Consider the following 56,643-nt stretch of genomic DNA (forward strand, 5'->3'; position numbering starts at 1 on the left):
TGACGACGCCGACGTAGCGCGTGACGACGCCGACGTAGCGCGTGACGACGCCGACGTAGCGCGTGACGACGCCGACGTAGCGCGTGACGACGCCGACGTAGCGCGTGACGACGCCGATGTGGCGTCAGACGCCCGTCGTCATTCCCAGGGCGCGCTGTCGCGGATCGCGTCCGCTCGCGGCGAGGGCCTGCTCGAACGCCGGTGCGTCGTCAGGTACCGGCACCGGGTCGGCGAAGCCGTCGTACTGCCGGTAGAGGTCGCCGTGGGTGAGAACGACGTCGAGGACGAAGCGGGCCGCGTCCTGTGAGACGTGGAACTCCTGGCCGGTGGCCGTGGCGACGTCCCAGCCGTGCACCGCCATCTCCTTGATGATCATCGAGGCGATCTCGACGGCCGGCATGGCCGCCGTGCCGAGGTCCACCTCGCCCTCCCACACCGCGGGGTCCGCCCAGGCCGCGACCGCCCGGTCCAGCTGGGCGGCGTAGGCCTCGGCCCAGTCCGGCTCGGCGGTGAAGTCGCGTGCGACCAGCTCCTCGGGGAGCTGCCTGCGCAGGGCGCGGTGCTCCAGTCCGTGCGAGGTGTACAGGACCCAGTGGTTGACCAGGGCGCGGACGTCCCAGTCCGGGCAGTGGGTGGGCTCGTCGAACCGTGCCGCCGGGACACCACGTGCGACGCGGGCCGCCTCGGCGGCGCATTCCTTCATGTGCGGGTAGAGGTCGTCGTTGTTCATGCCTCCTACGTTATGGAGGGCGCGCCCGGGGCTCTTGAACAAACGCGACAGCCCTGTCCCTGTCCGGCCAGAGCGCTCCTGCGTAGGCTCGGCCGAATGATCCAGGACTCCTTCCCGCTGGGCGGGGAACTGCCGGTACGGCGGCTCGGCTACGGCACCGCACAGCTCACCGGTCCCGGCTACTGGGGCCCACGCGGTGATCCGGAGGACGCGGTGGCGGTGCTGCGGCGGGCGGTGGAGCGCGGGGTCACGCTGATCGACACGGCGGACAACTACGGCCCGTCGATCGCCGAGGAACTGGTGGCCGAGGCCCTGCACCCGTACCCGGAGGGGCTGGTGATCGCCACGAAGGGCGGTGTCGTGCGCACCGGCGACAACGCCTGGCACGTCGACGGGCGGCCCGAGCGGCTGCGGGAGATGTGCGAGGCGAGTCTGCGCAGGCTGCGGCTGGAGACCGTCGACCTGTACCAGTTGCACCGGCTGGACGCGGACGTCCCGATGGCCGAACAGCTGGGTGTGCTCGACGAGTTGCGCGCCGAGGGCAAGATCCGGCACGTCGGCCTCGACAGTGTCACCGTCGAACAGTTGGAAGCGGCCCTGGAGTTGACGTCCGTGGCGTCCGTCCAGAACCGCTACAACCTGCTCGACCGTGCCTGCGAACCGCTGCTGAAGGTGTGCGAGGCGCGCGGGATCGCCTTCCTGCCGTGGTTCCCGCTGGGCAACGGATCGCTGACCTCGGACCCGGTGTGCGCCGACATCGCCGCCGCGCACGGTGTCGGCCCCGGCCAGATCGCCCTGGCGTGGCTGCTGCACCGCTCCCCCGCGCTGTGTCCGACGCCCGGCACCGGTTCCCTCACGCACCTGGAGGAGAACCTGGACGCCGGTGCCGTGGAACTGTCCGCGTCCGACCTGACCCGGCTGGACGCGTCCACGACGGCGTAGGGAAGGTCACGCCGACCCGGTCATCTCCACGAGCTTGCGGACGGTGTTCCAGTTGCGGCTGGTGGCGATCACGCCCTTGTTCAGCCGGGGCTTGGAGAGGTGCTCGGCGAGCTTGGAGCGGCCCAGCCCGTTCGGGGCGTAGAGGTACAGGGCGCGGTCGCCGAGCCGGAACTCCTCCGGGAGGTAGGCGGCCCGGTCGATCTCGGCGAAGCGTTCCTCGTCGACGGGAGCGGAGAAGTAGGTGACGTGGAGTTGCCTGGCCTCCAGGTCGGCGGCCGGGAAGGGGCAGGCGTCGGCGATCGCCCTGAGGTAGGCGTGGTCGCGCACGATCACGTCGACCGCGAAGCCGAACCGCTTCTCGATCGCCGCCGTGAGCTCGTCGGCCAGCGACTCCTCGTCCCCGTGGTCACTGGCGAACGTGGCCTGGCCGCTCTGCAGATACGTGCGTACGTCGTGGTGGCCGAGGCTCTCCAGCAGGGTGCGGAGGTCGGCCATCGGGACCTTTCTGCTGCCGCCCACGTTGATCCCGCGCAGCAGCGCCGCATACGTCGTCGTCATCCGCACACCATAGGCAGCTCCTGGCCCCCGCCGGGGCAACCCGGCGGGGGCGGTGTCGTCGGGCGGTCAGGCCCTAGGTGAGGAGATCTGCCTTCAGGATGGTCACCGAGCCGGGGAGCCGGCGGCCGACCCGGTCATGGTGGCCGCGTCCGCGGTCCGCACGCCGAGACCGGAACCGAGGGACGCCTGCGAGGCGACCGTCACCGCTGCGGCGACCAGGAGGACGGCCAGCGCCGCCGATGAGGAACCGAGGCGCACGTCAGCTCGCCTTCCCGGGCGTCTGCTGGTTGCCGTCGACGACCGCGCGCCGGGTGATCGCGCTGGTGGACATGACGGTGCCGGCCTTGAACTCCCCGTCCTTGTCGGCCTTGACCTGGACGGTGCGATCGCCGAGCAGCTCCAGGGTCTTCCTGTCGAAGATCCACTCGGTGCGCTGGCCGTCGGTGTCGTTCTGCCGTGCCACCGCGACCCCGTGACGGCCTATGGCGGCGGTCAGCCGGAAGGCGTGGTTGTACACCGCGCGGGCGCAGCCGTCGAAGAGTTCCGCGAAGGCGTCCGGACTCCCGGCCCGTATCCGGGTTCGCATATCTGTGGTCACGTCTTCAACTGCCCGTCCGGGACGGTGAGTTCCGGTGACCTACGCCACACCCGTCAACCGGCGGTGGATGTCACGCCGGGACGGGCCGTCGTGCCCCGTGGGGGTGGGCACGACGGCCGGGTCCGGTGATGCGGACTGGCCGAAACTCTGGCGGATACGGAGGGCTCGGTTCAAGCACTCCACACACCTGTGACTTGTTCAACAAGTGTTCGTCATGACAGAGCGGGGCTCTGCCGACGAACCGGACACCCAGGTAGATGTAGGGGGCCGCCGTCCTACCCAGTGGGGAGACGCGGGGACCCAGGAGGATGATTCCCGCCGGCGGGACCTCACCGAGCAGCACGAGGTGATGGCTTTATCCACGCCATACCTTCGAAGTGAAAGGTGGCGGCAGGGGGCTGCCACCGCTCACGAGGGGGCAAGCCCGTCATGGGGAACGGAGATACACGGGTGCGGGGCCTGGCCGCGCGGGCCGGCGGCTGGAGTGCCCGGCACCGATGGGCTGCCGTCGGTATCTGGGTGCTGTTCGTCGTCCTGGCGATGGGGCTCGGTTCGGCGGCCGGCCGGGTCGACGTCAAGGACAGCGACCAGCTGAAGGGCGAGACACACACCGCCGCCAAGATCATCGAGGATGCCGGGATCGACGAGCCGGCCAGTGAGACGGTGCTGATCCAGGCCAGGAACGGCGACACCAAGGCCACGGACGCCGAGTTCCGGGCCGCCGTCACCGCGGTCGTCGACGCCGTCGAGGGGACGGGCAAGGTCACGGGTGTCACCTCGCCCTACGACACGAACACCATCTCGAAGGACGGCCGCAGCGCGCTGGTGCAGTTTGACATGCGCGGCGAGTCGGACACCGCGGGCGAGCGGGTCGAGCCGGTGCTGAAGGCCGTCGAGGGGGTGCAGAAGGAGCACGGGTCGCTGCGGATCGAGGAGATCGGCGGCGCCAGCATGATGAAGACGTTCGACGACGCGTTCGGGGACGACTTCCAGAAGGCCGAGTACTCCGCGGTGCCGGTGGCGCTCGGCATTCTCCTGATCGCGTTCGGCGCGCTGGTGGCCGCGCTGCTGCCGGTGCTGCTGGCCGTCACCGCGATCATGGCGACGATGGGTCTGATGGGCATCGTCAGCCATGTGATGCCGATGAGCGACACGGCCAACTCCGTGATGCTGCTGGTCGGTCTGGCCGTCGGCGTCGACTACTGCCTGTTCTATCTGCGCCGCGAGCGCGAGGAGCGCGAGGCCGGCCGGGACGCGCAGACGGCCCTCAGGGTCGCCGCCGCGACCAGTGGTCGCGCGATCATCGTCTCCGGTGTCACGGTGTGCGTGGCGATGGCGGGCATGCTGTTCACCGGGCTCGCCGAGTTCGAGGCGATGGGCCTGGCCTCGCTGATGGTCGTGGCGGTCGCCATGGTCGGGTCGGTGACGGTACTGCCGGCGCTGCTGTCCCTGCTGGGCGAGCGGGTCGAGAAGGGCCGTATCCCCTTCCTGCGCCGTCGGCGCCGTAGCGGCGGCAATGGTGAGAGCCGGTTCTGGACGGCCGTTCTGAAGGGCGTACTCGCCAAGCCCGTCGTCTCCGTCGTCGTGGCGGCCGGCGCGCTGCTGGCGATCGCGGCGCCCGCGGTCGGCATGAAGACCCAGAACCTCACCCTGGACCAGGAGTTCGGCGACTCGCTGCCCATCGTGCAGACGTACAACCGGGTCAACGAGGCCTTCCCGGGCGGCACCGAGCCGGCCGAGGTGATCGTCAGGGCGAACGACATCAACGCCCCCGAGGTGACCAACGCGCTCGCCGCCTTCAAGAAGGAGGCGGTCGCGTCCGGCGCCTCGCGCGGCCCGGTCGAGATCAAGCTGCACGACGCGCAGAACGTCGCCTATGTGTACGTCCCGCTGATCGGCGGCTCCGACCTGGACAAGGCGGGAGAGAACCTGGACAAGCTGCGTGACGAGGTGCGGCCGGCCACGCTCGGCAAGGTCGACGGCGTCGAGGCGCCGATCACCGGTCAGGTCGCCGGGTCGAAGGACTTCAACGACCAGCTGGCCGGAGCCGTCATCCCGGTCTTCGCCTTCGTCGTGGTCTTCGCCTTCGCGCTGATGCTGCTGTCGTTCCGCTCGCTGACCATCGCGATCACCTCGATCGTGCTCAACCTGCTGTCCGTCGGTGCGGCCTACGGCATCCTGGTGGGCGTCTTCCAGCACGGCTGGGGCGCGTCGCTGGTGGGGGCGGAGGGCGTCGGCGCCATCATCACCTGGCTGCCGCTGTTCCTCTTCGTGATCCTGTTCGGCCTGTCGATGGACTACCACGTGTTCGTGGTCTCGCGGATCCGCGAGGCGCGACTGCGGGGCCGTACCACGAACGAGGCCATCCAGCACGGAGTGGTCACCACGGCCGGTGTCGTGACCAGTGCCGCGGTCATCATGGTCGCCGTCTTCGCGATCTTCGGGACGCTGTCCATGCAGTCCATGAAGCAGATGGGCGTCGGCCTCGCGGCCGCGGTGCTCATCGACGCGACGATCATCCGGGGTGTGCTGCTGCCGGCCGTGATGGCGCTGCTCGGCGAGCGCAACTGGTACCTGCCGAAGTGGCTGCACCGGTTGCCCGACCTCACCCATGACGAGGCGCCCGAGGCCGTGGTCCGGCCGGCGGTGCGGAACGACGAGGGTGAGCGGCTGGGGGTCTGATCCCCCTGAGGGTGTGAACCCTCCATGACTGAGGGCCCGTTGGTCACCGGGGAGCCAACGGGTCCTCTGCCGTGCGTGGTGTTACGGCAGTTCGGCCGACAGTTCGGCCGACAGTTCGGCCGGCAGTTCGGCCGGCAGTTCGGCCTCGATGAGGTCGGCCGCGCGCCGGGTGCCGCCCTCCTCGGCCATCTCCGCTTGGACGCCCTTCAGCCGTCGGGCCACCTCGGGGTCGTCCACCAGCGCGAGGGCGGCCGCCCGCAGCGCCTCGGCGGTCGCCTTCTCCGTGGGGAGGTGACGGGCCACGCCGAGCGACTGGAGCACGTCCGCGTTGCCGAACTGGTCCACGGCCTGCGGTACGGCGATCATCGGAGTAGCCGTGGCCAGCCCTTCCTGGCTGCCGCCCGCACCGGCGTGCGTGACGAACAGGTCGGCCTGCTTCAGGATCGCCGACTGCGGGACCCAGGACCGTACTTCGACGTTGCTCGGCACCTCACCCAGTTCGGCGGGATCGACGTGCCTGCCGATCTGGAGGACGAGGTGCCAGCCGGGCAGTTCGCCGAAGACCCTGACGCACTCCCGGTAGAAGTCCGGCTGTTTGGTGAACGACGATCCCAGCGACACGAGGACGACCTTCTCGGCGTCGGCGGGCCGGGTCCACTCCCCCTCGGCGGCCCGGTCGCCCTGGCAGGCGCCGACGAAGGAGTACACGCTCTCGTCGACCCGGTCGGCGTTCGGCTGCAACGCCCTCGGGATCAGCACGAGGGAGCGAGCGGGGCGCCCCACGAACGGGTCCGGGTGCTCGGTGATGCCGTTCTCCTCCAGCCAGGCCTGGAAGCGGGCGTAGTAGGCCTGGCCGCGCTCGGTCCTCTTCGGCTCGGCCCACATCGGTTCGGCGACCTCCTCCTCGTAGCCGTCCCACGCGACGAGGTTCGGTGACAGGGAGATCGCGGGCACGCCCCAGCGGTGGGCGAGGACCCGGGCCGGGTACGCGGTGATGTCATGCAGCACGAGGTCGGGCTGGTCGCCCTCGTACGCGTCGATGAGCTGCGGCAGCGCCTGGATAGCGTCCGCCAGGAAGGGTTCCACGTGGTCCAGCAGGGTGCTGCCCCAGGCCGACGGGTCGTCGTCCGGACCGGGCAGCGTCGAGTGCCACGGCCTGACCTCGGCTCCCGCTCCGGCGGCCTTCTCGGCGAACACGGGCGGAATCGCGTACGTGACCCGGTGGCCGCGCGCCACCAGCTCGCGGATCACTTCGAGGCTCGGGTTCACATGGCCGTGGGCGGCGATGGAGAACATGGCGATGTGTGCGCGGCGACTGGTCATGTGAGTGACCGTACGTGAGACGATACGTCTCGTTCAATTTGATTTTCGGGCGGGTCGACTCTCAGTCGTCGGGGCACCGCGCGCCGGCCCCCTCGAACCGTCGGCCGTCCGGAGTCATGACGGTCACCGGCACGGGATCGCCCCCGGGGTCGGCGACGCGCTGCGCCCCGAGAGCGGTGCAGAGCATCTGTGTTGCCGCGGTATTGGTCAACTCCCCTTCCGTGACGGACAGTTCGACCAGGACACGGTCGTCCCGCGCCGTCACCTTCAATGCCTTGCGCGCAACGGCCTCCTGGGGCGCCTCGGCTTGACCGGTCGCGGCCGGGGGGATGCGGGCCGATGTCGGCAGGGCCATCGGCAGCGGCAGCATCGTGGTGATGCGCTTGGCCTGTTCCGCGTCGGTGGGGCCCTGGAGCAGCACCCGCAGGGCCGACTCGACGTCGACCGGCGCGACGATTGCCCGGCGGACGCCGATCAGGGCTCCGTCCAGCACCAGGTACACCCGTACGTTCGACGCGACCCCGCTCGCGGGACCGCCCGCCTCCACCACGCCGGTCGCGGGGATGCCGCAGGAGGCGAGCAGCCCGCACAGAGCCGGGAGGAGGAGCAGCGCCGACCGTCGTAGGGCGTGCGCGGACCGTCGTGGGGGACGCCCGGATCGGCGTACGGGCTTCACGGCCGCCCCTCGTCGGCCAACTCGTCGTACCGCAGCGGGAGTCGCACGGTGAAGGCCGCGCCGCCCTCCGGTCGGTTCGCCGCGCGGACGGTGCCGCCGTGCACCCGGACGTTCTCCGTGGTGATCGCGAGGCCGAGGCCGCTGCCCTCGGTGCGGGTGCGGGCCACGTCGGACTTGTAGAAACGCTCGAAGACATGCGGCAGCACGCTGTCGGGGATGCCGGGCCCGCTGTCCAGCACCTCGATGACCGCGAGCCGTTCCGCGCCCGGCTTCTCCTCCTCGTACAGGCGCAGTCGGACGGGCCGCGCCCCGTGCCGCAGGGCGTTGCCGACCAGGTTGGCGACGACGACGTCGAGGCGCCGGGGGTCGACGCGTCCGCGCAGGGCGTCGGGGGGTGGCAGATCGGTGTCGACCAGGTCGGTCCAGGCGCGGGCGGCGAGGGTGCGCCGCAGTGACTCGGCGAGGTCGATCTCGTCCAGGTGGAGCACCGCCGCGCCCGCGTCGAAGCGGGAGATCTCCATCAGGTCGTCCACCAGGCGGGCCAGTTTCACGGTCTCCTCGCTGATCAGCCGGACCGCGGTGGCGGTGTCCGCGTCGAGGCGGTCGGCGTCCTCGTCGAGGACGTCGGTGACCGCCGACATGGCGGCCAGCGGGGTGCGCAGTTCGTGCGAGACGTCCGCGGCGAAACGGCGGGCCCGGGCCTCCATGCCGCGCAGGTCCGCCACCGACTCCTCCAGCGCGGCGGCCGTCTCGTTGAACGTGTGCGACAGATCGGCGAGTTCGTCGGACCCGTCGACGGCGAGCCGGGTGTCCAGCCGCCCCTCGGCGATGCTGCGGGTCGCCCGGCGCAGCGCCCGTACCGGGCGGAGCACCCCGCGCGCGGCGAGCAGCGCGAGCAGCACCGCCAGTGCCAGGGCGGCCACGGTGGCCCGTTCCACGGCGGAGACCAGGGCGTCGACGTACGCCAGTTCGGTGGTCTGCGGCACGGCCAGGAAGACCTGGATCCCGGAGGTGACCGTGCGCCCCGTGTCGGAGGCGGCGTAGGCGACCGACATACCGACGACGAGTGCGGTGTGGTCGCCGCTGTTCACCCGCTGGAAGACGGTGGCCGAACTGGTGTCCACGGCCGACCGCAGAGCGGGCGTCAGCTCCTCGAACGGATCGTCGGGGGCGGAGGTGACGCTCAGGTCGCCGTAGTCGACCAGGACGCGCCAGATCCCGGACGGTTCGCCGCCGGCCACGTCGAGAGCGAACCGCCGCAGTTCACTCTCGCCCGGCGGGAAGTCCAGTTCCGGGGCGAGCCTGGCGACCTGGGCGCGCAGCAGCTTGATCACGGCGTCCTGGCTCTGCTGGAGCACGCCGGTGCGTGCCTCACGGAAGGTCAGGGCACCGGTGGAGGCGGCGGTGAGGACGGCGACCAGGGTGAACGCGACGACCAACCGCACGCGCAGACCGCGCAGTTGGGGTACGCGGACCCGGGCTCTCAGCGAGCCCCCCGCCGAACGCCGCTCGGAGCCTGTCACCGGGACGCGAACCGGTAGCCGAAGCCGCGCACGGTCTGGATGTAGCGGGGCTCGCGCGGTGGCTCGCCCATCTTGGCGCGCAGCCGTTTGACGCAGGCGTCCACCAGGCGCGCGTCCCCGTGGTAGCTGTGCTCCCAGACCGCCTCCAGGAGCTGCTGCCGGCTGAACACCTGGCCGGGCGAGGCGGACAGGGTGAGCAGCAGCCTGAGTTCGGAGGGTGCGAGTGCGACGGGTGTGCCCTGCCGGGCGACCGAGAGTCCCGCCCGGTCGATGGTCAGGTCTCCATAGGTGTCGATCTTCGGTATGCCGCCCTCGGCGGGCGCCCCGGAGGCCCGGCGCAGAACGGCGCGGATGCGCGCCTCCAACACCCTGGCCTGCACGGGCTTCACCACGTAGTCGTCGGCTCCGGCCTCCAGCCCTACGACGATGTCCTCGTCGTCGCCCCGCGCGGTCGCCATGAGGATCGGCAGGGTCTGGTCGAGGGCGCGCATCCCCCGGCAGACGTCCAGGCCTGACATCCCGGGCAGCATCAGGTCCAGCACCACGACGTCCGGCCGGAAGGACCGCAGCTGCCCGAGCCCGTCCTCCCCGGTCTCGGCGGCGGCGACCTCATGGCCCTGCCGGCGCAGGGCGAGGGCGACGCCCTCCCGCACGGCAGGGTCGTCTTCGATCAGCAGAACGCGTGGCATGCACTCAGTATCCGTACACCGTCAGCCCGTTCGGGACTCTGTTACCGGATGATCACACGGGCTCGCATCCGGCAGGCCGTTACCGTCTCGTTACGGTTCGGGCCAGAACCGATCACATCGCGATCACAATCTGAACAACCATGACCGCGCACAAAGCACCTCCTTCCAACACCCGTCGCCATCGGGGTGGCCCGTCGCATGCACCCCTGCGCGGACGGAAGAGGCCGTTGTGGGGAGGTCTGGCCGCGCTGACCGTCCTGGGCGCCGCCGGGTTCGCGGCCGTGGGCTGGGCGTCTCCCGGCACAGGCGGCACGCACACCGACGCCCGGTCCGTACCCACGAAGAGCGCGGAGTCCAGCCCCGGCTCCGCTCGGCCGACGCCCAGCGCCAGCACCACGCCGCCCCGTCCGTCCGCCAGTTCATCCACCAGTTCCTCCACCGGTTCATCCGCCGGCCCGTCCGACCAGTCTTCGCAGCCCGACATCCCGACCTCGGGGCCTGGCACATTCACCACCGCGTCCGGCGGCAGCGGCACGGTGGGGAAGGGCAAGACCCTGCGCTACCGGGTCGACGTCGAGGACGGCCTCGACCTGTCCTCCGGGGAGGTCGCGTCGGAGGTCGAGCGCATCCTGGCCGACCGGCGCGGATGGACGGCGGACGGCCGCTCGGCGTTCCAGCGGGTGTCGAGCGGCACCACCGACTTCGCCGTCCGGGTCGCCACGCCCGGGACGGTGGACAAGATCTGCGGACAGTACGGGCTGGACACCGGTGGCGAGGTCAACTGCAACGTGGGCCAGAACGTGATGGTGAACCTCAAGCGCTGGGAGTTGGCAACTCCCGTCTACGCCAAGGACGTCACGGCCTACCGCGCACTGATCATCAACCACGAGGTCGGCCACTTCCTCGGCCAGGGCCACGTCGGCTGCCCCGGCAAGGGACAGCCGGCGCCCGCGATGATGCAGCAGATCAAGGGCATGAACGGCTGTGTGCCCAATGTCTGGCCGTACGACGAGAAGGGCCGCTATGTCACCGGACCCGCCGTCTCCTGACCCGGGCTCGCGACGCTCAGCGCTGGTAGCGGGCCAACACCGGGTTGCCGTCCTCCTCCAGTCGTTCCCGCAGCTCACCGAGGTCGATCGCGCCGCTGTAGTACTCCTGGAACGCGGGCGTGGCCACCTTGTCCTTCCACTCCGGGTAGCCGCGTACGGACTGCGCCGGCGCCGGGCGCAGATGGGCGGCGAGGGCGGTGCCGGTAGCCCAGCCGTCCTTCGCGGTGTGCAGGGCGGGGTCCTTGAGGGCCTCGGTGCCGGTGGGCAGCATCCAGTCGCCCAGGGCGAGCCGGACCATGTTCTCGGGCCGGAGCAGGAAGTCGATGAACTCGGCGGCCTCCTTCTTGTGCGGGCTGTCCTCGGCCACGGACAGGGTCTGCGGGCTGACGCCCTGGGTGAGTCCGTCGGCGCCGGCCGGGGCGGGCAGCACCTGCCAGGTGAAGCCCTTCGGCGCCTGCTGGGTGATCTGCTGGCGGTACGAGAAGCCGAGCGGGACCATCGCGTACTTGCCGCCGAAGAAGCCCGGCAGGGTGTCCGAGCCGCCGCTGCCGAGAGTGGTCGGCGAGGCGCTGCGGTCGGTGCCGGCCTGATCGTGGATGGTGCGCGGCACCACCGCGTCGGCGGCCCCGAAGCGGACGGTCACCTTGCCGTCCGCGCCCCGGTGGAAGAGCTGTCCGCCCGCCGACAGGGACAGGTTGAGGGTGGCGGAGACGGGTTCCTTGAGCGGCCAGGCCACGCCGTACCGGCCGTCGCCGCTGAGCTGTTCGGTGATCTGCCGGAACTCCGGCCAGCTCCACGGGTGTTCGGGGGTCGGGATGCGTACGCCCGCCTCCTTCAGCCGGGCCGAGTTGGCGATGAGCACCCGCGGCTCCTGCAGGAACGGGACGCCGTAGATCCCGTCCCCGAAGGTCGCCGTGTCCCAACTGCGCTGCGGGATGTCCGACCTGAGCCGCTCGGGCAGCAGATCGGTGAGATCGGCGAGATAGCCGCCGTACGCGAAATCGGCGAGGTCGTCCGAGGCGTCGTGGATGATGTCGGGCGCCTCGCCGCCCTCGAAGGAGGTGAGGAGCTGGTCGTGGACACTGTCCCAACTCCCCTGGACATACTCGACCTTGACGTCCGGGTGGCCTGCGTTCCACTCCTTGACCAGGTCCTGGTTGGCCTCGACGGACTCCTGCTGCCAGGCGAGGGACTGGAAGCGGAGGGTGACGCGTCCGCCCTGCGAACCACTGTCGTCGCCCGTGCAGCCGGAGAGCAGCAGGGCCAGCGCGAGAACGCCGGCGATCTTGACGCGCATCAGCTCTTCACCGCCCCGGCCATCATGCCTCCCGTGATCCGCCGTTGGATGATCGCGAAGACGACCAGTGAGGGCAGGGTGGCGAGGAAGGACGCCGCGGCCAGCGGGCCGAGGTCGGCGACGCCCTCCGCGCCGATGAAGTGGGTGAGGACGACCGGCAGGGTCTGCTTCTCGGGCGTCTTCAGCAGCACCAGCGCGAAGAAGAACTCGTTCCACGCCGTGATGAACGCGAACAGGCCCGTCGCCACGATCCCCGGCGCCAGCAGCGGCGCGGTCACCGACACCAGTGTCCGCAACCGCCCGGCCCCGTCCACCGCCGCCGCCTCCTCCAGCTCCGCGGGCACGGCGCGCACGTACCCGACCAGCATCCACAGCGCGAACGGCAGCGCCCACACGACGTACACCATCACCAGCCCCGCCAGGGAGTTGATCAGGCGCAGGTTCTTCAGCACCAGGAACAGCGGGATGATCACCAGCACGAGCGGGAACGCCTGGCCGACGACCACCCAGCCCGTGGCGGCCCTGGCGAGCCGGGTGCGGTGGCGGGCCATGACGTACGCCAGCGGAGTCGCGATCAGTACGGCGATCAGCGCGGCGCCGAGCGCGGCGAGCAGGGAGTTGCCCGCGGCGCGCAGCAGCGGCTGCTCGTCGAAGGCCTGCCGGAAGTTGTCGAGGGTGGGGTCCCTCGGGATCCAGGTGGGGTGCAGACTGCCCAGTTCCCGGGGCGACTTGAAGGCGGTGGAGACCAGCCAGAGAAAGGGGAAGGCGAGGAAGACGAGATACCCGAGCAGGGCCGCGTACTGGCCGACACGGCCGCCTGTACTGGTCCTCACGCGTCGTCACCTCCCCTGAGCCGGCCCACCAGGAACAGAGCCAGCAGCACCGAGATCACCGCGACCATCACGCATCCCATCGCCGCCGCGTAGCCGAACTGGCCGTAACGGAAGGCCTCTTCGTAGGCGAAGAGCATGGGCAGGCGGGTACGGCCGCCGGGTCCTCCGCTGGTCAGGACGTAGACCAGGGCGAACGAGTTGAAGTTCCAGATGAAGTTGAGGGCGGTGATCGCGAGCGCGACCGGCCTCAGGGCGGGCCAGGTGACCGTCCAGAAGCGCCGCCAGGCGCCGGCCCCGTCCATCGCGGCCGCCTCGTGGAGTTCGCGCGGGGTGTTCTGCAGGCCGGCGAGGAGGGAGACCGTGGTCTGCGGCATGCCCGCCCAGACGCCGACCACGATCACCGCGGGCAGGGCGGTGCCGAGGCCGCTGAGCCAGTCGCGGCCGTCGCCGAGACCGAGGTCGCGCAGGGTCTCGTTGAGGACGCCCGCGTCCGGGTTGTAGACGAGCCGCCACATCACACCGACGACGACCTCGGGCATGGCCCAGGGGATGATCGCCAGGGCGCGGGCCAGCCAGCGCAGTCTCAGGTCCTGGTCGAGGAGGAGGGCGAGGCCGAGCGCGAGCAGGAACTGCGGGACGCTCACCCCGACCGCCCAGACCAGGCCGATCCGGAACGACTCCCAGAACAGCGTGTCGTGCAGCAGATCCTGGAAGTTGAGCCCGCCGATCCACTCCGTGGGCTCGGTCCGCCCCGACTGGGCGTCGGTGAAGGCCAGCAGGATCCCGTAGAGCAGCGGGCCCACGCTCAGCACCAGGATCGGGATCAGCGCGGGCAGCACCAGGAACCAGGCCCCGCGGTCGGGCGGCCGTAAGGCCCCGTCGGCGCGCGGAGCGCCCTGCGCCGACCGCTTCGTCGCGGTCACCACTGTCACGTGATCGGCTCCTTCGCACGGCTCGTGACCCGGGCCCGGCGGGCCTTTGTCATGGTCGTGAAGCCGCCCTGCCCCGTCAAGGGACCGCGCACACCGGTCCGACCTGTGCGAATGCGACACTGGCCGGCGGATGGCGGGAACCCGACACCGTCCGGGCGGCCGTGGGGCGACTGGGCACGGACGACGACACGGAGGCGGACGATGGACGAGGCACGGGCGCGGGACGTACTGGCCGCGGCGGGAGTCCTGCCCGGCCGGGCGCGGGACGCGCGATTGCTCGCCCTGGGTGAGAACGCGGTGTTCGCCGCCGGTGACCTGGTCGTCAAGGTGGGCCGCGACGCCGAACTCCTCGACCGGGCGCGCCGTGAGCTGGCCGTGGCGGTGTGGCTCGCCGAGCAGGACGTGCCGGCGGTACGGGCGGCGGATCCCGAGGCGCTGTCGGTCGAGGGCCACCCGGTGACCGTGTGGCACCGGCTGCCCGAGCCCGTACGTCCCGCCGAGCCCCGCGATCTGGCCGAACTCCTCCGCCGGGTGCACGCCCTGCCCGCCCCGTCCTTCGAACTGCCGCCCCGCGACCTGCTGGACGGGGTGGAGCGTTGGCTGCGGCTCGCGGGCGACGCGATCGACCCGGCCGACGCGGCGTACCTCCGGGAGCGCCGCGACGGTTTCGCGACGGCCGCCGCCGCACTGACCCCGCGGCTGCCCCCGGGCCCGATCCACGGCGACGCCCTCCCCCGCAACGTGCACGTCGGACCGGCCGGCCCGGTCCTCGTCGACCTGGAGACCGTCTCCGCCGACCTGCGCGAACACGACCTGGTCGTCATGGCCCTCTCCCACGACCGCTACGGGGTACCCGCCGCGGCCTACGACTCGTTCACCGAGGCGTACGGCTGGGATGTGCGCGAGTGGTCGGGCTGTTCGGTGCTGAGGGGTGCCCGGGAAACGGCGAGTTGTGCGTGGGTGGCCCAGCATGCCCCGAGCAATCCGAAGGCGCGGGCGGAGTTCGAACGGCGGGTGGCGTCGCTGCGGGAGGGGGACGCGACGGTGCGGTGGTATCCGTTCTGAGCGCCGGCGGGCTCGTAGCGCGGGCTCGTCGTTGTCGGGCGGCCGCGGGTGCCCGTCGTGGCCGCCGCGCCCCGCGGGTGGGCCGCATGTCGTCACCGCCCCGCGCCCCTCAGGGAGTCATCCGGCCGTCGGGGTCCCTGTCCTGGATGGTTCGTGCCGCGCGGCGTAGTTCGGTGAGCACCGTGCGGACCGCCTTCCGGGCCGCGCGTTCCGGGCGGTGCAGGGCGTCGATGTGCCGTCTGGCCCGCACCCCGACCAGGGGCCGCAGAACCAGCGCGGGATGCGGACGTGTCGTCCAGCGCGGCATCAGCGCGAGGCCGCCGCCCGCCGCGACGGCTTCGGCGGCGAGCGCGAACTCGTTGATGCGGTGCGCCAGACGGAGCGGTCGGCCCGCCACCGCCGCGATGGCCTCGATGGTCGCCATGACCGGGAACCCCTCGTGCACGGTGATCCACGGTTCGTCGGCCACATCGGCCGGTGTCAGCCGCCGCTCGGCGGCCAGCGGATGGCCGGCGGGCAGCGCCACGTCCAACGGCTCGCGCAGCAGCGTCGTCGCGGTCACCGCGCGCGGCCACGGTGGGGCGTGGTCGAGACGGTGGGCGAGCACGAGGTCGTACTCGCGGGTCAGCCGCGGGAAGTCGTCCTGGGCGACGTCCTCGTCGGCGAGCGCGAGCACCGGGTGTCCGGGTTCAGCGAAGGCCCGCAGCAGCGGCGGGAAGAACGCGGCGGCCGCGCTGTGGAACGCCGCGACCGACACCTCCCCGTCCGGCAGGCCGACGAACTCCTCCACCGCGTGCCGGGCCCGCGCCAGCGCCGTCTCCACCTCGACCGCCGCGCCCGCCAACGCCTGCCCGGCGCCCGTGAGCACCAGCCGCCGCCCGTCGCGCTCGGTCAGCGGCACGGGGATGGAGCGCTGGAGCAGCCGCAGTTGCTGCGAGATCGCCGACGGTGTCACCAGCAACGCCTCGGCGACCGCGGTGACACTGCCCAGTTCGCCGAGCTCCCGCAGGATCCGCAACTGCCGTTCGTCCATCTCCTCAGTGTAGAAGCACTCTGTAGGGAAACTAAAAGATCGTTTAAGAAGGTGGCTCTGGGCTTCAGTGACCTCGTCGGTGCACCGTGGGCGGATGTCCGACGCCCGCCGTACCGACGCGGTACTCCTCCTGGTCGCCCTCGTCTGGGGTTCCAGCTATCTGTCCGCCCAGACCGCCACCGCGGCCCTGCCCGTCCTGCTGGTCCTGCTCGCGCGGTACGGCCTGTCCGCGCTCATCTGTCTCGGCCTCGTCGCCGCCCCGTCCGGCACCCGGTCCGGCACCCGGCACGGCCCACGCCGGTGGACCCGCGAGGAGCTGAGGGCCGGTGTGCCGCTCGGAGTCACCCAGGCCGCCGTCCTGGTCGTGGAGACGTACGGCGTCGCCCACACCACCGCCGCCAACGCGGGGCTGATCATCAGCCTGACCATCGTGCTCACCCCTTTCCTGGACCGCACCGGACACCCGGGCGGGCTGCCTCCCGCCTTCTACGCGGCCGCCGGCGTGTGCGTCCTCGCCGTCGGAGTCCTGATGTCCGGCAACGGCTTCCACGCGCCCCGCCTCGGTGATCTGTTGATGCTGGGCGCGGCAGTCGTGCGGGCGGCGCACATGGCACTGGTCGGCCGGCTCACCGCGGGCCGGGCGATCCGCCCCCTGCACCTGACGACGGTGCAGACCCTCGTCGGCTCGGCCCTGTTCCTGATACCGGCCGCACACGAACTGCCGGCCCTGGCCCGTACCGACGTCGCGACCTGGGCGCAGCTCCTCTATCTCGCCCTGTTCTGCAGCGTGTTCGCCTTCCTCGCCCAGACCTGGGCGGTGCAGCGGACCTCCGCCAGCCGCGCGAGCCTGCTGCTGGGCACGGAGCCGATCTGGGCCGCCGCGGTGGGGATCGCCCTGGGCGGCGAGCACTTCACCCCGCTGTCCGGCCTCGGAGCGGTGCTGATGATCGTCGGCACCTACTGGGGCCAGGCGGTGGAACGTGCCCACCGCGCGGCGGCCCCGCGCAAGACCGAAGTCAGGCCCACCGAAAAGGACACCCGATCCCCGACCACGACACCTACCACCGTCTGACCTCCCTGCTCGACACCTCCCGTGCTGCGGGTCGGTGGACCGTCGCACCACCCGGCACGTCCTCGCGCCGGTCCCCGGGGACCGGCGGGTGGACCTGGACGCCGTCCGCGCGCTGTTCACCGCCAGATACGTCGGGTTCAGTGATTCGGAGACGGCCGAACGGCCGGCCCGGGCGGTGCCCGGCACGGTCCTGCCGTTCTGCTTCGACCCCGCTCTCGAACTCGTCGCCGACCCGGGGGCCGTGGCCCAGCCACGGCTGCACTTCAACGCCGCGCGCCTGGACCGGTCCCTGCGCATGTCGGGCGCGGACTACGCACGCACCGCCCGGCCGAGCGTGGAGCCGATCGAGCCCTCCGACGGTCTGACGGGCCGGGTCACCTCGGCCCCGGGCCACGACGGCCCGTCGGCGCTCACACCGGGCCATCGGCCCACCGGCTCACACCGGCTCGTCGGCCAACTCCCGCAGCGGCCACAGGCCGTCCACCACCGCGTCCGCGTCGCCCTTGCGGCGCAGGAAGCTCTGGAAGTCCGCCGCCCACTCGGCGTACCACTCGATCTGGCGGCGGTGCAGTTCCGCCGGGCCGAGCTCCGCGACCTTGGGATGGCGCTCGGCTATCGCGCCGGCCAGCCGCGCGGCGGCGAGGGCATCGGCCGAGGCGTCGTGGGCGGACTCCAGGACCACGCCATACTCCTCGCAGACCGCTTCGAGGTTGCGCTTGCCCCGGCGGTAGCGGTCGGCCCAGCGGTCGATCGTGTACGGGTCGACGACCGGGGCGGGGTCGAGACCGCCCAGACGCTCACGCAGGGACGGCAGGCGGTGGCGTCGCAGCTCGGCGGAGAGCAGGGTCAGGTCGAAGGCCGCGTTGTAGGCGACGACCGGCACGCCCGTCTTCCAGTACGTCACCAGGACGTCCGCGATGGCCTCCGCGACCTGGTCGGCCGGACTGCCCTCGGTGGCCGCTCGTTCGTTGCTGATGCCGTGCACCGCCACGGCCTCCGCCGGGATCTCCACGCCGGGATCCGCCAGCCACTCCCGGCGCCCCAGGGGCTGTCCGGCCCTGACCTCTATCACCGCGCCCGTGACGATGCGCGCCTGACGCGGATCGGTCCCGGTCGTCTCCAGGTCGAAGCCGATCAGCAGCTCACGGTGCCAGCCCATGGGTGGTCCCCCTTCTTGGTGGTGCTTTCCCCCAGTGGTCTCCACGATCCCATGCACCACTGACAATCCGAGGACCGCATTCCGCTTGGCCGACGGACAGTTCGGGACACCGCGGAGCGAACCACCTCAAGCGGGGCCCACTTTGTTCAGGACGTTCAGGACACCGGCCGCGAATCAGCCCAAGCCGTCTCGAACTCCTCGCGGTACGTCGGAAAGAGACCGGACTCGTCGACCTCGCCCGGCTTGACCACCCTGCTTCCGCCGCGCAGCACCAGCACCGGTGCCTCCATCCCCCGCGAGCGCCGCAGATAGGACTGCACCACGGCTATACCGTCCGAGCCGTCGCCGTCGACGAGGTACGCCGTGAAGCGGGGCGTCTCGTCGTAGACCTGGATCTCGAAGGCCCCGGGGTCGCGCAGCTTGGAGCGGACCCGGCGCATGTGCAGGATGTTCATCTCGACGGCCCGGCTCAACTCGCCCCGCTTGATGCCGAGTTCACGCTCACGCCGCTTGACCGCGCTGGAGGCCGGGTTCAGGAACAGCAGCCGCACCCGGCAGCCGGTCCCGGCCAGCCGCACCAGGCGGCGGCCGGAGAAGTTCTGCACGAGCAGGTTGAGGCCGATGCCCACCGCGTCCAGGCGGCGGGCGTCGCCGAAGATGTCCTCGGCGGGGAACTGGCGCATGAGCCGCACCCGGTCGGAGTGCACCGCGACCACGTCCGCGTACCGGTCGCCGACGAGGTCCTCGACCGCGTCCACGGGCAGTCGGCGCGCGGAGGGCACGTCGCCGCCCGTGCCGAGCATCTCAAGGAGCCGGGCGGAGGCCCGCTCGGCCTGGTTCAGGACGGCCTCGGACAGGGCCCGGTTGCGCGAGACGACGTTCCGCGTGACCTCCAGCTCGTCCAGGGCGAGTTCGACGTCCCGGCGGTCGTCGAAGTACGGCTCGAAGCAGGGCCAGTGCTGCACCATCAGCTCCCGCAACTGCGGCAGGGTGAGAAAGCTGAGGACGTTGTCGTCGGCCGGGTCCAGCAGATAGCCCTTGCGGCGGCTCACTTCGCGTACGGCGACCGCGCGCTGGACCCACTCCTGGCCGGCCGGTCCGGCCGCGGCGACCACCCATTCGTCGCTGTGGACGGGTTCGTAGATGGGGCGCAGAACGGCGGCCACGACGGCGCGCAGCCGCTGTTCGACGAGATTCAGCCAGATGTAGGCCCGTCCCGCCCGCTGGGCGCGGGTGCGCACCTCACGCCAGGCGTCGGTGTCCCAGTCCAGCTCCGGCCCGATGGCACCCGCGTCCATCGGTCGGGCCAGGGACACCGTGCCGGGCGGGGCGTCTATGGAGTGCCCCTCGTGACTCTCGTCACCAGGGGGCAACTCCAGCCCTCCCGAGCCCACCCGCGCACCGCCTTCCGCTCCCCCGAGCTCTCCACCCAACGATCAAGGAAGGGTACTCCGGGAGCGGTCGGCGGTGCAGCCGGATGGGCAGGTCGTTTCTCAACTACGCGGCTGCCAGTGCCCGTTCTGCCAGGCGAGCTCGGAGGGAGTGAGCGGATTCATAGCGGTGACGTCCCTCGGGACGATGGAGAACCCCTGCCAGTGGATCGGCATGGGCTGCTGGTCCTCGTCCCGGGCGATGTGGTGGAAGCCCACATTCATCCAGACGACCGGGTGTGTGAGGGTCTGGCCGTTGACCCACTTGTCCACGGCCTTGCCGCCGCAACTGCCCGGGTTGTTGCTGGCGAACAGCTCGCAGTTGTTGTATTGGGTGAAGTACAGGTCGTGCTTGGTGAAGCTGCGGCCCGGGTACTTGGTGCTGGCGCCGGGGACGATCTCGTAGGACCGCGCGTGCCCGTCCTTGTTCTTGCCGGTCGCGCTGACCATCCGCCACCAGCGGTAGGCCTTGGCGTCGCCCGCCTGTTCCTTGGTGACCTTGGTGCGGGTGGTCTTGGTGGTCGGGGCCTGCTGACCGGCGGCCGGTGCGGTGACGGCCGAGTCGTACTGCTCGACGCTGTTCTTGGAGGAGCCGTCGAGGCCGAAGTCGAGCCGCCAGAAGACGTTGTGGCTGTGGCTGGTGGCGGAGGCCTTGGCGGCCTTGCCTATCGGCCAGCCGCGGCCGTCGCCGGCGTCGTAGTCCTCGTAGGAGAGGCTGCCGGTCGCGCCCACGTTCATGGTGACCGTGCCGTCGTCCTGGAAGCGCCACTCGGTCATGTACTCGTACCAGCCGACCTGGTTGACCGTGTAGACGAGAAGGTCCTTGCCCTGGGCCTGGTAGACCTTGTTCGCGGCGTCGCCCTGCATGCGGTAGGCGTGGCCGCGGGAGCGGGTGGTGGTGCACAGGCCCTTGACGTTCGGGTTGTCCGAGGTCCAGAGGTCGGGGACCTTGACCGTCTTGATGGTGCCGCCGGGGCATTCGCCGGGCGCCAGGTTCATCAGGCCCTGGGCGAAGTTGTAGCCCGTCAGGTCGTCGTACTCGTTCTTCCCGTCGTCGTACGGGACGTGGATCTGGCCGAGCCGGGCGCTGTTGAGGACCTTGATCGGCGCGCTCTCGCCCTTGGGCTGGTAGGAGACGTTCTCCAGGACGAGCCCGGCCTTGTTGTCGTAGCGCCAGCACATGCGCCAGGTCGTCCCGCTGTCGAGCTTCTGCTCGATGCGGTAGGCGGCACTGCACTCGGCGGCCGCCGCGGCGGCGGTGGCGGTCTTCGGCTGGGCGACGGCCGGGCCGGCGCCGGTGGTCGCACCGGCGGCCAGCGCGGCCACGGACAGGCCGACGGCCGCCCGGGTGCGGGCGCGGCTGATTCTCCGTGGCCGGGGGTCGCTGATGGAGCGCTTTACGTGCATGAAGAAATGACTCCCTCGCAGGAGGTGCGGGTTCGAAAAGTGGACGGAGGGTGGTGGCTCAGTTCTTGAGCTCGGCGACCTTGCGGGCGCTCAGGTCGATCACCAGGGTCCGGGCGTCGATCCACGACCCGTTCTTGATCTTCGGGAACAGCCGCACGCAGCGGTGCTCGCCGCACTTGTCGAGTACGGCGGGCTGGGCACCCGGAGTGGCCCGGTAGACGCCGCCGGTCACCAGCAGCTGGTCCGCGGAGGTGAGCTCCTTGCCGGTGGCGTCCTTGTAGTCCGCCTTGAGGCCCGCGCCCAGCGGGTCGGCGATCAGGAGGTTGGCCGCCTCGACGTTCTCCTCCTGGCTCAGCGGGGGCTGGACGCCGTGCTGGGTGTCGGTCCGCACGACCTTCCCGCTGTCGAGGTCGACGGTCCGGGACACGAGGGTGTCGTCCCGGTAGTCGTAGAACGTCACGTCGGCCCGCCTGGGGGCGTCCGGATCGTCGACCTCGGCGGCCTCCGGTTCGGCGAGGTCGACGGTGAGGCGCTGCGGGCCGCGATCGCCCTCGACGTCCTCGCTGCTGTCACGCAGCTGCGGGTTCACGGCGATCTGTTCGACGCGCGTGATCTCGTCGTCGGTCAGCGGGTCGCGGCCCTTGCCCTTGTCGCCCTCGGCCGGAGGCTGCTCCACCACGCCGGGCTCCACCGAGGCGCCCTGCCCCTGCCCCTGTCCCTGCTCCTGGCCGGTCTGCTGCCCGGCCCGGGTGGTCCCCTGGGTGCCTCCGGTCTCGTCGGCCCCCGCCGTCCCCGGCAGAGTGATTCCGACCATCACGGCGGTCCCGGCCACCGCTATGGCCGCACCGGCCACCACCTTGCCCAGATGGCGGTGCACTATGTTGCGCACATCTTCCCCCTACTCCCCCAACATCCCCGGGAGTACGTTTCTGCCCCATTGGTTTCGGCCCACGGCGCGGTCATTGATCACCACGGGCACTGGTCGCCCGGTAAGAGGGACGTAAGTCATAGGTGGTTCCCTCACTTTCGGGGAGACTCATGACCAAGGCGCATCCGGCGGCCCCCCTCACCTGAAAGAGTCGTATCCATGCAGGTCTGGCCTGGAGAGGCGTATCCACTCGGCGCCACGTACGACGGCGCCGGCACCAACTTCGCGGTCTTCACCGAGGCCGCGGACCGAGTAGAGCTGTGTCTGCTGCAGGACGACGGCTCGGAGACGGCGGTGGAACTGCGGGAGAGCGACGCGTTCGTCCGGCACGCGTACGTGCCCGGCGTCATGCCGGGGCAGCGCTACGGATTCCGTGCGCACGGGCCGTCCGCTCCCGAGCGCGGTCTGCGCTGCAACTCGTCGAAGCTGCTGCTCGACCCGTACGCGAAGGCCATCAGCGGTGCGATCAGCTGGGGCGAGGAGGTGTACGGCTACCACTTCGGCGCGCCCGACAAGCGCAATGATCTGGACTCGGCGCCGCACATGATGACGTCGGTCGTGGTCAACCCGTACTTCGACTGGGGCGACGACCGGCGCCCGCGCACCGACTACCACCACACGGTGATCTACGAGGCCCATGTGAAGGGCCTCACGATGCGGCACCCGGGGCTGCCGGAGGAACTGCGCGGGACGTACGCGGCCCTCGCCCATCCGGCGATCATCGAGCACCTGACCGAGCTGGGCGTCACGGCACTGGAGCTGATGCCGGTCCACCAGTTCGTGAACGACCACCGTCTGGTCGACATGGGGCTGAACAACTACTGGGGCTACAACACGATCGGCTTCTTCGCCCCGCACAACGCGTACGCCTCCTGGGGCGACCGCGGCCAGCAGGTCCTGGAGTTCAAGTCGGCGGTGCGGGCGCTGCACGAGGCCGGCATCGAGGTCATCCTGGACGTCGTCTACAACCACACCGCCGAGGGCAACCACATGGGCCCGACGCTGTCCTTCAAGGGCCTCGACAACCCGCAGTACTACCGGCTGACGGACGATCCCCGCTACTACATGGACACCACCGGCACCGGGAACTCGCTGCTCATGCGGTCCCCGCACGTGCTCCAGCTGATCATGGACTCGCTGCGCTACTGGGTCACCGAGATGCATGTCGACGGGTTCCGCTTCGACCTCGCGGCGACCCTGGCCCGGCAGTTCCACGAGGTGGACCGGCTGTCGTCGTTCTTCGACCTGGTGCAGCAGGACCCGGTGGTCTCCCAGGTGAAGCTGATCGCGGAGCCGTGGGACGTCGGCGAGGGCGGCTACCAGGTGGGCAACTTCCCGCCGCTGTGGACGGAGTGGAACGGCAAGTACCGCGACACCGTGCGGGACCTGTGGCGGGGTGAGACGAGCACGCTGGCGGAGTTCGCGTCCCGGCTGACCGGTTCGTCCGATCTGTACCAGGATGACGGACGGCGGCCCCTGGCCTCCATCAACTTCGTGACCTGCCACGACGGATTCACCCTGCGTGACCTCGTCTCGTACGAGGAGAAGCACAACGAGGCCAACGGCGAGGACAACCGGGACGGGGAGAGCCACAACCGGTCCTGGAACTGCGGGGTCGAGGGCGAGAGCGACGATCCGGCCGTGCGGGAGCTGCGGGCCCGCCAGATACGCAACTTCATCGCCACGCTGATGCTGTCCCAGGGCGTGCCGATGCTCAGTCACGGCGACGAGGTCGGGCGCACCCAGCACGGCAACAACAACGCGTACTGCCAGGACAGCGAGCTGGCCTGGGTGGAGTGGCCCGGCGCCGAGGGGCTCGGCCGTGAGCTGCTGGACTTCACGCGCGCGATGGTGGGCCTGCGCAAGGACCATCCGGTGTTCCGGCGCCGGCGCTTCTTCCACGGGCGGCTGGTGGAGGGCACCCACGACGAGCTGTCGGACATCGCCTGGTTCACTCCCGAGGGCGAGGAGATGACCCAGCAGGACTGGGACTCGGCCCAGGCGCCGGCGCTGGCGGTGTTCCTCAACGGCAACGCGATCTCCGAGCCCGGTCCGCGGGGGGAGCGCATCACCGACGACTCGTTCCTGCTGATGTTCAACGCCACGCCCAGGACGCTGGACTTCGTGGTGCCCGTCAACCACGGCCGGCAGTGGGAGCTGGTGGTCGACACCGCCCGCACGGACGCCGTCCCGCCCGGCACGGGTACGAAGGTGCGGGCCGGGGACCGGCTGACCCTGGTGGACCGGAGCATGACAGTGCTGCAACGGCCGGTCTAGAGGCGCTTGGCGCAGGGGCGCGCGTCCCGTCCCGGCCTCACGGGGGCGGCGGACGGGGCGCGTGCACGGAGGCGGGTGGCGGTGTCGATGACACGAAAAGCGGCGGGGCGGGTACGTAGGTCTGCATGACACCTGAGCGATCCGTCCCGGCTGTGCCGACGGCCACCTACCGGCTGCAGCTGCAGCGCGAGTTCCCGTTCTCGGCGGCGGCCGCGGCCGTGCCGTACCTGGCCTCGCTCGGCGTCTCGCACCTGCACCTGTCCCCCGTCCTGGAGGCGGTGCCCGGCTCCACGCACGGCTACGACGTGGTGGACCCCGCGCGCGTGCGCGAGGAGCTGGGCGGCGAGGACGGGCTGCGGGCGCTGGCGCGCACCGCGCGGGAGCACGGGCTCGGTCTGGTGGTGGACATCGTGCCGAACCACATGGCGATGGCCCCGCGCCACAACCGCGCCCTGTGGGAGGTACTGCGCGAGGGGCCACAGTCCCCGTACGCGCGGTGGTTCGACATCGACTGGGAGGCGCAGGGCGGCCAGGTGCTGCTGCCGGTGCTCGGGCATCCGCTCGGCGCGGAGATCGAGCACCTGGAGGTCGACGGGAACCTCCTGCGCTACTACGACCATGTGTTCCCGCTGCGCGAGGGCACCGAAGAGCTGCCGCTTCCGCGGCTGCTGGACGCTCAGTGGTACCGCCCGGTGTGGTGGCGGCTGGCCCGGACCGAGCTCAACTACCGGCGGTTCTTCAGCATCTCGGAACTCATCGGGGTGCGGGTGGAGGACCCGGAGGTCTTCGAGGCGACGCACGCCAAGATCCTCCAGCTGCTGCGCGAGGGCGTGCTCGACGGCCTGCGCGTCGACCACCCCGACGGCCTCGCCGACCCCGACGGTTACCTCCGGCGGCTCCACGAGGCGACCGGCGGCCGCTGGACGGTCGTGGAGAAGATCCTGGCGGACGGGGAACACCTGCCGGCCTCCTGGCCGGTCGCGGGCACCACGGGCTACGACGCCCTGCGGCACGTCGACGGGCTCTTCGCGGATCCGGCCGGGTCGGGGGAACTACTGGGCCAGTACCGGCGTTTCGCGGCCCCGCAGACGGACCGGGGCGGCGACTGGGCGGCGACGGTGCGACGGGCCGCGTACAAGGTGCTCACCCACGAGCTGGCGACCGAGATGGACCGGCTGACCCGGGTGGCGAGCCGCCTGTGCGCCGCGTCGCCGGAGCCCGCGCTGCGCGACCGCGCCCCCTGGGCGCTGCGGACCGCCCTCCAGGAACTGCTGGTCCGTCTGGAGGTCTACCGGCCGTACTCCACCGGGGACGCTGCCCGGGTCGTCACCGAGGAGGCGGCGACGCAGGCCCGGTCGGCCTTCCTGATCCCCGAGGAGGGCGGCGCGGTCGACGTCGTACGGGATCTGCTGCTCGGGCGCCACGGCGACGGGCCCGGGCATGTCGAGTTCCGGACCCGGTTCGCGCAGACGTCGTCGGCGCTGCGCGCCAAGTCCGTGGAGGACACGGCGTTCTACCGCTACGTGCCGCTGCTGTCGGCGACCGAGGTGGGCGGCAACCCCGGCAGCCCGACCGTGTCCCCGCAGGACTTCCACGCCTACTGCGTGCGCGTGCAGCGCGACTGGCCGGTCAGCGGGACCGTCGCGTCCACGCACGACACCAAGCGCAGCGCGGACGTCCGGGCCGCCCTCGCGGTGCTCACCGAGTGCCCGCGGCGATGGGCGGACGTGCTGGCCGAGGTGACCCGCACCGGGGAGGGAGTGCCGGACGCACAGCTGGCGTGGGCGGCCTGGCAGACGGTGTTCGGGCTCGGGCCTGCTCCGGCGGAACGCGTCCGGGAAGCCCTGCTGAAGCATGTGCGTGAGGCCGGCCTGTACACGAGCTGGACCGAACAGGAGCCCGCGTACGAGGAGGCGGTGGCGGCGTTCGTCGCGGCCGGGCCGTGCGGGGTGCCGGGCGGGCAGGTCACCGCGTTCCGGGACACGCTGGAGCCCCACATCCGGGCGAACGTGCTGGGCACGGCCCTCGTCCAGCTGACGATGCCGGGCGTGCCGGACGTGTACCAGGGCACGGAGGGCGAGTACCGGGCGCTGGTCGATCCGGACAACCGGCGGCCCGTTCGGTTCCCTCCGGAGGATCCCGGCGACAAGGGCGCGGTGACGCGGGCGGCGCTGCGGCTGCGCGGGCGGCGGCCGGATGTCTTCGGCGACGCGGCGACGTACGCGCCGCTGACCGCCGAGGGCCCGGCGGCCGGTCACTGCCTGGCGTTCGTGCGCTCCGGAGAGACGCTGACGGCCGTGACCCGGCTGTCGCTGCGGCTGGCGGAGGCGGGTGGCTGGCGGGACACGCGGTTGCCGCTACCGCCGGGGCGGTGGGCCGACGTGCTGTCCCCGGAGCGGGAGTTCACGGGGCACACGCGCGTGGCGGAGCTCTTCGATCGGCTTCCGGTGGCGCTGCTGGAGCGGGTCGGGGAAGGGGAGCGGGAGGGGGAGGGGGAGCCTGGGTGATGGCGCCGCTTCCGCGGTCTTCGCGCCGGGACCGCCGGGACCGCCTCGCACGGGCCGACCGCCGGGCGGGGACCGCTCCAGGGGGAGAGCCTGAGCCCGCCGGCACCCACCGTCGTACCCACCACCGAAACCCCTCCCCTACCAGCGGCAGGTAAATGCATCTGGGCGCCCCCCGGAGCCTCCCCCTCGGTGTCCTTGACACGTCAACGAGACCGTGGGGTACTGCGATTGCGAAGCCGGGCGGATGTGACGGGGGTGAGTCTCCTGCCGGAGCCGCGCTACCCCACTGTGGCCGAACAGGTCGCGTCCGCAAGGGCGTTGGCCGCCCATCGACCCGGCGTGTGCGTCCTGAGGCAGGTCGGCGCCTCGCGGGCGGGCAGACCCCTGCACCTGCTGTCCGTGGGCCACGCCCGACGTGCCGTCCTGGTGGTCGCGGGCGCCCACTCCAACGAGCCGACCGGCGGCTCCACGCTCCTGCTGGTCGCCGAACGGGTGCTGCGTGAGCGGGAGTTGAGATCCGACACGTCCTGGCACTTCCTGCTGTGCGCGGATCCCGACGGGGCGAGCCTGCACGTCACTCCGGCGCCGCGCAGCCTGTTCGAGTACCACCTCGGTTTCTACCGGCCCGCGGGACCGGAGCAGCCGGAGTGGTCGCCGTCCCTGCTGCCGCCGGACCGGCTTCCCCCGGAGACGCGCGCCCTGACGGCCGTCATCGACGAGCTGCGACCCTACCTCCAGGTGACCCTCCACGGCACCGATGTGGGCGGCAGCTGGGTGCAGTTGACGAAGGAGGTGCCCGGCCTCGCCGAGCCGTTCGCCAAGTCCGCGGCGGAGTTGAACATCCCGGTGGAGACGGGCGCCTCGGACGCGGCGGGCTGGCCGGCCTCCGGACCGGGCGTGCATGTGATGCCCGCTCCGGGCGCGGGCGCCGCGTACCCGAGCATGCCGGACGACGCACGCCGGTGCACCTGGTACCACGCGCACCGGCACGGCGGTCTGACCGCGGTGGTCGAGGTGCCGATGTGGGCGAGCGACCTGGTGGACGACCCGGTGCCGCACCCGGCCCCGGCGGTGGCGATGCGGCGGCTGGCGGGCCGGCTGCTGCGGGACACCCGGGAGCTGGAGCGGGTGCTCGCGGACGCACGGCCCCGGCTGGCGGCTCTGGACGGCCCACTGCTGCGGGCGGCGGACTGGGGGCTGGACCTGGTGCCGGGACTGGCCGCGGACTGGACGCACACGCCGCCCGCCGACGGCACACGGGCGTACGTCGGCAGCGTGGACGCGTTCGGGCGCCGGCTGCCGCTGCGGGCGGCGGCCATGTTGCTGCGGGTCCTGCGCGAGACCGACGACCCGGCGGCACCGCGCGTCGAACGGCTCGTGGCGACCTGGAGCGACGCCTTCGCGGAGCGTTTCCGGGCCCGCTGGGTGCCCTTGGCGCACCAGGTGGAGCACCAGTCCCGCACGGTGGTCGCGGCGGCGCTGCACGCGCGCGCGAGGGCGGTGTGGCGCTGACCAGTTCGAGGGCGGCTCCGGTGCGGCGCCGCACGCGCGCGAGGGCGGTGTGAGCGGCTGTCGCCGACCGGCGGCCGCCCCACGCGCGCGTGCGCCCTGGCCACGGCAGGGCCGTCAGCCGTCCAGCGCGAAGACCGCTCCGGTCCGCGCCTTCATCACGCACGCGTTCGGGAAGGTCTCCGTGTAGTCGACCTCGCGCCCGTTCCACTGCCCGCGCGCGTACGCGGTCACCGGTGCGTGGACCATCGTGCAGTAGGAGTCGGCGGTCGGGAGGGCGTGGATGTCGCCGGCGGTCGTCTGCAGCTGTGCGCAGGCCTCGGCGGCCCGACCGTGGCCCTGGGGCGGGTCGCACAGCAGCAGGGTGCCGCGCGCCTGGCTGGAGCGGACGTCGCCCGAGGTGACGGAGACGAAGAGCCAGTTGCCCAGGGCGGTCTCCTGGGGGGCGGCGTGCGCCGGGGTCACGAGGGCGAGCAGAAGGGCGGCAGCGGTCGGCAGACCGCCGCGGAGCGCTTTCGCTGTGGTGGTGTAGGTCATTCCCGATGCATCGGCACGGCGGCCTGAGATCCCCACCCCGGCTCACCCGAACGGGAGCGGGCGGGCGCGTACCGCCCGGCGAGTTCGAAGGCGGCCAGCACCACCCGCGACTGATACTCCACCTGGCGTGCGATCGGGACCCAGCGTGCCCCGCACCCGTCGCGGTAGTCGGCGCACCACTCGTCGATCAGCCGGTCCAGTTCGGGCAGCACCCCGGCGGGATCGGCACCGGCCCGGGTCACGAGCTGGTGCAGCAGCCCCGCCGTACGCAGGGCGAGGCGTCGCCCCGCGATGCGCAGCGCGGCCAGATGGGCGGCGCCCAGAGGCGGTAGCGGGCGGACGCCGTCGGGGACGTCGGGGTCCCACGCGTCGGCGAGGCCGGGGCAGACCAGCAGGTAGTCCTCGACCGGGGCGAGCAGCCGGGCCGCGTCCGGAGCGGCCGAGACCTGGGGGCGGATCCGGTTGAGGAGCAGCTCCAGGAGTCGCGCGTCGTGCCGCAGGGCGTGGCTCACGGTCCGCAGCACACCGGCCCGGTCCGGGGACGGGCCGGCTTCCTCCACGGCCGTCACGCCCCACATGGGCGCCTCGACGACGGCGGTCACCGTGCCGTGCCGGTGCGGGTGGTACCAGGTCGACTCGACGGCGGCCTCGGTGATGGCCGCGGCCAGGTCGCCCGGGCTCGGCGGCGGTATCCGGTAGACCGCCGGACCGAGGCGCGGCCAGTACAGGGTGTCGTACGGGCCGAGTTCGCGCGGTATGGCGAGACGGGCCGCGGTGTGCGCGACGCGCTGGGCGAGGCCGGGCAGGTCGCGGGTGAGTTCGACGAAGCCGCCGCCCACGTCGACACCGTGCAGGGAGCACTGGAAGAAGGGCCGCAGTTCGTCCTGGAGGTCGAGCAGGGCGCGGGTCTCCGGCAGGGCGGCGGCGGCCGCGCCGTCGGGCAGCCATTCGGGCTGTTCCAGGAAGCCGGGCCGGAAGAAGTTCCGGAAGTAGCGGCCGAGGGTGTAGGGACCGTGCAGCCAGCCCTCGTTGCGGCGCAGTCCGTCGGGGTCGAGGCAGAGCAGCAGGTTCCAGGTGGCGTCGGCGCCCGAGGTGAGGGTCGGGTCGGCCAGGGCCCGCTCGGCCAGCCGCAGGACGGTGGCGCCGCCCACGGGTTCGTTGGCGTGCGGGCCGGCGACGACGAGGGCCTGACGGCTGCCGTGGCCGACGGAGAGCAGCCACAACGGGGTGCCCGCGCGGGAGGTGCCCGCCCGGCGCAGTCGGGCCTCTTCGGGGTGACGGGCGACCAGCGCGGCCGCCCGGGCGCCGAGTTCGTCGACGGTCGGGTAGCGGAGGAGGGGCGGCAGGGCACACCTCCACAATGTGGTGCCGACGTTTCACCTGGTGTGCATGGTGTACACACAGTCAGTCACGACTTGACGGGTACGTCAACACCACGGAGAGCAAAGGGAATTGAGTCAACACAACAGGTCAAGCACGGGCCAGAGCTAAGGTTCGGCTCAGTCGGCGGCCCGGGCTCGGCTCCGTCGAGAGACCGGCTTCGGCTTCGTCGAGAGACCGGCTTCGGCTCAGTCGACCGAGAGCCGGAAGGCCATCCGGCCGAACCCGACCTGGTCGCCCTCGCGGACGACGGCCGCGCCGATGACCCGTCGTCCGTTCACCGTCGTGCCGTTGGTGGAGCCGAGGTCCCGCAGCACCCACATGCCGCCCTGCCTGCTGAGTTCGGCGTGCACGCGGGAGACCGTCTCGTGGGTCAGCCTGAGGCCGTTGGCGGGGTCGCGGCCGATGCGCAACGGGTGGCCGGCGCCGGGGTGCGGCAGCAGTAGCTTGGGGAGCCGCTCGGCCTGCCAGGCCCTGCGCAGCCGCACCGTGAAGCCGGAGACCGCCTCGACGGTGCCGAACACCAGCCGGGAGACACGGCTCTCCCTGGGCAGATCGGCGGTGAGGGCGACGAGTTCGTCGGAGCGGCGGGCGGTGAGCGCGAGCTCCATGCGGTGGATGAACGTGTCGTGCGAGAGACGACCCATGGCTACGCCGTCACGGAGCACCTTCAACGCCTTGTCGCGCTCCGCGTCGGACAGCCGCGCGGGGTACGTGTTGAACTCGAAGGACGACGTCACCCTCGTGATTGTCGGGCAGCCGAAGCCGAGTGTCCAGAAAACGCGAGAACGGCCGCTCCGCGCGCGAGCCCGGCGGCACCTGCCGCGACACCTGCCACAAAGGGGAGGGTTCACCGGCGTATTGATCGCGTTTGAAGCACCATGGGCGGGGCTACATCACGGTGAGCAGACGAAGGGGAACCGTCCATGCAGTTCGAGGTGTGGGCACCGCAGGCCGCTCGTGTGACGCTCCAGTGCGACAGCGCCACGAGCGCGTTGGAGCACGATCCGGAACGCCCTGGCTGGTGGTGGGGGCAGGCGCGGGCGCAGGACGGCACGCGGTACGGGTTCGCCCTGGACGACGGTCCGGTGCTGCCCGACCCGCGGTCGCGCCGGCAGCCGGACGGCCCGGACGGGCTGAGCGCGGTCGTCGATCACGAGCGGTACGCGTGGCGCGCCGAGTGGGCCGGACGTGCGCTGCCCGGCGCGGTGCTGTACGAGCTGCACGTGGGCACGTACACGCGCGAGGGCACCCTGGACGCGGCCGCGGAACGACTTGGGCATCTCGTCGAACTGGGCGTCACCCACGTCGAGTTGATGCCGCTGTGCCCCTTCCCGGGGCGGCACGGCTGGGGGTACGAGGGCGTCTCGCTGTGGGCGGTGCACGAGCCGTACGGCGGTCCCGAGGCGCTGAAGCGTTTCGTCGACCGGGCCCATGAGCTCGGCCTGGGCGTGGTCCTGGACGTGGTGCACAACCACCTCGGCCCCTCGGGCAACTACCTTCCGCGATTCGGCCCGTACTTCACGGACACCCATCACACGCCCTGGGGTTCCGCGGTGAACCTGGACGCGCCCGGCTCGGACGAGGTGCGCGCGTATCTGCTGGACAGCGCGCTGTCGTGGCTGCGGGACTACCGGCTCGACGGGCTGCGGCTGGACGCGGTGCACGCGCTGGCGGACACCCGCGCCTACCACTTCCTGGAGGAGCTGTCGACGGAGGTGGACGCTCTCGCCGCCGAGGTGGGCCGGCCGTTGTTCCTGATCGCCGAGTCGGACCTGAACGACCCGCGGCTGGTCACCGCGCGCGCGGCGGGCGGCCTCGGACTGCACGCCCAGTGGAACGACGACTTCCACCACGCCCTGCACACCGCGCTGACCGGCGAGTCCCAGGGCTACTACGCCGACTTCGGCCGCGCCCCCCTCAAGGCCCTCGCCAAGACGCTCAGCGCCGGCTACTTCCACGACGGCACGTACTCCAGCTTCCGGGGCCGGCACCACGGGCGCCCACTGGACCGCTCGCGGGTGGCGGCGCACCGGCTCCTCGGCTACAGCCAGACCCATGACCAGGTCGGCAACCGCGCTCAGGGCGACCGGCTGTCGGCCTCCCTCTCCCCCGGTCTGCTGGCCTGCGCGGCCGCGCTGGTCCTCACCGCGCCCTTCACCCCGATGCTGTTCATGGGCGAGGAGTGGGCGGCCGGCACACCGTGGCAGTTCTTCACCGACCACACCGACCCCGAGCTCGCCGAGGCCGTACGGCGGGGCAGGCGCCGGGAGTTCACCGCGCACGGCTGGGCCGAGGAGGACGTCCCCGACCCACAGGACCCGGCGACCCGCGACCGCTCCTGCCTCGACTGGTCCGAACCCGAACGTGAGCCCCACGCGCGCGTGCTGGCCTGGTACCGGAGCCTGCTCGCGCTGCGGCACGAGCAGGCGGACCTCACCGATCCCGACCTCGCCGACATCAAGGTGGCGTACGACGAGCAGGAACGCTGGCTGGCCTTCCGGCGCGGGGACGTCCGGGTGGCCGTGAACCTGGCCGAGGAAGCGGCCACGATCCCCCTGGGCACCCGCCCCGCGCGCGTCCTCGCCGCATGGGAGCCCGTGCAGGCGCCGGGCGCGGCCGGGTTGCTGCATGTTCCCGGGGAGTCGTGCGTGGTGCTGTTGCAGGAGTGACCTAGTCCTGCGGGGTGCCGCGCGGGAGGCGTGGTCTCGGCGGTCTCGGCTCCCCCGGCCCTACGGCTGCGCGTCGTCGCTCTCCGCGTCCCGCAGTTCGGTGACGCGTTCCAGCAGGATCGTCTCCCAGGCGCGCCGCAGCTGGGTCCTGAGCAGCGACAGGGAGCGATCGTCCCGGCCGTCCAGGCGGGCGGCGAGGCGGATGACGGTGTCGCAGCGGGCGAGCCACAGGCCGCGCAGACAGGGGCGGGCGCCGTAGCCGGCGAGGGTGGCCGCGCGGACGGCGGCCGGGGAGCCGACGGCGAGCGCGAGGCCGGCGATGTCCTCGGCGGGGTCGCCGACGACCGCGCCGGTCCAGTCGAGGACACCGCGCACCCGGCCGTCCGCGCCGACCACGAGGTGCTCGCCTCTGAGGTCGTGGTGGACGAGGACGGCGGTGGCGGGCTGCGCGGCGAGCTGGACCGCGGCCGTCGGTGCGAGCTGGTGCAGGCGTGCGGGGTCGAACTCGTCCGCCGCGGCGAGGCGTTCGGCGGCCTTCCCGGCCGCCCGGCGCAGGGCCTCGAGGGAGCGCGGGGCGGTGCGCGGCACCCCGAGGGACTCGGCCTGCCGGACCGGCACCTCGCGCAGCCCGGTGAGCAGCCCGGCCAGATCGGCCTCGCCGACGGCGGACACGTCGTGCTCGTCCCCCGAACCGCCGGGCATCCTGGCGTCCAGGGTGTAGGTGAGCCCGGGGGTCCACTCGCCGTGCGCCACGCTCGTCGGCACCGCGACCGGCAGGTGGGGACGCACCAGGTCCCGCAGGCGCAGTTCGCGGCGCCGGCGGACGGCGGCCTCCGGGTCCGGGTCGAGGCGCAGCACATGGCGGGCGCCGACCCACCAGGCGGCGTGTCCACCGCCCGCGACGACGGGCCGGACCTCGGGCCCGGCGGCGTCGTCCGCGCCGGCCCCGCTGTCCTGGAGCAGGGAACGGACCAGTTGGCGGACGGTGTCCGCGGTGGGTGTCGGTGCCTGGGTCATGGTCGCGCCGTTGTCGGTCGGGGACGGGGGCTCCTGCTGCTCGTCACTCCACTATGGCCATCTCCCGGCTGGTGGCGTTGAGGCGGCGTCCGCCGTCCTCGGTGACAGTGACGATGTCCTCGATGCGTACCCCGAAACGGCCGGGCAGGTAGACGCCGGGTTCCACGGAGAAGCACATGCCGGGCACCAGGGGCTGCTCCTCGCCCTCGATCATGTACGGCGGCTCGTGCGTGGTGACGCCGATGCCGTGCCCGGTGCGGTGGATGAACCAGTCGCCGTACCCCGCGTCGGCGATGACCGCGCGGGCGGCCCGGTCGACCTCCTGGCAGGGGACGCCCGGCCGGACCGCGCGAAAGCCGGCCTCCTGGGCCTCGCGGACGAGGTCGTGCACCCGGCGCTCCTCGTCGGTGGGCTCGCCGACATGGACCGTGCGGGAGGTGTCGGAGCCGTAGCCGTCCCTCAGGCCGCCGAAGTCGAGGACGACCATGTCGCCGCGCTCGACGACGCGGTCGCCGACCTCGTGGTGCGGGTTCGCGCCGTTCGGGCCGGAGGCGACGATGGTGAAGTCGACCTGTTCGTGCCCGTGTTCGCGCAGCAGTCGGGCGAGGTCCGCGGCGATCTCGGACTCCTCGCGACCGGCGAAGGGAACGTTCCGGATCTCCTCGAACGTGGCGTCCGCGGCGGCTCCCGCGGCCGCCAACAGCTCCAGCTCCGCCGCGTCCTTGACGGCACGCAGCATCGGCAGGGCCTCGGTGAGGGAGGCGTACGAGGTGCCCGGGAGCGTCTTCTGCAGTCCCAGCAGATGCATGGCCCAGGCGTTGTCGCTGACGCCGAAGCGGCCGCTCGCGTCGAGGAGCGCCGCGGTGGCGGCGTAGGGGTCCTTGCCGTCGGTCCAGTCGCGCAGGGTCAGCGCGGGCGCGCCGGTGGCTCTCGCCGCGTCCGGGGCCTCCAGGGCGGGGACGACGAGGACGGGGTCCTGACCGGGGGCGAGGACCAGCAGGGTGAGGCGTTCGGTGGCCGCGGTGGGCGCGTAGCCGGTGAGCCACACCAGGTCCGGCCCTGGGGCCACCAGGAGCCCGGCGAGTCCCGCGTCGCCGGCCGCCCGCAGGGCCCGCCGCATACGAGCTCGGTAGTCGTCGGCGGTGAAGGGCGCGGGCGTGCTGCCGGTCATCCGGGCCTCCCTGGGCGGGGTGAAAGGACTACGGGCAGCATCCTGCCCGCACAGCGGGGGCCGCGCGAGCCGGTTGTCACGTCTTTCGCGCCTTCCTCGTGCGTGAGTCACTCAGTGTGAGGGAGCGGTCGTGCTCATGTGACGACGCCGGGGACGACCGTCAGCCGCTGGTAGCCCCCGCTCCTGTGCCGAACGGTCAGGATGACCTCCTTGCCGGGGCGGGCCCGGGTGACGACCTTGGCGAGGTCGGCGGCCGAGTCCACGCGGGTCCGGCCGAACACGAGGAGCACGTCCCCCCTCACCAGGCCGGCCGAGTAGCCAGGGCCCGGGACATGGACGCCGACGACCAGGGCGCCCGCCTTCTCGGCGTCCACGGCCTCCAGACCGAGCGTCGCGCCGCCGCGCGCCGGTACGGGGCCCGCGGGCACGGAAGGGGCCGGGTACGCCAAGGCGGACGGGCCGCCGTGACCCCCCGGCGCGGCCTGCCCCGCCTGCCGTTGCAGCTCGGCCAGTCTGCTCATGCCGATCACCGTGGCGCCCACCGTGCCCAGGCCGACCCCGGACAGGACCAGGACCGTCCCGACGAACAGGGCGAACAGCAGGGCCCGCAACCGTCGGCCCCGCCGCCGCGCGGCATGCGGACGCCGGACAGGAGCGGACCTGCCACCACCGGGTTCCCGACCTGGCATCGGCTTGGGACGCAACGCAGTCTGTTCCATGGATCGCCTCCGGCTGATGCTCTACCCGGGACACCGGCGCACGACGAGCCACGAACGAGTGAGACTGACCTGCGGTGAAGGGTGGGAAGCCATAGCCGTTCGACGCACTCACCCGTCGCGCCGCACCGGGCTTCCCGAGCGCTCCCCGGTCGAGCTCGTGGCACGGCCGCATGCCGCACCGGGGCGCACCGAGCCGGACTTCCTGCTGCTCGACGCGCAGGACGTCCGAGAGCTCGCTCGGAGGGCGACGGAGCGGCTCGGCGGGGTGGGGTGGCCGACCCAATCTCGCGAGTCGGCGCTCCGCCCCCGCACCCCGTCCGTGGCACCGCGAGCACGCCGACGCCCCGAGGCCGGGGTCAGCCGACCGGTAGCGCCGGCGGTGTGTCCGGGAGGAAGCCGTGGGCGCGGCGGGCCAGGTAGTGGGCCTTGTAGCGGTCCACCTCGCGGTGCCAGTTCAGGATGCCCGCGAGCCAGTTCCGCAGGTCGGCCACATAGTTCCCCATGACCTCGCGGGCCTCCTCGGAGAGGTCGAAGTCGTCGTACACGATGGGCAGTTCGTGCTGGGCGACATGCTCGAACTGCTCCATGCGCCGGGTCATCAGGTCATGGACGACGCCGAGGGCGGTCGGGTAGTCGATGCCGAAGAAGTTCTGCACCACGAGGATCGCGTTGTGGACCTCACCCTCGTACTCGATCTCCTTCTGGTACGAGAACACGTCGTTGACCAGGCACGCGTAGTCGATGGCCGCGTTCTCCAGGGAGCGAACGGGGCCGCTGCGGTAGACCTCCGGCGGGACGGCGGGGCCGTGGCCCATCCGGCACATGCTCAGGGTGAGGTCGGAGCCGAAGGTGGCGCGCCGCATCTCCAGGTAGTCGACCGGGTCGGGGATGCGGTTCTGGAGCTGGTTGGACAGCTCCCAGACCCAGCTCTCCGTCATCACGTTCACCGTGCGCTTCAGGGCGCGCCGTTCGTCCGGGGTCATCGCCGCCGTCGTTCGCGCCCACAGGTCGACGAGTCCGTGCTCCATGGCGTTGGCCGGGACGACGGTCTCCTCACCGTCGACGGGCATGCAGTCCGACAGGCGCTGAGTGGTCAGGCGGGCCGCGGCCAGGTCGCGGCGGTGGCCGAAGACGAGTGGGTAGTAGTCGTCGCCGTACGTGCCCCAGGCCAGCCAGTGGGAGCTGAGGTCGAGGGCCTCGGGCGTGGCGTCCGGGTCGAGGCCGGCCGAACACAGCGGGAGGTCGGCGGCGGCGAGCTTGTCCTCGTCCCAGACGCCCTCCTCCAGGATGCCCATGCGGTGCGCCCACTCGGTGAGCCGGGAGCGGGCCCCGTTCAGATGCGGGCTGAGCTCGACCTCGAAGGGCATGTAGAAGTCGGGCAACCGGGACGGGCCGACCTTCTGGTACGGCACATGGATGTGGGCGCGCAGCCGCTCGACGCCGGCCGAGGCGAGCAGCGCGCCGACGTCGGCGGCCGAGGTACCGGGCCCGGTGAGGCCGTGCCAGGGCTTGGTGGACCGGGCCCGCGCGTTCATGTACCGACTGGAACGCATGTGCCATTCGTGGCCGCCGGACTGCCAGTCCTGCAGTCCCCGCGTGTACTGGGCGACCGCGGCCAGCTCCGGCGGGGTCAGGCCCTGTTCCAGGGCCACGGCGGGCACCTCGGTGAACGCGGTGTGCTCGAACTGGTGGAGGCGCGAGGTCAGGACGTCGTTGACGGTGTCGGCGGCCTCCTGGGTGGTGCAGCCGAAGAAGGTCTCCAGGACGAGCACGCCGTTGCTGAGCTCACCCTCGTCCTCGACCTCCCGCTGGTAGGAGAACAGGTCGTTGCGCAGGTGGACGCCGTCGGCGAAGGTCTCCATCAGGACCCTCAGCGGCCTCGAACCGGCGACCGCCGAGGGGACTTCCGCGGTCGCGTACTCCACGAGGCCGGCCGACCACGGGGCGCCGCCGACCTTGCGGCGCATCTCGATGTACTCGACCGGGTTGGCGATCCGCCCCTCGTTGATGTTGGACAGCTCCCACAGGGACTCGTTGAGCAGGTGCTCGGTGGCGACGGAGAAGCGGCGGCGCCAGTCGGCGGACATCGACGGCACCGTGCGCGTCCACAGGTCGGCGAGGCCCGCCTCGACCGGGTTCCGCGGCTCGGGCATCGGCGTGGACAGGTCCATCGGCATGAACAGCGGCAGCCGGTCCAGATACGCCTTGCCGCCGGCGCGGTCCTGGGTGCGTTTGAAGATCTCCAGGAAGTGGTCGTCGAAGAAGAACACCCACACGTACCAGTCGGTGATGAGCGAGAGCGCCGGGCCGTCGCAGTCGGGGTGTGTGTAGGCGCAGAGCAGGCCGTAGTCGTGTGCGTCGAGGTCGGCCTGCTCCCAGATCCCGGAGCCCTCCAGCATGCCCATCTCGCGTGCCCACACGGTCGAGTGGGCCCGGGCCTCGTCGACATGCGCGTTCAGCCGCGCGGGATACGGCATGTAGAAGTGCGGGAGTTCGAAGGGCTGCTGCGTCATGGCCGGGCCCTACCCAGGGCCCCGCGACGGCATCCACGGGCCGGGACATGATCACACCATCGCGTGAATCAGGGCGAATCCGCCCGCCGCGGGCACTACGGCCTGCCACCCGGCGTACGCCCCACCACGGGGCAGCGCCTCACCCCTGGGCAGCGCCTCAGGATCTCCTCAGGGCCTGACCTGGATCAGGGCATGGGTACCGCTGGTGCGCCAGCGCTGTCCCTCCGCGGCGACCAGCGCGGCCTCCGTGTCCGCGTCGAGACCGGTGATCACGTCGGACTTCAGGGTGCGCAGAGCGGCCACCGGGCTTGGGAAATAGGCGGTGACATCGGCGAAGGGCGTGGTCGCGGGATGACGGCGGTCACCCACCAGGCGGCGGTAGTTGAGGTCGCCCTTGACGACCGTCAGGTGCGCGGCGGCGAGCTCCCCGCGGAGGTCGTCGGGCATGTCCGCGTACGGCAGCGGGGCGCAGAAGAAGGGGTGCGCGCGGACCGTGAGGCGACCGTCGGCCATGGCGGACCAGAGCTGGTGCCCGTAGGCGGCCGCCTGGCCCGGGGCCCGCGTCAGGCGGCGCAGCGCGTCGACCACGTCGGCGGTGGTGGCGTCGGAGACGTAGTACGGATACGGCTTGACGTGCAGGACGGCCCGCTGGATCCGCCCGTGCGCGAGAAGGTGCGCGATGAGCAGCAGGTCGGGGATCAGCTCGCGGCCGGCGTTGTCGGCGATCAGACAGAGAGTGCCCGCGTCTCCTGGGCCGCCGGTGCCTCCCGCGCCTCGGGTGTCTCGGGCGTCTCCCGCGCCTTGGAGCAGGGCCGCCCACAGGGTGTCGCTGTCGTCGGCGACCAGGCTGGGGGCGGCGGCCTTGTCCTCGGCTGAGGCGTCCGAGAGACGGAAGCCGAGGTCGGCTCGGTTGCCCCACAGGGAGCCGTGGAGCAGGGCGGCGGCCTGTTCGTCCGCCGGGCGGCCTGCGAGGTCGTCGAGGGCGGCCAGTTCCTCGTCGGTCTCCCGGGAGTCGAGTTCGGCGAGCTTGGAGGGGCGGAAGGGGTCGATGCCCTGCCAGGGTCCGGGGCCGAAGTAGCCGACGGCGTCCAGGAGTCGGCGGTAGAAGTGGCTCTCCGACCACAGCCACGGCACGTCGAACCAGGAGCGGCCGGTGTACTGGTCCATGCCCCAGGCCGACCAACGGTCCCGGTCGGGAGCGTCGGCCGGGAGCGGTTCGATCACGCCCTTGACGCAGCTCGCGAGCAGCGCGTCGAGGGCGTCGTGCTGTTCGGGGCCGTACGGGAAGGCCTCGCGCACCTGTCGGACGATCGCGGGATGCCGCTCGGCGAGCACGCTGTGCGGGAACGAGCCGGGTTCGTCGGCGAGGATCACGGGCGCGGACGGCGCGGGCACGGGCGGCGAGGTGTGGGGCATGCGCCTCACCGTATCGCGGGGCTTTCGACCGCCGGCGGAACCATCACCCCGCCCCGGCCTCCGCCCTCTCGCCCGCCCTCGCCCGGTCACACCGTCCTGATCTCCCGCTCCAGCTGTGCGATCAGGGTCAGATACCGCGCCCGCCGAGGCACCGGGACCATGCCGCGGATCATCATGTGCCACATCTCGGCCAGTCTGCGGGGCTGACGGGCCAGGGGTTCCAGGGAACTGCCCACGACACGGGTCCCGACGAAGAAGCAGACGAGGGAGTGGGCGACGGCGTCGACGTCCGTCTCCGGATGGAGATCGGACTCCTTGACCGCACCGAGGAGTTTGCGGGAGGAGAGCTCCAGCCACTCCGTGAAGGGGTGCCGCAGCGGCGGGCGCACCTCCACTCCCCCGGTGGCCAGACGGAGGCCGGCCCGGGGAATCGGGTCCTCGACGGACAGCCGCGCTATGCCGAAGGTGATGCGCATCAGCGACTCGAGCGAGGTGTAGCCCCGGCTGTCCGCGTCGTTCGCCAGCCGTCGTGAGGCACGGGACTGCAACTCCATGATCGCGTGGGCCAGGTCCTCCTTGGCCGCGAAGTGGAAGTACAGGGCGCCTTTGGTGACTTGGGCGTGCTCGACGATGTCGCTCAGGCTCGTCGACTCATAGCCGTACCGGTCGAACAGATCGGCGGCGGCCGTGATGATCGTCGAGCGGGTCTGCTCGGCGCGTAACTGCCTCGGCATCGACGGAACACTCCTGCGGGAAAGAACGGGTCATGCCGTTTGTTTCTGACTCCTCGTACACGATAGCTCACCATGACGCTGTGTCGACCGTGCACTCGAAGACCGTCGAATCGCCCTGCCTGCCCACGACTTGTACGGCACCTCCGACCCCGTCCACCGTCTCGATCCAGGCAGGTTCGTCCAGTTCGCCGTAGCGGTCGAAGGTGATTTTGAACGACACCGGCGAACGGGCCCCGCCGGTGTGCGCCCGGACGGCCTGGCGGGCGGCTTCCAGCAGCAACATGCCCGGAACATGGTCGAGTGGATGGTCGAAGAAAACGGGGTGTGCGGTATCTACTCGCAGCTGCCACAGACCAGGGCGCCCCGCCGGGGCGAGGACCACGTCAGCGGGCAGCGCCCGGCCCACGGTGGCGGGCGGCAATGGGGGCGGCAGCGGCAGAGGGGCCACCGTGGCGGCCGTACGACCGCCACGCAGCCGGCGATAGACGGGCTCGCCGATGCAGGTGAACACCACCCGCGTCGCGGTCGCGACCCGTTCCCCGCCGCGCAGCACCTGAGCCGTGTAACGGGCGCCCACCGGACGGCGGCCCCGGTACTGGACGTCGACGAAGTCGACCTCCACGGTCAGCTCGGCCGGGACCGCTCCCACGGCCAAGTACTGCGGAAACGTGGCCACTTCGAACTCCTGGAGCACGAAGTGGTGGTCCAGGGGCACGTCGTACTCGGTGTGCGCGATCAGTGTTCCGCTCTGCCGCACGGTCTCCACGACGAGCAACGGGTCGTACGCGGAACGGTCGGCCGACACGTGTAAACCATGCGTGCGCGGCCACTGCGCCGATACGGAGAACCGGTGGTCCGCGATCCGGTGCCAGCCGGTGAGGAAGGTCTCGGCGACCGCCGCGCGGTGTACGAGTTGACGGGGCACGGTCGCCGTCATGGACAGGGTTTCGGCAAGGTGCCGCGGTTGAGGCATATCTCTCCCTACGGTCCCCCGAAAGGCATGTGCAGACAGTGAGGCGTCCACTCCGGTGAGCGTTAGAGTACGAGCCGACCGGTTTGTTTTCAATGAGATCAGTCGCCAGCACCTTATGATCGGGGCCCACTACGGCACACGATTGCGGGCACCGGACAACAGGGCGCAGCGGAGGGGCTCTTATGGCACGGCAGGAGCGCGCCATCAGGACGCGCAGGGCGATCCTGGAAGCGGCGGGCGCGGTCTTCGACAAGCACGGATACGCCTCCACCACCATCTCCATGGTGCTGGAGCGGGCCGATGTCACCAAGGGCGCCCTGTACTTCCACTTCTCCTCCAAGGAGTCCCTGGCCCAGGCGGTGCTGGACGAGCAGGTGCCGTTCGGCGCGGTCCCGGAGCAGCCCTGCAAGCTGCAGGAGATCATCGACATGACGTTCGTGGTGGCGCAGCGGCTGCTGACGGACTCCCTGCTGCGGGGCAGCGTGCGGCTGACGGTGGACCAGGCGACGCCGCCCGGGGTCGACCACTCCGGGCCGTTCCGGCAGTGGGCGGAGCGGCTCACCGTGCTGATGGAACAAGCACGCGGCCAGGGCGAGTTGCTGCCCACCGTGCAGCCTCGGGACACCGTGGAGCTGCTGGTGGGAGGCTTTGCCGGCATTCAGTTGATGTCCCGGGCGCTGACCGACCGGACGGACCTCGCGCACCGGATCTCCGTCCTGTGGTCCCACATCCTGCCCAGCATCGCGGTGCCGGGTCTGCTGCTCGGCCTGGACAGCAGGGCCGACCGAGGTCTGCGGGTCCTCTCCGCGGTCCCCGTACCGTGATCCTCGTGGCAGGGGCCACCGGCACCGTCGGACGGCTGGTGGCCCAGCGCCTGTCCGGTAGCGGCACGGTGCGTCTGCTCGTCCGCGCTCCGTACCGCGCCCCCGTACCGGACCCCGGAACCGAGACGGTGGTCGGGGACTTCGACGATCCGGGCAGCCTGCGCGAGGCGCTCACCGGCGTACGGTCCGCACTGCTCGTCACCATGAATCCGCTCGCGCCCGCCCAGGACGAGAACTTCCTGACGGCCGCCCGCGCGGCCCGGGTGGCGCAGGTGGTGAAGCTGTCGGCCCAGGCGGTGACCGACGCCGACGCCACCGACCTGGTCACGCGGTGGCAGCGGGACAACGAGGAGCTGCTGCGCGCGTCGGGCCTGCCGTGGACGCTCCTGCGGCCACGCGCCTTCATGTCCAACACCCTTGGCTGGACCGGCTCCGTCCGGAGAGAGGGAGTGGTCCGGGCGCCTCACGGCAGCTTACGCAACGCGACGGTCGATCCTCGGGACATCGCCGACGTGGCGGTACGGGCCCTCACCGAGCCGGCACGTCACGAGGGGCACGCGTACGCGCTCACCGGGCCCGAGGCGCTCACTCCGGCGCGGCAGACGGAGATCCTCGCGGAACTGCTCCAAAAGCCTCTGGCGTTCGAAGAGTTGACGTCGAATCAGATGCTGCGGGAACTGCTGAGGCGCTATCCCGCTCCGGTGGCCCACGCTCTGGTCGAGAGCGCCGAGCGCGGCCGGAACGGGACGAAGGCGCGCGTGGACCCCACGGTCGCCGAGCTGCTCGGCCGACCCGCGGGCACGTATCGGGACTGGGCGGCCGCCCATCTGGACGCGTTTCGCGCCTGAGGGGGTCGCGTCGGCCGGGAGGGCCTCGTGCCTGGGTGGGGGTCCCGTTCACCCGGCTGGGAATCCCGTGAACGCGTCCCGCCGATTTCCCGTACTGGACGGGAGCAGACCGTGGCCCCCCCACGGAAGCCAGGCCGTTCCGTTCCGCCCGAGGAGACGTTCCGGATGCCCCGGACCACCGCACACCGCACCGCCGCCCTGGCGGTCTCCGTCACGAGCTCCCTGCTGCTGGGCATGTGGGCGGCGGCGCCCGCCGTGGCGCACGGCGCCCCCACGGATCCGGTGAGCCGGGTCTACGGCTGCTCACCCGACGGAGGGGAGACGGGCACCGCCGCCTGCCGGGCGGCCGTCGCCGCGAACGGGTCGCCCTTCACGGCCTGGGACAACCTGCGCGTCGCGAACGTGAACGGTCGGGACCGGCAGACCGTCCCCGACGGGGAGCTGTGCAGCGGCGGGCTGCCCGCGTACCGGGGCCTCGACCTCGCCCGCGCCGACTGGCCGTCCACCCGTCTGGCCCCCGGCGCCTCGCTGACCATGCGGTACGCCTCGACGATCCCGCACACCGGCACGTTCAAGCTCTACCTCACCAAGCCCGGCTACGACCCGGCGAAGCCGCTGACCTGGTCGGACCTTCCGGAGAAGCCGTTCGCGGAGGTGACGGACCCGACGCTGACGAACGGGGCGTACCGGCTCAGGGCGACGCTGCCGTCCGACCGGACGGGACGGCATGTGCTGTACACGATCTGGCAGAACAGCAGTACGCCGGACACGTACTACTCGTGCTCGGACGTGGTGTTCCCGACGGCGAAGAGCTCTGGCGCGCAGGCCGGCGCGGGGTCGGGCTCGGCCACGAACGACAGCGGCGAGAGCGCGGCTCCGTCGCCCACGAAGTCCGCGGAACCCGCGAAGTCCGCGCCGCAGAGTCCGACGCGGACCGAGTCGTCACCGACCGCCGCCCATTCCGGCGGCCACACCGAGGCCGGCGCCGCCCCGGAGAGCACTCCGGTGGCCTCCGCCGCGGACTCTGACTCCGGCCCGTCCACGCCGGCAGTGGCGGGCGGCGCCGCCGCGGTGCTGTTGCTCACCGGGGGCGCCGCCCTGGCGCTGCGGTTGCGCCGGCGTTGAACGCCGGGCGGAACAGCGTTAGTTGACGAACACCAGCGCGCCGCCGTCCGTCACCGGCGCGTACTTCGCGGTGAAGTAGCCGTTGGCGAAGCACAGCGAGGAGCCGGACGTCTTGGTGAACTGCTGCTTGGTGAAGGTGATGCTGTTGTCGGCGTTGTCGGCCTTGCCGGTCAGACTGGGCGTCTGGTAGACGCAGTTGATGCTGCCGAGCAGGGTGCGCAGCACGACCGTGGTCTGGACGGCGGAACCGCTCGGCGCGGTGACCGTGACGGTGCCGTCGGAGTTCACGGCGGTCGTGTACGGCAGGTTGTTGACCGTGATGCTGGTGACGCCGAGCACGCCGACGACGTTGGTGCTGCAGGTGCTGCTGTCGAAGGTGTGGCCGCTGAGCGTCTCGGTGGCCGTGCCGGGCGCGGCCGGGTTGTCGGCGACGGTGGCGGTGAACTGCGAGCTCGTGCAGGAGATGCCGCTGGTGCCGGTGTCGCTGGAGTAGAGGGTCGCGGTGGTGCCGGAGGCCAGCGGCGCGGTGAGGACGTCGCCGACGGCGACGGGCGTACCGCCGAGCCCACCGGTGGTGAGGACCGGGGTGTCGGCCGCGGATGCGGGGACGGCCGCCATGGTCAGGGCGGCGACGGCTCCGGTGAGGGCGAGGAGGGAACGGGTACGCATGCGGGTGCCTCTTTTCTGGGGGGCGGATTCTTCCGCGGTGAGGGTTGGCTTCCCGGGGTGGGGACGCGGTTCGGGTCCGCCATCGCCGGCCCGTGACGCCTTCTCCGTACGGCACGGACCGGCAACGGCAGCCCACCGGTGACCGTCCGGAGACCCAATGGGGGAGGGCTCCGGACGGGCCGGGTGGGAGGGCGGCCCGGCACGGCCTCAGGGGGGAAGCGACCGTGTGGGTGCCGTGAAGGGGCTGACTTGGGCAGTGACATGCCCGTAATGGACAGAACGTCCGGGAAGCGGCTGGATCCGGCGCCACGGATCGGGGGAAGCCACGGAGAGTTCTAGACCTGAGTGTCAGTCAACGTCAAGGTCTCGCAGGGCAGTTAGTGGTCCGGCGAGGCCTTTTTGTCATCCGCGCAGCAGTTGGATCACAGGTGGCACATAATCAACACCCTTTTCCCACAACTTGCTTGACCCTCGAATGTAACCACGGGTAACTTCCTGGACGGCTACTGATGCGTAACGAGAAAGCCCTTGCATCCACCGGGAGTTGCGGGGAGGCGTGCGCACCGGTTCGCTGTCCGCGCCAGGGCAACGTGCCAACTGAACCTGAAGCCCAACTGCATTGACTATGCCCACAGGAGCAGCACATGGCCTCGTCCTCGGACGTCACATCGTCCGCCGGTAACACCCCAGAGAACCCGGAAAGCGGTTCCGCAACCGGAGTGTCCGAAACCCCCGACGGTTCCGCCAGACGCGGACGGGTGCGGGCGCGTCGGGCCGCGATCATGGCGGTGCCGGCCGCAGCGGTCGCCGCGGGGCTCGCGATCCTGACCGCCGAGGGAGCGCTGGGTGTGCAGTTCGCCATCTCCGGCATGCCCTTCACGGTCACCGCGACCGAGCTGAAGGGCACCGGATTCGAGCAGTTCGGCGGCCTCGACAGCATGGCCGAGGGCAGCCCGAACGCGGGCGACACCGGTGGCCAGGTGCTGGTCGTCACCTCGGCCATCAAGAACGCCACGCTCGACTCTCTGTGCCAGAGCGTCGACCTGGGTGGCACCAACCTGCTCATCAAGGCCGGCAGCGGGGCGCAGAAGGTCCAGGCGAGCGACCTGACCACCGACTCCACCGAGCTGTCGGGTGACGCCTCCTTCAACAACATCGAGATCGGCAACGACGCCAGCACCCTGACCAAGGCGGGCGTGAAGGGCCCGATCGGCGTCTTCAGCCAGCAGGCCGACACCGTGCGTATCGCCAACCTGCGGCAGACCAACTACGCCACCACCGCCGGCGTGTTCAAGCTGCCGGGTCTGAAGCTGAGCTTCAGCGACAAGGGCTGCTGATGTCGGGCCGGCCAGGTCAGGACACGCGCTCCGACTTCCGGAACTGGCGGGCCCGACGTCCGTTCTGGGGCGGGCTGCTGCTCGCCCTGGGCGGAGCGGAGGTCCTGCTCACCGAGAAGGCGTCGCTCAAGGTCGTCATGCACATCGGCATGCAGGGCCTGGCCGGTTACCTCCTGCCGGCCCTGATGGTGCTGCTCGGGCTGCTGATCCTCTTCAACCCCGCGCAGCGCCTCTTCTACTCGATCACCGGCATTCTGCTGTCCCTGGGCACCTGGCTCACCTCGAACCTGGGCGGCTTCTTCATCGGCCTTGCGCTGGGGGCGGTGGGCAGCTGCCTCACCTTCGGCTGGCTGCCCGACCAGGCGCCGCGCGTGAGCCGACGGCAACGCCGGAAGACGGCACGCGAGGCGAAGGAACTCCAGCGGGAGACGGCCGACGAGCCGACCGCTCGCGACGAGACCGCTCAGACGGCTCACGACGAGACGGCTCAGCGGCAGGCCCCTCAACGGCAGCCCGTCGAATCCGTCTGAAGCCCGGACCCGGCCGCCCGGTGAGCCCAACAGGGCCCGGGCGCCCCGGAGTTGTGCGGCCTGAGGCGGAGCCAATCGGGGTTCGGCAGCCCGCCGACCATTCGGCATCGTGCGTCCGCGCAGACATCCGGCGTCGGGCGGGCCCGCAGACATCCGGCGTCAGGCGGCCCGGAGTTGTCCGGCATCAGCCGGCCCTCAGCCCCTCGGCATCAGCCGGCCCCCAGCCCCTGGGCATCAGTCAGTCCCGCTCAAGGCGCTCACCGTACGGAGAAGCGTGGGCCCGGTCCCGTCCAGGTCGCCGGAGACGCCGCTCTGCCGCCCCGGTGTGTACCTGCCGACGGCCGCGCGGGGCCGGTGGGATCCATGTCGGTCAACCGCACGGGATTAGACGCGAGTTACCCATGGGAAGGGAGGTGCATGGACCGAGACATCGACACCTCTACCGCGCACTCCGCGCGGATCTACGACTACATCATCGGCGGCAAGGACCACTACCCGGCGGACCGGGAGGCCGGTGACGCCATGTGCAAGGAGTGGCCCGCGCTGCCCGTCCACATGCGGGCCAACCGGGACTTCATGCACCGGGCGGTGCGCCGGCTGGCCGGGGAGGCGGGGATACGCCAGTTCCTCGACATCGGCAGCGGCATCCCCACCTCGCCGAACATCCACGAGATCGCCCAGGCGGTGGCTCCGGAGTCGCGGGTCGTGTACGTGGACAACGACCCGCTCGTCCTCGCCCTGTCGCGGGAACTGCTGAACAGCTCTCCGCAGGGCCGGACGGCGTACGTCGAGGCGGACATGCGCGACCCGGGCAGCATCCTGGACGCCCCCGCGGTGCGGGAGACGCTCGACCTGACGCGGCCGGTCGCCCTGACCGTGATCGCGATCGTGCACTTCATGATGGACGAGGACGACGCCGTCGGTATCGTCCGCCGGCTCCTCGACCCGCTCCCGCCCGGCAGTCACCTCGCGATGTCCATCGGCACGGCCGAGTTCGCGCCGGACGAGGTCGGCCGGGTGGCCCGCGAGTACGCGGCCCGGGGCATGCCGATGCGGCTGCGCACCTTCGCCGAGGCCGAGGAGTTCTTCGCGGGACTGGAGCTCCTCGAGCCGGGCATCGTGCAGGTCCACAAGTGGTGTCCGGACGGCACGGGCACCGAGGTGGTCCGGGACGAGGACATCGCGATGTACGGGGTCGTGGCGCGCAAGCCGTAAAGCCCCGGGGGGCGAAGGGTGGCGAAGGGGGGTAGGCGACGCGGCCGGGCCGAACGGCTCGTTCCAGTTCGCGCCACCCCCTGCCGCCGCCTTCGGCCTCCCGGCGGGCGCAAAGATCATCACGATGCGGCACCGACAACTCAGTGCGAGCGGCCGATCACTTGACTACCGGCGGTCACACACGGTTGGCTCCAAGCCGATGACGGTTCAACCGGTCAGCGCCCGTGCGCGATTCGACCGTATTTTTGTGTTCCTCTTGCTCGGCCGCACAGCGAGGTGCCCGCTCCATGAACACTCCTCCCCCACCTCAGGCCTCCCGGGGATCCGTCCGCACAGCCGTCCTGGCCGCCGCGCTCTGCCTGCTCCTGGCCGGCTGTTCCGGATTCGGCGGCTCCGGGCTCGACACGAGCGCGGACGCGGACGCGGCGGCCGGTGCGCAGAGCGGCCGGACGAAGGTCGCTCTGATCACCCACGGCGGCCAGGGAGACTCCTTCTGGGATCTGGTTCAGAAGGGCGCCCGGGCCGCGGCCGCCAAGGACGGCATCGACCTGACCTACGCGAGCGACTCCGATCCGGTCAAGCAGGCGCAGTTGGTGCGGGAGGCGGTCGACGACAAAGTCGACGGTATCGCGGTGACTCTCGCCAAGCCGCAGGCGATGAAGGGCCCGGTCGCCGACGCGAAGGCGGCCGGCATTCCCGTGGTCGGCCTGAACTCCGGGATCGACGCCTGGCGTTCGCAGGGTCTGCTGGAGTACTTCGGCCAGGACGAGAGCCTCGCGGGCCGGGCCGTCGGCGACAGGCTGGACGCCGTCAAGGCCAAGCACGCCCTGTGCGTCATCCACGAGCGGGGCAACGTAGCCCTGGAGGCGCGCTGCGCCGGCGTGAAGAAGACGTTCACCGGCCAGACCGAGATGCTCTACGTCGAGGGCACCGAGCTGAACGCGGTGGACGCCGCCGTGACGGCCCAACTGCGGCAGGACCCCTCCATCGACGAGGTCGTCACGCTGGGCGCCCAGTTCGCGCTCACCGCGGTCGAGTCGGTGAAGGCGTCGGGCAGCAAAGCGAAGGTGGCCACCTTCGACCTCGACAAGGACCTGGTCAAGGCCGTGCGCGACGGGGACGTGCAGTTCGCGGTGGACCAACAGCCGTATCTGCAGGGCTATCTCGCCGTGGACGCGCTGTGGCTGTACCGGACCAACGGCAACCTCAGCGGCGGCGGGGTGGCTCCCGTACTCACCGGACCCGCGTTCGTCACCAGGACGAACGTCGCCGCGGTCGCCCGCTTCGCCGCCGCCGGAACCCGCTGACGACCAGAACCCGCTGACCGGCGGCCCCCACCGACGGACCCTCCGCCCCCCGCCCGCTCCTTACCCGCTCCCCTCCCTCCCCGCTGATCGCCCAAGGAAGTCCATGTCTGGACGGACAGGTTCCCGTCGCCGCCTCGGCTCCATACGTCTATCCCTCATCCTCCTGGCACTGGTTCCGAGCGTCACCCTCGCCGCCCTGTGGGGTGTGACGACGACACAGATGTTCTCGGAGGGCCTGCGGCTGCGCTCGCAGACGGAACTGAGCCGCTCGACCGGCGCGATGGGTACCGAGGCCACGTTGACGCTGCAGCGGGAACGTGCCCTGTCGGCCGCCTGGCTGGCCAAGGAGCCCGGCTCCCGGGCCGCTCTGGACCAGGGGCGCAAGGAGACGGACAAGGCGGTCGCGAAGCTCGTCGGCCGGTCCGGCGCCATCCGGATGGCCCCCGCCCGGATCGCGGACCGCCTCTACTCGGTCGTCGGATCCGTGGGCAGCCTGGAGTACTACCGGGGCCAGGTGGACGACCCCGCCGACATCACCGCCGAGCAGGCGCTGGACCAGTACACCTCGATCATCGACGACCAGATCCACGCCTTCCAGGAGCTCTCCCAGGTCGACGACGGCGACCTCACCTCGCAGGCCGGTCCGCTGGTCGCGCTGGAGCACGGGGCGGAGCTGGTCTCCCAGGAGGACGCGCGGCTCACCCTCGCCTGGCCGTCCGGGTATCTCGACGAGAAGGCGTGGACCACGTTCGGCCAGATGGTCAGCACCCGCCGCTGGATCGTCCAGGACCAGATCGTGCCGTCGCTGCGCGGCGACGCGAAGACGCAGACCGAGCGCATCCTGCAGAGCCCGGAGTGGCAGACCCTGCAGTCCGTCGAGGACCAGGTGATGGATGCCCGGGCGTCCGACGGAGCCCACCGGGTCGCCCTGCCCGACCTGCGCGAGCAGTGGGCCACGGCACTGAAGAAGGTCTCCGCCCGGTACGGCGAACTGATCCGGCAGCAGACCGCCTCGCTCCTCACCCAGAGCGCCGACAAGGCCGACGGACTGCTGCTGACCGCCGCCTCGCTGAGCACGGGCGGACTCGTCGCGCTGCTGCTGTGCGCGGGCATGTCCTGGCGGATCACCCGCTCCCTGTCCCGTCGGCTGCGGGGCCTCAGGGAGGCCACCCTCGGTCTGGCCGAGGAGCGGCTGCCCGACGTCGTCCGGCGGTTGGACCGGGGCGAGAAGGTCGACGTGGACCTGGCGGCACCACCGCTGGACTACGGCTCGGACGAACTCGGCCAGGTGGCACAGGCGTTCAACACCGCCCAGCGCACCGCCGTGGTGACCACCGTGGAACTCGCCGACACCCGGCGCGGTTTCCAGAAGGTGATCCTCGGCATCGCCCGGCAGAGCCAGAACCTGGTCAACCTCCAGCTCAGCCAACTCGACGCGCTGGAGCGCGAGCACCAGGACCCCGACGTGCTCAGGGGCCTGTACGAACTGGACTCCACGGCGAGCCAGTTGCGCCGCTACGAGGAGAACCTCGTCATCATCAGTGGCGAGCAGCCGCGTCGCAGCTGGACCGAACCGGTCGCGCTGATCGACATCCTGCGCAGCGCGGTCGGCGAGGTCGCCGAGTACCAGCGGGTGGAGGTGCACGCCGACGAGGAGGTGTGCCTGGCCCCGCCCGCGGTGGCTGACGTGATCCATCTGCTGGCCGAACTCATCGACAACGCCACCGCGTACTCCCCCGCGCCGAGCCGGGTCGGGGTGCGGGCCGCGATGGTGGCCAAGGGGCTGGCCGTCGAGGTCGAAGACCGGGGCCTCGGTATGTCGGAGGAGGACTACGCCTCGCTCAACGCCCAGTTGGCCGATCCGCCGCAGTTCGACGTGGTGGCGCTCGCCGACGACCTGCGGCTCGGCATGTTCGTGATCTCCCGGCTCGCCAAGCGGCACGGCATCGCCGTCACCCTGCGCTCCTCGCCGTACGGCGGCACCACGGCGATCGTCCTGATCCCGCACGACGTCGTGGTGCCGGAGGCCTCCCCCGCCGACGCTCCCTACGTACGGGGCGCACGCGGTACCGCGGAGGCCGGGGACCCGCCGGGTACGGCGGACGCGCGGGCCGGGACGGGCCGGGACGCCGTGCACGGTCCCGGACCCGCGAACGCCCCGGGGGCCGACAAGGACCCGGCGCCGCCCCGCGGTGCCCCCCGGCCACTCCTCGCCGCGCGCACGGCCCCCGCCGCCGCCACCGCCGCCCCTCCCCTCCCCCGCTCCGACGGGCTCACCCCGCTGCCGCGCCGCGTACCGCAGACCAGCCTGGTCGCCGAACTCCGGGAGGAGGCCACTGCGGCCGATGCGGCGGACGCGGCCGACTCCGGCGAGTTCACCGCGGAGCACGCCGCCTCCTCGCTCGGCTGCTTCCAGGCCGGAACACTCCGGGCCCGCGACGAGCACGACCCGGACGAGGACAAGGGTGGTCCGGGCGAGGACGCTCGCGAACCGGCCCAGGCCAAGGACGCACCGGCACCGGCACCGGACCAGGAGGGCCGCGCACCGGCCCAGGACGGACCCGCGCCGAACCAGAACGCACCCGCACCGCACGACCGAAAGGACCCGCCCCCGACGAGCACCCCCGCCGCGCACGTTCCCTCCGCGGACGGCGCCGTCAACCCGACCCTCCAGACCGACCGCTGATGAAGGACACCGTCATGACACGCCCCACCCCCGCCACGGACACCCAGCTGGACCAGTTGCTCACCGGTCTCGTGGACCGGGTCGCCGACGTGAACCACGCCGTGGTGCTCTCCGAGGACGGACTGGTCGTCAGCAGGTCCACCGGGTTCGTGCGCGACGACGCCGAGCGGCTGGCCGCGACCGCCTCCGGTCTGATGAGCCTCAGCAAGGGCGTCAGCATGGACTTCCGCGGCGGCCCGGTGCGCCAGGCACTCATCGAGATGGCCAACAGCTTCCTGATCCTGACCTCCGCCGGACCCGGCGCCCACCTGGTCGTGCTGACCGGTCCGGGCGCGGACGTCGGCGTGGTGGCGTACCAGATGAACATGCTGGTGAAGAAGATCGGCGAGCATCTCAGCGCGGCACCGAGGGCCCATGTGGGGCCCCCGGCCGCCGCGGGCGAGTGACGGGCGACGAGTGACGAGTGAGGTGAGCGGAAGCGACGCGGCGGGCCGGCTGGTACGGCCCTTCGCCCTGACCGGCGGCCGGACCCGGCCCAGCCGCGCCGACTTCACCCTCATCACGACGGTGACCGCGGTGGATCCGCCGCCGGACCGGGCGCCTCGGCCACAGCCCGAGCAGACGCGGATCCTGCGCCGGTGCGTGCGGCCGGTGGCCGTGGCGGAGATCGCGGCCCTGCTGGACCTGCCGGTGAGCGTGATCGTCATCATGCTCTGCGACCTGCTGGAGGCCGGCCTCATCACCGCCCACCCGCCGCATCCCGTCTCCCCCCGCACCCCCCACCTGGACCTGCTGCAGAAAGTGAGGGACGGCCTTGGCCGGCTCTGACGCCGCCACCCCCGCGGCACCCGACACCGTCAAGATCCTGATCGCCGGGGGCTTCGGCGTCGGCAAGACCACCATGGTGGGGTCGGTCAGCGAGATCGCGCCGCTGCGCACCGAGGAGTCGCTGACCTCCGCCGGCCTCGGCATCGACGACCTCCACGGCATAGAGGAGAAACGTGCCACCACCGTGGCCCTGGACTTCGGCCGGATCACCATCAGCGACGAGCTGGTGCTCTATCTCTTCGGTACGCCGGGCCAGCAGCGGTTCTGGTTCATGTGGAACGACCTGGCCGTGGGCGCGCTGGGCGCGGTGGTGCTCATCGACGTCCGCAGGCCGGAGTCGAGTTTCGCCGCGGTCGACTTCTTCGAGCGGCGGGGCATCCCCTTCGTCGTCGGCGTCAACGGCTTCCACGGCCGGCATCCGTACCCGGCCGAGGACATCCGGGAGGCGCTGGCGCTGCCCGAGCACGTCCCGGTGCTGCTGTGCGACGCGCGTGAGCGCGCCTCTGCCCGGGACGTGCTGGTCGCCCTGATGGACAGGGTGATAGCCGAGGCGGACGAGGGCGACGGTTCCGGGCAGCTCACTCCTCCGGTCCGCTGAGCGGTTCGTCGAAGGGCGCGATCAGCCGGGCGCCGAGGTCCGGGGCGGGCATCTCCGGGTCGAAGGGGAACAGGGGCCGGCGGACGCGGTGGTGGCCGAGGCGGGTCAGGTCCTGGTCGACGCCGCCCGGGGTGAGCGCCATCTTCCAGTCGGCGGCCATGGCGAACAGCTCCGGCTCCAGATAGCCGATCTTGACGAGCACGAGGTCCGCCGCCCGGGGGTCCAACTCCAGGTCGGTGAAGTCGTGTTCGTGATGGTACGGCTTGCGCAGCCGGGTGAGGATCACATGCACGCTCCCCACCCGCAGCACGACCTCGGTCTCCGCGTCCCGGTCGCCGTGCCGGACCGCGTGGACCACGCCGGTCAGGGTGAGCGGGCCCGCGTGCCGGTCGTCGACCTCGGCGCCCGCGGTGACGGTGACGCTCGCGCCGACTCCGGCTCGCGCGGCGGTCTCGACGGCCGCCGGTCCGGGCAGGGAGGCGTAGATGACGACGGGGCCGGACGGGTCCTTGAACTCCGGGCGGTCCAGGACCTGTCGCAGGCCCCAGGTGACGTCGCCGGCGCCGCCCGCCGTCGGGTTGTCCCCGGTGTCGCTGACGAAGTACGGGCGGGCGGGGGAAGCCAGGGCCGCGTCGAGGCACTCGTCCAGGGTGCCGGTGGGGGCGACGAAGGCGAAGTCGTGCCGTGCCGCCCAGAAGCCGTGCGCCAGCCGCTCGGCACCGGCGGTGACGGCGGCCGTAGACGGGCCGGTGACGACCACCGCGGCGCGGTTGCGTGGTTCGTCGGCCCAGGCGTAGCCGACCCAGATCGCCGCGTCCGTGACGCCCTCGGCCGCCGCCACCTCCTCGACGGCCGCGTACACGCTCCGGGCGGGTTCGATCCGGGTGGAGGTCTGCTCGCCGGCCAGCAGCACCGGCACCGGCACCCACGCCTTGGCCGGACGGGGCGCCCCGCTCGCCAGCAGCTCGACCAGGTTGCGTGCGGCCCGCTCCTTGGTCTCCATGGCGTCCTCGTGCGGGGCCATCCGGTAGCAGGTGATCAGGTCGCTGCGGTGGACGAGTTCACGGGAGACGTTGCCGTGCAGGTCCATGGAGGTCGACACGAGGACGTCAGGGCCGACCACCTCGCGGACGCGGTGCAGGAGTTCGGCTTCGGCGTCGTCCAGCCCCTCGACGGTCATGGCGCCGTGGATGTCGTACCAGAGGCCGTCGAGGGGGCCCGACTGCCGTAGTCGGTCCAGGAGTTCGGCGGTCAGTTCGGCGTACGCGGACGCCGTCACCGTACCGCCGGGCAGGGCCTTGCCGACGAGGGCACCGCGCCAGTCGGCGGCCTCGCGCAGGGGCTGCCCGGGGGCCAGGAAGGGGTAGCGCGTGAGGACGTCCGCGCCACGCCGCGGGTGGAAGGCGGGTGCCTCGGTGCGGGCCGGGGAGAAGGTCGAGGACTCGATACCGAGTCCGGCGATCGCGATGACGGGCAGGGACATGGTTCCTCCGGGACTCAGGACGGTCCGGGCTCACGACGGTCCGGGCTCACGACGGTCCGGGCTCACGATGCTTCGGGCTCACGATGGTTCGGGGCTCAGGACGGTCCAGGGCCCAGGACGGTCCGGGCTCAGGACGGTCCGGGCTCAGGACGCGGGCTCTCAGGGCTGGTGGCCGGTGGCCGCGTGCAGCGCCCGCGCCAGCGCTCGCTGCAGGGCGAACTGGCCCGCGCCGACCAGGCCCGCGTCGGCGCCGAGGCCGGCCCGTTCGATGACCAGGTGCTCGGTGACCAGCGGATGGCAGCCCTCGTACAGCTGGCTGCGGACGGCGGCGACGAACGGCTCCAGTGTGGAGAGGATGCCGCCGAGGTACACCGCGTCGGGGTTGAAGAAGTTGACGTTCGCGGCGAGCACCCGGCCGAGGTAGCGGCCGGCCTCGCGGACCGCGCGGGTCGCCTCGGGGTCGGCGTCGGAGGCGAGCCGTACGACGTCCTCGGTGGACGCCACGTCACGGCCGCGCTCCCGCAGGATGCGGACCAGGGCCGCACCGGAGGCGACGGTCTCCAGGCAGCCGGTGTTGCCGCAGGAGCAGGGTGTGTCGTGGGCGGCCTCGACGCGGACGTGGGTGATCTCGCCGGCGGCGCCGGTGCCGCCCCGGTAGAGCCGCCCGTCGGCGATCACACCCGCGCCGATGCCGGAGCCGGCCTTCACCATGATCGACTGACGGTGTTCCACGGGCCGTACGCTGTGCTCGCCGACGGCCATGCAGTTGGCGTCGTTCTCGATGGCCACCGGGACGCCGAACCGCTCCTCCAGCCAGTCCCGCACCGGGAACCTGTTCCAGCCGGGCATCCGGGCGGGCAGGGTCACCAGGCCCGGCTCGACGTCGACCGGGCCGGGCAGACAGAGGCCGACGCCCCGGAGCAGGTCGCGTCCCTGCCGGTCGGCGAGGCCTTCGAGGGTCTCGACCAGTCCGGGCAGCGCGGCCTCGGGCCCGTCCGCGGTCGGGAACGGCACGGTGGAGACGTCGGTGAGACCACCGCCGGGGTGCACGACTCCCACGTGGGCGTGCTTGCCGCCGAGGTCGGCCGCCACGGCGTAGCCGTCGCTGCCGCCGAGCCGCAGCACCTTGCGCGGGCGCCCGCCGGTGGAGGACAGCGTGCCCTCCTCGGTGACCAGACCGTGCGTCAGCAGTTGGCCCACCGCGAACGAGACCGTCGACGGGGCGGCGCCGAGCAGCAGGGCGAGTTCCGTGCGGGTCGTCGCCTGTCCGGAGGCGAGGAGTTCCAGAACACCCTCGGTCAGCGAGGAGAACCCGGACCCGCTCTTCCGGCGCGGCGGGCCCTTGAGCTCCGGACTCCTCGCCTGCGGAGTCTTCGGCTGCGGAGTCTTCGATTGCGGACTTTTTTCAGGCATGGACGAAGTAACTTCCGTCTTCGGCGGTCGAGGCCCTGAGCGTAGGTCAGTCGGACCCCTCTCCGGCTTTTTCCAGAACAGCAGTAACAGGCTTTTTACAGCGGCACGTCTGTTTCTTCGCACCCACGGGGCGTTCACTGGCTCCGCCCCCGCTTCTGTTGCCTGAGGAGAGCCATGTCCCCTGCCCGCACGAGACTCCTCGCCGGTGCCGCCCTCGGCGCGGGCACGCTGCTGCTCGCCGCGTGTTCCGGGTCCAGCGGCACGTCATCGGCGTCGCACGACGCCATCGACTACGCGCTCCCCGCGAACTTCACGCCGAACTGGATCCTGCCGATCGGCACCGCGGCCCATCTGAACACCAACAACATCTCCATCGCGAACACCCTGTGGGAGCCACTCGTCGCCTACGACGGCTCGACCGGGAAGATC

48 protein-coding genes and 3 pseudogenes (1 of these 51 cut by a window edge) are annotated in these 56,643 nt (G+C 71.7%); 22 read left to right on the plus strand and 29 right to left on the minus strand.

The genetic code is table 11. The annotated features are described in order from the left end of the window. Positions 1-124 precede the first annotated feature (124 nt). Positions 125-730, minus strand: coding sequence for a TIGR03086 family metal-binding protein (locus AB0H86_RS01505; RefSeq protein ID WP_362431527.1), 606 nt, complete (start codon positions 728-730; stop codon positions 125-127). Positions 731-826: 96 nt separating this feature from the next. Between AB0H86_RS01505 and AB0H86_RS01510 the strand changes: the two genes are divergently transcribed. Next, complete coding sequence (locus AB0H86_RS01510) at positions 827-1,672, plus strand: aldo/keto reductase (RefSeq protein ID WP_362431530.1); 846 nt, start codon at positions 827-829, stop codon at positions 1,670-1,672. Positions 1,673-1,678: 6 nt separating this feature from the next. On the opposite strand, the gene AB0H86_RS01515 is transcribed toward AB0H86_RS01510, so the two are convergent. The 3 genes and pseudogenes from AB0H86_RS01515 to AB0H86_RS01525 all read right to left on the minus strand — a co-directional run. Beyond that, a complete protein-coding gene (locus AB0H86_RS01515) occupies positions 1,679-2,230 on the minus strand; it encodes a DUF1697 domain-containing protein (protein ID WP_362431533.1) in 552 nt (183 codons plus the stop codon). A 102-nt stretch (positions 2,231-2,332) separates the two neighbouring features. Next, on the minus strand, positions 2,333-2,488 hold the full coding sequence (locus AB0H86_RS01520) for a hypothetical protein (RefSeq protein WP_362431535.1): 156 nt from the start codon (positions 2,486-2,488) through the stop codon (positions 2,333-2,335). A 229-nt stretch (positions 2,489-2,717) separates the two neighbouring features. Continuing rightward, positions 2,718-2,828: pseudogene (locus AB0H86_RS01525) on the minus strand (RNA polymerase subunit sigma); the annotation flags it as partial. A 429-nt stretch (positions 2,829-3,257) separates the two neighbouring features. On the opposite strand from AB0H86_RS01525, the gene AB0H86_RS01530 reads away from it, so the two are divergent. After that, a complete protein-coding gene (locus AB0H86_RS01530) occupies positions 3,258-5,510 on the plus strand; it encodes an MMPL family transporter (protein WP_362431537.1) in 2,253 nt (750 codons plus the stop codon). Positions 5,511-5,591: 81 nt separating this feature from the next. On the opposite strand, the pseudogene mgt reads toward AB0H86_RS01530, so the two are convergent. From mgt to AB0H86_RS01550, 4 genes and pseudogenes are all read right to left on the minus strand, one after another. Continuing rightward, a pseudogene (gene mgt / locus AB0H86_RS01535) lies at positions 5,592-6,876 on the minus strand (macrolide-inactivating glycosyltransferase). A gap of 18 nt (positions 6,877-6,894) precedes the next feature. Next, positions 6,895-7,509 carry a hypothetical protein gene (locus tag AB0H86_RS01540; RefSeq protein WP_362431540.1) on the minus strand — a complete coding sequence of 205 codons (615 nt, stop codon included), beginning with the start codon at positions 7,507-7,509 and terminating at the stop codon, positions 6,895-6,897. Next, the gene (locus AB0H86_RS01545) at positions 7,506-8,954 is read right to left on the minus strand and encodes a HAMP domain-containing sensor histidine kinase (protein ID WP_362432242.1); all 1,449 of its coding nucleotides are present in this window, start codon (positions 8,952-8,954) and stop codon (positions 7,506-7,508) included. Before AB0H86_RS01545 ends, AB0H86_RS01540 begins: the two co-directional genes overlap by 4 nt. 74 nt (positions 8,955-9,028) lie before the next feature. Beyond that, a complete protein-coding gene (locus tag AB0H86_RS01550; protein ID WP_362431542.1) occupies positions 9,029-9,721 on the minus strand; it encodes a response regulator transcription factor in 693 nt (230 codons plus the stop codon). 227 nt (positions 9,722-9,948) lie between these two features. On the opposite strand from AB0H86_RS01550, the gene AB0H86_RS01555 reads away from it, so the two are divergent. Beyond that, on the plus strand, positions 9,949-10,770 hold the full coding sequence (locus AB0H86_RS01555) for a DUF3152 domain-containing protein (protein WP_362431545.1): 822 nt from the start codon (positions 9,949-9,951) through the stop codon (positions 10,768-10,770). 16 nt (positions 10,771-10,786) lie between these two features. Here AB0H86_RS01555 and AB0H86_RS01560 read toward each other — a convergent pair whose 3' ends face one another. The 3 genes from AB0H86_RS01560 to AB0H86_RS01570 are packed head-to-tail and all read right to left on the minus strand — an operon-like array spanning position 10,787 to position 13,832. Then, entirely contained in the window at positions 10,787-12,067 is a 1,281-nt protein-coding gene (locus AB0H86_RS01560) for a sugar ABC transporter substrate-binding protein (protein WP_362431547.1), read from the minus strand. Further along, complete coding sequence (locus tag AB0H86_RS01565; RefSeq protein ID WP_362431550.1) at positions 12,067-12,900, minus strand: carbohydrate ABC transporter permease; 834 nt, start codon at positions 12,898-12,900, stop codon at positions 12,067-12,069. Before AB0H86_RS01565 ends, AB0H86_RS01560 begins: the two co-directional genes overlap by 1 nt. Beyond that, positions 12,897-13,832 carry a sugar ABC transporter permease gene (locus AB0H86_RS01570; RefSeq protein ID WP_362431552.1) on the minus strand — a complete coding sequence of 312 codons (936 nt, stop codon included), beginning with the start codon at positions 13,830-13,832 and terminating at the stop codon, positions 12,897-12,899. The genes AB0H86_RS01565 and AB0H86_RS01570 overlap by 4 nt, the downstream gene beginning before the upstream one ends. A gap of 201 nt (positions 13,833-14,033) precedes the next feature. Here AB0H86_RS01570 and AB0H86_RS01575 point away from each other — a divergent pair, with 201 nt between their 5' ends. Continuing rightward, the gene (locus AB0H86_RS01575) at positions 14,034-14,897 is read left to right on the plus strand and encodes an aminoglycoside phosphotransferase family protein (protein WP_362431555.1); all 864 of its coding nucleotides are present in this window, start codon (positions 14,034-14,036) and stop codon (positions 14,895-14,897) included. A 109-nt stretch (positions 14,898-15,006) separates the two neighbouring features. Here the strand turns inward: AB0H86_RS01575 and AB0H86_RS01580 are convergent, their stop codons facing one another. Continuing rightward, positions 15,007-15,930 carry a LysR family transcriptional regulator gene (locus AB0H86_RS01580; protein ID WP_362431557.1) on the minus strand — a complete coding sequence of 308 codons (924 nt, stop codon included), beginning with the start codon at positions 15,928-15,930 and terminating at the stop codon, positions 15,007-15,009. 94 nt (positions 15,931-16,024) lie between these two features. Between AB0H86_RS01580 and AB0H86_RS01585 the strand changes: the two genes are divergently transcribed. Both AB0H86_RS01585 and AB0H86_RS01590 read left to right on the plus strand, forming a co-directional pair. Then, on the plus strand, positions 16,025-17,002 hold the full coding sequence (locus tag AB0H86_RS01585) for a DMT family transporter (protein ID WP_362431560.1): 978 nt from the start codon (positions 16,025-16,027) through the stop codon (positions 17,000-17,002). 88 nt (positions 17,003-17,090) lie between these two features. Next, positions 17,091-17,261: pseudogene (locus AB0H86_RS01590) on the plus strand (YbaK/prolyl-tRNA synthetase associated domain-containing protein); the annotation flags it as partial. Positions 17,262-17,438: 177 nt separating this feature from the next. Here AB0H86_RS01590 and AB0H86_RS01595 read toward each other — a convergent pair. From AB0H86_RS01595 to AB0H86_RS01610, 4 genes are all read right to left on the minus strand, one after another. Then, positions 17,439-18,161: a 3'-5' exonuclease gene (locus AB0H86_RS01595; RefSeq protein WP_362431562.1), complete on the minus strand. Its 723-nt coding sequence runs from the start codon at positions 18,159-18,161 to the stop codon at positions 17,439-17,441. A gap of 155 nt (positions 18,162-18,316) precedes the next feature. Continuing rightward, complete coding sequence (locus AB0H86_RS01600) at positions 18,317-19,555, minus strand: SAV2148 family HEPN domain-containing protein (RefSeq protein ID WP_362431564.1); 1,239 nt, start codon at positions 19,553-19,555, stop codon at positions 18,317-18,319. A 99-nt stretch (positions 19,556-19,654) separates the two neighbouring features. After that, on the minus strand, positions 19,655-20,998 hold the full coding sequence (locus AB0H86_RS01605) for a copper amine oxidase (protein WP_362431566.1): 1,344 nt from the start codon (positions 20,996-20,998) through the stop codon (positions 19,655-19,657). Between the two features lie 58 nt (positions 20,999-21,056). Beyond that, a complete protein-coding gene (locus AB0H86_RS01610; RefSeq protein ID WP_362431568.1) occupies positions 21,057-21,887 on the minus strand; it encodes a Tat pathway signal sequence domain protein in 831 nt (276 codons plus the stop codon). 198 nt (positions 21,888-22,085) lie between these two features. Here AB0H86_RS01610 and glgX point away from each other — a divergent pair, with 198 nt between their 5' ends. The 3 genes from glgX (at position 22,086) to AB0H86_RS01625 (ending at position 28,222) form a co-directional block, all read left to right on the plus strand. Beyond that, positions 22,086-24,203 carry a glycogen debranching protein GlgX gene (glgX, locus tag AB0H86_RS01615; protein ID WP_362431570.1) on the plus strand — a complete coding sequence of 706 codons (2,118 nt, stop codon included), beginning with the start codon at positions 22,086-22,088 and terminating at the stop codon, positions 24,201-24,203. 125 nt (positions 24,204-24,328) lie between these two features. Next, positions 24,329-26,710, plus strand: coding sequence for a malto-oligosyltrehalose synthase (gene treY / locus AB0H86_RS01620; protein ID WP_362431573.1), 2,382 nt, complete (start codon positions 24,329-24,331; stop codon positions 26,708-26,710). 255 nt (positions 26,711-26,965) lie between these two features. Next, positions 26,966-28,222: a M14 family zinc carboxypeptidase gene (locus AB0H86_RS01625; protein WP_362431575.1), complete on the plus strand. Its 1,257-nt coding sequence runs from the start codon at positions 26,966-26,968 to the stop codon at positions 28,220-28,222. A gap of 114 nt (positions 28,223-28,336) precedes the next feature. Here the strand turns inward: AB0H86_RS01625 and AB0H86_RS01630 are convergent, their stop codons facing one another. The 3 genes from AB0H86_RS01630 to AB0H86_RS01640 form a co-directional block, all read right to left on the minus strand. After that, positions 28,337-28,756 carry an SSI family serine proteinase inhibitor gene (locus tag AB0H86_RS01630; protein WP_362431577.1) on the minus strand — a complete coding sequence of 140 codons (420 nt, stop codon included), beginning with the start codon at positions 28,754-28,756 and terminating at the stop codon, positions 28,337-28,339. Further along, the gene (locus AB0H86_RS01635; protein WP_362431579.1) at positions 28,753-30,117 is read right to left on the minus strand and encodes a M14 family zinc carboxypeptidase; all 1,365 of its coding nucleotides are present in this window, start codon (positions 30,115-30,117) and stop codon (positions 28,753-28,755) included. Before AB0H86_RS01635 ends, AB0H86_RS01630 begins: the two co-directional genes overlap by 4 nt. 207 nt (positions 30,118-30,324) lie before the next feature. Further along, complete coding sequence (locus tag AB0H86_RS01640) at positions 30,325-30,876, minus strand: DUF1707 and FHA domain-containing protein (RefSeq protein ID WP_362431582.1); 552 nt, start codon at positions 30,874-30,876, stop codon at positions 30,325-30,327. Positions 30,877-31,062: 186 nt separating this feature from the next. Between AB0H86_RS01640 and treZ the strand changes: the two genes are divergently transcribed. Next, positions 31,063-32,808, plus strand: coding sequence for a malto-oligosyltrehalose trehalohydrolase (gene treZ / locus AB0H86_RS01645; protein ID WP_362431584.1), 1,746 nt, complete (start codon positions 31,063-31,065; stop codon positions 32,806-32,808). Between the two features lie 60 nt (positions 32,809-32,868). On the opposite strand, the gene AB0H86_RS01650 is transcribed toward treZ, so the two are convergent. From AB0H86_RS01650 to AB0H86_RS01680, 7 genes are all read right to left on the minus strand, one after another. Then, positions 32,869-33,825 (minus strand): aminoglycoside phosphotransferase family protein, encoded by a 957-nt coding sequence (locus AB0H86_RS01650; protein ID WP_362431586.1) that lies wholly within the window; start codon positions 33,823-33,825, stop codon positions 32,869-32,871. A gap of 43 nt (positions 33,826-33,868) precedes the next feature. Next, entirely contained in the window at positions 33,869-34,996 is a 1,128-nt protein-coding gene (locus tag AB0H86_RS01655; RefSeq protein WP_362431588.1) for an aminopeptidase P family protein, read from the minus strand. A 134-nt stretch (positions 34,997-35,130) separates the two neighbouring features. Then, positions 35,131-35,715: a PDZ domain-containing protein gene (locus AB0H86_RS01660; RefSeq protein ID WP_362431590.1), complete on the minus strand. Its 585-nt coding sequence runs from the start codon at positions 35,713-35,715 to the stop codon at positions 35,131-35,133. Positions 35,716-36,071: 356 nt separating this feature from the next. Then, complete coding sequence (cyc2, locus tag AB0H86_RS01665) at positions 36,072-38,228, minus strand: germacradienol/geosmin synthase Cyc2 (RefSeq protein ID WP_362431592.1); 2,157 nt, start codon at positions 38,226-38,228, stop codon at positions 36,072-36,074. Between the two features lie 168 nt (positions 38,229-38,396). Then, positions 38,397-39,644: a damage-control phosphatase ARMT1 family protein gene (locus AB0H86_RS01670; protein ID WP_362431595.1), complete on the minus strand. Its 1,248-nt coding sequence runs from the start codon at positions 39,642-39,644 to the stop codon at positions 38,397-38,399. 86 nt (positions 39,645-39,730) lie between these two features. After that, a complete protein-coding gene (locus tag AB0H86_RS01675) occupies positions 39,731-40,378 on the minus strand; it encodes a ScbR family autoregulator-binding transcription factor (protein ID WP_362431597.1) in 648 nt (215 codons plus the stop codon). Positions 40,379-40,445: 67 nt separating this feature from the next. Further along, complete coding sequence (locus tag AB0H86_RS01680) at positions 40,446-41,315, minus strand: ScbA/BarX family gamma-butyrolactone biosynthesis protein (RefSeq protein ID WP_362431600.1); 870 nt, start codon at positions 41,313-41,315, stop codon at positions 40,446-40,448. 218 nt (positions 41,316-41,533) lie between these two features. On the opposite strand from AB0H86_RS01680, the gene AB0H86_RS01685 reads away from it, so the two are divergent. The 3 genes from AB0H86_RS01685 (at position 41,534) to AB0H86_RS01695 (ending at position 44,148) form a co-directional block, all read left to right on the plus strand. Next, a complete protein-coding gene (locus AB0H86_RS01685) occupies positions 41,534-42,175 on the plus strand; it encodes a ScbR family autoregulator-binding transcription factor (protein WP_362431603.1) in 642 nt (213 codons plus the stop codon). Beyond that, on the plus strand, positions 42,172-43,023 hold the full coding sequence (locus AB0H86_RS01690) for an NAD(P)H-binding protein (protein WP_362431605.1): 852 nt from the start codon (positions 42,172-42,174) through the stop codon (positions 43,021-43,023). Before AB0H86_RS01685 ends, AB0H86_RS01690 begins: the two co-directional genes overlap by 4 nt. Positions 43,024-43,188: 165 nt before the next feature. Beyond that, entirely contained in the window at positions 43,189-44,148 is a 960-nt protein-coding gene (locus AB0H86_RS01695; RefSeq protein ID WP_362431607.1) for a lytic polysaccharide monooxygenase, read from the plus strand. A gap of 18 nt (positions 44,149-44,166) precedes the next feature. On the opposite strand, the gene AB0H86_RS01700 is transcribed toward AB0H86_RS01695, so the two are convergent. Then, positions 44,167-44,817, minus strand: a complete 651-nt coding sequence (locus AB0H86_RS01700; protein WP_362431609.1) for a Tat pathway signal sequence domain protein — start codon at positions 44,815-44,817, stop codon at positions 44,167-44,169. A 644-nt stretch (positions 44,818-45,461) separates the two neighbouring features. Here AB0H86_RS01700 and AB0H86_RS01705 point away from each other — a divergent pair. The 8 genes from AB0H86_RS01705 to AB0H86_RS01740 all read left to right on the plus strand — a co-directional run bounded on the left by AB0H86_RS01705 (position 45,462) and on the right by AB0H86_RS01740 (position 53,318). Next, entirely contained in the window at positions 45,462-46,154 is a 693-nt protein-coding gene (locus AB0H86_RS01705; protein WP_362431612.1) for a DUF6230 family protein, read from the plus strand. Next, a complete protein-coding gene (locus AB0H86_RS01710) occupies positions 46,154-46,684 on the plus strand; it encodes a DUF6114 domain-containing protein (RefSeq protein WP_362431614.1) in 531 nt (176 codons plus the stop codon). The genes AB0H86_RS01705 and AB0H86_RS01710 overlap by 1 nt, the downstream gene beginning before the upstream one ends. A gap of 417 nt (positions 46,685-47,101) precedes the next feature. After that, a complete protein-coding gene (locus tag AB0H86_RS01715; RefSeq protein ID WP_362431616.1) occupies positions 47,102-47,899 on the plus strand; it encodes an SAM-dependent methyltransferase in 798 nt (265 codons plus the stop codon). A 287-nt stretch (positions 47,900-48,186) separates the two neighbouring features. Next, the gene (locus AB0H86_RS01720) at positions 48,187-49,206 is read left to right on the plus strand and encodes a sugar ABC transporter substrate-binding protein (protein ID WP_362431619.1); all 1,020 of its coding nucleotides are present in this window, start codon (positions 48,187-48,189) and stop codon (positions 49,204-49,206) included. Between the two features lie 103 nt (positions 49,207-49,309). Then, on the plus strand, positions 49,310-51,892 hold the full coding sequence (locus AB0H86_RS01725; protein WP_362431622.1) for a nitrate- and nitrite sensing domain-containing protein: 2,583 nt from the start codon (positions 49,310-49,312) through the stop codon (positions 51,890-51,892). Positions 51,893-51,906: 14 nt separating this feature from the next. Then, positions 51,907-52,338 carry a roadblock/LC7 domain-containing protein gene (locus AB0H86_RS01730; protein WP_362431625.1) on the plus strand — a complete coding sequence of 144 codons (432 nt, stop codon included), beginning with the start codon at positions 51,907-51,909 and terminating at the stop codon, positions 52,336-52,338. Between the two features lie 22 nt (positions 52,339-52,360). Further along, complete coding sequence (locus tag AB0H86_RS01735; RefSeq protein WP_362431628.1) at positions 52,361-52,720, plus strand: DUF742 domain-containing protein; 360 nt, start codon at positions 52,361-52,363, stop codon at positions 52,718-52,720. Next, positions 52,707-53,318, plus strand: coding sequence for an ATP/GTP-binding protein (locus AB0H86_RS01740; RefSeq protein ID WP_362431630.1), 612 nt, complete (start codon positions 52,707-52,709; stop codon positions 53,316-53,318). The genes AB0H86_RS01735 and AB0H86_RS01740 overlap by 14 nt, the downstream gene beginning before the upstream one ends. On the opposite strand, the gene AB0H86_RS01745 is transcribed toward AB0H86_RS01740, so the two are convergent. Next, positions 53,299-54,801: a M81 family metallopeptidase gene (locus AB0H86_RS01745; protein ID WP_362431632.1), complete on the minus strand. Its 1,503-nt coding sequence runs from the start codon at positions 54,799-54,801 to the stop codon at positions 53,299-53,301. The two genes, AB0H86_RS01740 and AB0H86_RS01745, sit on opposite strands and share 20 nt — an antisense overlap. A gap of 159 nt (positions 54,802-54,960) precedes the next feature. Further along, positions 54,961-56,214: an ROK family transcriptional regulator gene (locus AB0H86_RS01750; protein ID WP_362431635.1), complete on the minus strand. Its 1,254-nt coding sequence runs from the start codon at positions 56,212-56,214 to the stop codon at positions 54,961-54,963. 174 nt (positions 56,215-56,388) lie between these two features. On the opposite strand from AB0H86_RS01750, the gene AB0H86_RS01755 reads away from it, so the two are divergent. Next, a protein-coding gene (locus tag AB0H86_RS01755; protein ID WP_362431637.1) for a peptide ABC transporter substrate-binding protein crosses the window boundary here: on the plus strand, positions 56,389-56,643 show its beginning. It continues 1,539 nt past the right edge of the window; only the first 255 of its 1,794 coding nucleotides appear in the window; its start codon is at positions 56,389-56,391; its stop codon lies off the right edge, out of view.

It is taken from the genome of Streptomyces sp. NPDC050997 (assembly GCF_040660135.1).
Lineage (GTDB): Bacteria > Actinomycetota > Actinomycetes > Streptomycetales > Streptomycetaceae > Streptomyces.

What these genes read in the sequence shown, in the direction of transcription:
- AB0H86_RS01505 (WP_362431527.1), bottom strand. Translation starts at nt 730, where the DNA reads ATGAACAACGACGACCTCTACCCGCACATGAAGGAATGCGCCGCCGAG.
- AB0H86_RS01510 (WP_362431530.1), top strand. Translation starts at nt 827, where the DNA reads ATGATCCAGGACTCCTTCCCGCTGGGCGGGGAACTGCCGGTACGGCGG.
- AB0H86_RS01515 (WP_362431533.1), bottom strand. Translation starts at nt 2,230, where the DNA reads ATGACGACGACGTATGCGGCGCTGCTGCGCGGGATCAACGTGGGCGGC.
- AB0H86_RS01530 (WP_362431537.1), top strand. Translation starts at nt 3,258, where the DNA reads ATGGGGAACGGAGATACACGGGTGCGGGGCCTGGCCGCGCGGGCCGGC.
- AB0H86_RS01550 (WP_362431542.1), bottom strand. Translation starts at nt 9,721, where the DNA reads ATGCCACGCGTTCTGCTGATCGAAGACGACCCTGCCGTGCGGGAGGGC.
- AB0H86_RS01560 (WP_362431547.1), bottom strand. Translation starts at nt 12,067, where the DNA reads ATGCGCGTCAAGATCGCCGGCGTTCTCGCGCTGGCCCTGCTGCTCTCC.
- AB0H86_RS01575 (WP_362431555.1), top strand. Translation starts at nt 14,034, where the DNA reads ATGGACGAGGCACGGGCGCGGGACGTACTGGCCGCGGCGGGAGTCCTG.
- AB0H86_RS01580 (WP_362431557.1), bottom strand. Translation starts at nt 15,930, where the DNA reads ATGGACGAACGGCAGTTGCGGATCCTGCGGGAGCTCGGCGAACTGGGC.
- AB0H86_RS01585 (WP_362431560.1), top strand. Translation starts at nt 16,025, where the DNA reads ATGTCCGACGCCCGCCGTACCGACGCGGTACTCCTCCTGGTCGCCCTC.
- AB0H86_RS01595 (WP_362431562.1), bottom strand. Translation starts at nt 18,161, where the DNA reads ATGGGCTGGCACCGTGAGCTGCTGATCGGCTTCGACCTGGAGACGACC.
- AB0H86_RS01605 (WP_362431566.1), bottom strand. Translation starts at nt 20,998, where the DNA reads ATGCACGTAAAGCGCTCCATCAGCGACCCCCGGCCACGGAGAATCAGC.
- glgX (WP_362431570.1), top strand. Translation starts at nt 22,086, where the DNA reads ATGCAGGTCTGGCCTGGAGAGGCGTATCCACTCGGCGCCACGTACGAC.
- treY (WP_362431573.1), top strand. Translation starts at nt 24,329, where the DNA reads ATGACACCTGAGCGATCCGTCCCGGCTGTGCCGACGGCCACCTACCGG.
- AB0H86_RS01630 (WP_362431577.1), bottom strand. Translation starts at nt 28,756, where the DNA reads ATGACCTACACCACCACAGCGAAAGCGCTCCGCGGCGGTCTGCCGACC.
- treZ (WP_362431584.1), top strand. Translation starts at nt 31,063, where the DNA reads ATGCAGTTCGAGGTGTGGGCACCGCAGGCCGCTCGTGTGACGCTCCAG.
- AB0H86_RS01650 (WP_362431586.1), bottom strand. Translation starts at nt 33,825, where the DNA reads ATGACCCAGGCACCGACACCCACCGCGGACACCGTCCGCCAACTGGTC.
- AB0H86_RS01655 (WP_362431588.1), bottom strand. Translation starts at nt 34,996, where the DNA reads ATGACCGGCAGCACGCCCGCGCCCTTCACCGCCGACGACTACCGAGCT.
- AB0H86_RS01660 (WP_362431590.1), bottom strand. Translation starts at nt 35,715, where the DNA reads ATGGAACAGACTGCGTTGCGTCCCAAGCCGATGCCAGGTCGGGAACCC.
- cyc2 (WP_362431592.1), bottom strand. Translation starts at nt 38,228, where the DNA reads ATGACGCAGCAGCCCTTCGAACTCCCGCACTTCTACATGCCGTATCCC.
- AB0H86_RS01670 (WP_362431595.1), bottom strand. Translation starts at nt 39,644, where the DNA reads ATGCCCCACACCTCGCCGCCCGTGCCCGCGCCGTCCGCGCCCGTGATC.
- AB0H86_RS01675 (WP_362431597.1), bottom strand. Translation starts at nt 40,378, where the DNA reads ATGCCGAGGCAGTTACGCGCCGAGCAGACCCGCTCGACGATCATCACG.
- AB0H86_RS01680 (WP_362431600.1), bottom strand. Translation starts at nt 41,315, where the DNA reads ATGACGGCGACCGTGCCCCGTCAACTCGTACACCGCGCGGCGGTCGCC.
- AB0H86_RS01685 (WP_362431603.1), top strand. Translation starts at nt 41,534, where the DNA reads ATGGCACGGCAGGAGCGCGCCATCAGGACGCGCAGGGCGATCCTGGAA.
- AB0H86_RS01695 (WP_362431607.1), top strand. Translation starts at nt 43,189, where the DNA reads ATGCCCCGGACCACCGCACACCGCACCGCCGCCCTGGCGGTCTCCGTC.
- AB0H86_RS01700 (WP_362431609.1), bottom strand. Translation starts at nt 44,817, where the DNA reads ATGCGTACCCGTTCCCTCCTCGCCCTCACCGGAGCCGTCGCCGCCCTG.
- AB0H86_RS01705 (WP_362431612.1), top strand. Translation starts at nt 45,462, where the DNA reads ATGGCCTCGTCCTCGGACGTCACATCGTCCGCCGGTAACACCCCAGAG.
- AB0H86_RS01710 (WP_362431614.1), top strand. Translation starts at nt 46,154, where the DNA reads ATGTCGGGCCGGCCAGGTCAGGACACGCGCTCCGACTTCCGGAACTGG.
- AB0H86_RS01715 (WP_362431616.1), top strand. Translation starts at nt 47,102, where the DNA reads ATGGACCGAGACATCGACACCTCTACCGCGCACTCCGCGCGGATCTAC.
- AB0H86_RS01720 (WP_362431619.1), top strand. Translation starts at nt 48,187, where the DNA reads ATGAACACTCCTCCCCCACCTCAGGCCTCCCGGGGATCCGTCCGCACA.
- AB0H86_RS01725 (WP_362431622.1), top strand. Translation starts at nt 49,310, where the DNA reads ATGTCTGGACGGACAGGTTCCCGTCGCCGCCTCGGCTCCATACGTCTA.
- AB0H86_RS01730 (WP_362431625.1), top strand. Translation starts at nt 51,907, where the DNA reads ATGACACGCCCCACCCCCGCCACGGACACCCAGCTGGACCAGTTGCTC.
- AB0H86_RS01745 (WP_362431632.1), bottom strand. Translation starts at nt 54,801, where the DNA reads ATGTCCCTGCCCGTCATCGCGATCGCCGGACTCGGTATCGAGTCCTCG.
- AB0H86_RS01750 (WP_362431635.1), bottom strand. Translation starts at nt 56,214, where the DNA reads ATGCCTGAAAAAAGTCCGCAATCGAAGACTCCGCAGCCGAAGACTCCG.